35 protein-coding genes and 1 riboswitch are annotated in these 50,945 nt (G+C 50.9%); of the genes, 27 read left to right on the top strand and 8 right to left on the bottom strand.

Features of this window, described 5'->3' with window-relative positions:
* Positions 1–75 precede the first annotated feature (75 nt).
* Positions 76–285, bottom strand: a complete 210-nt coding sequence (locus ACE5LO_RS23665) for a hypothetical protein (RefSeq protein WP_375522424.1) — start codon at positions 283–285, stop codon at positions 76–78.
* A 98-nt stretch (positions 286–383) separates the two neighbouring features.
* Positions 384–1,769 (bottom strand): MFS transporter, encoded by a 1,386-nt coding sequence (locus ACE5LO_RS23660; RefSeq protein ID WP_375522423.1) that lies wholly within the window; start codon positions 1,767–1,769, stop codon positions 384–386.
* A 113-nt stretch (positions 1,770–1,882) separates the two neighbouring features.
* Between ACE5LO_RS23660 and ACE5LO_RS23655 the strand changes: the two genes are divergently transcribed.
* Positions 1,883–2,776: a LysR family transcriptional regulator gene (locus tag ACE5LO_RS23655; protein WP_375522422.1), complete on the top strand. Its 894-nt coding sequence runs from the start codon at positions 1,883–1,885 to the stop codon at positions 2,774–2,776.
* A 53-nt stretch (positions 2,777–2,829) separates the two neighbouring features.
* Here the strand turns inward: ACE5LO_RS23655 and ACE5LO_RS23650 are convergent, their stop codons facing one another.
* The 3 genes from ACE5LO_RS23650 to ACE5LO_RS23640 form a co-directional block, all read right to left on the bottom strand.
* Positions 2,830–4,848: a DUF6359 domain-containing protein gene (locus ACE5LO_RS23650; protein WP_375522428.1), complete on the bottom strand. Its 2,019-nt coding sequence runs from the start codon at positions 4,846–4,848 to the stop codon at positions 2,830–2,832.
* 343 nt (positions 4,849–5,191) lie between these two features.
* Entirely contained in the window at positions 5,192–6,022 is an 831-nt protein-coding gene (locus tag ACE5LO_RS23645) for a carbohydrate ABC transporter permease (protein ID WP_375522421.1), read from the bottom strand.
* The gene (locus ACE5LO_RS23640; protein WP_375522420.1) at positions 6,022–6,909 is read right to left on the bottom strand and encodes a carbohydrate ABC transporter permease; all 888 of its coding nucleotides are present in this window, start codon (positions 6,907–6,909) and stop codon (positions 6,022–6,024) included. The genes ACE5LO_RS23645 and ACE5LO_RS23640 overlap by 1 nt, the downstream gene beginning before the upstream one ends.
* A 168-nt stretch (positions 6,910–7,077) precedes the next feature.
* Here ACE5LO_RS23640 and ACE5LO_RS23635 point away from each other — a divergent pair, with 168 nt between their 5' ends.
* From ACE5LO_RS23635 to ACE5LO_RS23615, 5 genes are all read left to right on the top strand, one after another.
* A complete protein-coding gene (locus ACE5LO_RS23635; protein ID WP_375522419.1) occupies positions 7,078–8,901 on the top strand; it encodes a sensor histidine kinase in 1,824 nt (607 codons plus the stop codon).
* Positions 8,894–10,534 (top strand): response regulator transcription factor, encoded by a 1,641-nt coding sequence (locus tag ACE5LO_RS23630; protein ID WP_375522418.1) that lies wholly within the window; start codon positions 8,894–8,896, stop codon positions 10,532–10,534. Before ACE5LO_RS23635 ends, ACE5LO_RS23630 begins: the two co-directional genes overlap by 8 nt.
* Before the next feature lie 143 nt (positions 10,535–10,677).
* Positions 10,678–11,976 carry an ABC transporter substrate-binding protein gene (locus tag ACE5LO_RS23625; RefSeq protein ID WP_375522417.1) on the top strand — a complete coding sequence of 433 codons (1,299 nt, stop codon included), beginning with the start codon at positions 10,678–10,680 and terminating at the stop codon, positions 11,974–11,976.
* 128 nt (positions 11,977–12,104) lie between these two features.
* A complete protein-coding gene (locus ACE5LO_RS23620; protein WP_375522416.1) occupies positions 12,105–14,207 on the top strand; it encodes a glycoside hydrolase family 36 protein in 2,103 nt (700 codons plus the stop codon).
* 573 nt (positions 14,208–14,780) lie between these two features.
* Entirely contained in the window at positions 14,781–15,977 is a 1,197-nt protein-coding gene (locus ACE5LO_RS23615; protein WP_375522415.1) for an MFS transporter, read from the top strand.
* A 130-nt stretch (positions 15,978–16,107) separates the two neighbouring features.
* On the opposite strand, the gene ACE5LO_RS23610 is transcribed toward ACE5LO_RS23615, so the two are convergent.
* Both ACE5LO_RS23610 and ACE5LO_RS23605 read right to left on the bottom strand, forming a co-directional pair.
* Positions 16,108–17,415 carry a hypothetical protein gene (locus tag ACE5LO_RS23610; RefSeq protein WP_375522414.1) on the bottom strand — a complete coding sequence of 436 codons (1,308 nt, stop codon included), beginning with the start codon at positions 17,413–17,415 and terminating at the stop codon, positions 16,108–16,110.
* 155 nt (positions 17,416–17,570) lie between these two features.
* On the bottom strand, positions 17,571–19,916 hold the full coding sequence (locus tag ACE5LO_RS23605; protein WP_375522413.1) for a fibronectin type III domain-containing protein: 2,346 nt from the start codon (positions 19,914–19,916) through the stop codon (positions 17,571–17,573).
* 331 nt (positions 19,917–20,247) lie between these two features.
* Between ACE5LO_RS23605 and ACE5LO_RS23600 the strand changes: the two genes are divergently transcribed.
* The 19 genes from ACE5LO_RS23600 to ACE5LO_RS23510 all read left to right on the top strand — a co-directional run bounded on the left by ACE5LO_RS23600 (position 20,248) and on the right by ACE5LO_RS23510 (position 46,100).
* Complete coding sequence (locus ACE5LO_RS23600; RefSeq protein WP_375522412.1) at positions 20,248–22,851, top strand: rhamnogalacturonan lyase; 2,604 nt, start codon at positions 20,248–20,250, stop codon at positions 22,849–22,851.
* Positions 22,852–23,024: 173 nt separating this feature from the next.
* A riboswitch (cyclic di-AMP (ydaO/yuaA leader) is annotated at positions 23,025–23,219 on the top strand.
* Positions 23,220–23,352: 133 nt separating this feature from the next.
* Positions 23,353–23,748 carry a hypothetical protein gene (locus ACE5LO_RS23595; RefSeq protein WP_375355572.1) on the top strand — a complete coding sequence of 132 codons (396 nt, stop codon included), beginning with the start codon at positions 23,353–23,355 and terminating at the stop codon, positions 23,746–23,748.
* Positions 23,745–24,968, top strand: coding sequence for an ABC transporter ATP-binding protein (locus ACE5LO_RS23590; RefSeq protein ID WP_445993914.1), 1,224 nt, complete (start codon positions 23,745–23,747; stop codon positions 24,966–24,968). The genes ACE5LO_RS23595 and ACE5LO_RS23590 overlap by 4 nt, the downstream gene beginning before the upstream one ends.
* Positions 24,949–26,772 carry an ABC transporter ATP-binding protein gene (locus ACE5LO_RS23585; protein WP_375522411.1) on the top strand — a complete coding sequence of 608 codons (1,824 nt, stop codon included), beginning with the start codon at positions 24,949–24,951 and terminating at the stop codon, positions 26,770–26,772. The genes ACE5LO_RS23590 and ACE5LO_RS23585 overlap by 20 nt, the downstream gene beginning before the upstream one ends.
* A 114-nt stretch (positions 26,773–26,886) precedes the next feature.
* Entirely contained in the window at positions 26,887–28,560 is a 1,674-nt protein-coding gene (locus ACE5LO_RS23580; RefSeq protein ID WP_375522410.1) for a DEAD/DEAH box helicase family protein, read from the top strand.
* A gap of 140 nt (positions 28,561–28,700) precedes the next feature.
* Positions 28,701–29,660, top strand: coding sequence for a nucleoside hydrolase (locus ACE5LO_RS23575; protein ID WP_375522409.1), 960 nt, complete (start codon positions 28,701–28,703; stop codon positions 29,658–29,660).
* 189 nt (positions 29,661–29,849) lie between these two features.
* Complete coding sequence (locus ACE5LO_RS23570; protein ID WP_375522408.1) at positions 29,850–30,239, top strand: GntR family transcriptional regulator; 390 nt, start codon at positions 29,850–29,852, stop codon at positions 30,237–30,239.
* On the top strand, positions 30,232–31,134 hold the full coding sequence (locus ACE5LO_RS23565) for an ABC transporter ATP-binding protein (protein ID WP_375522407.1): 903 nt from the start codon (positions 30,232–30,234) through the stop codon (positions 31,132–31,134). Before ACE5LO_RS23570 ends, ACE5LO_RS23565 begins: the two co-directional genes overlap by 8 nt.
* A complete protein-coding gene (locus ACE5LO_RS23560) occupies positions 31,109–33,115 on the top strand; it encodes an ABC-2 transporter permease (protein WP_375522406.1) in 2,007 nt (668 codons plus the stop codon). Before ACE5LO_RS23565 ends, ACE5LO_RS23560 begins: the two co-directional genes overlap by 26 nt.
* A gap of 237 nt (positions 33,116–33,352) precedes the next feature.
* A complete protein-coding gene (locus ACE5LO_RS23555; protein ID WP_375522405.1) occupies positions 33,353–33,550 on the top strand; it encodes a hypothetical protein in 198 nt (65 codons plus the stop codon).
* Positions 33,547–34,164 carry a class I SAM-dependent methyltransferase gene (locus ACE5LO_RS23550; RefSeq protein WP_375522404.1) on the top strand — a complete coding sequence of 206 codons (618 nt, stop codon included), beginning with the start codon at positions 33,547–33,549 and terminating at the stop codon, positions 34,162–34,164. The genes ACE5LO_RS23555 and ACE5LO_RS23550 overlap by 4 nt, the downstream gene beginning before the upstream one ends.
* A gap of 92 nt (positions 34,165–34,256) precedes the next feature.
* Positions 34,257–34,769, top strand: coding sequence for a mismatch-specific DNA-glycosylase (locus ACE5LO_RS23545; protein WP_375522403.1), 513 nt, complete (start codon positions 34,257–34,259; stop codon positions 34,767–34,769).
* 360 nt (positions 34,770–35,129) lie between these two features.
* The gene (locus ACE5LO_RS23540; RefSeq protein WP_375522426.1) at positions 35,130–36,350 is read left to right on the top strand and encodes a branched-chain amino acid ABC transporter substrate-binding protein; all 1,221 of its coding nucleotides are present in this window, start codon (positions 35,130–35,132) and stop codon (positions 36,348–36,350) included.
* Positions 36,351–36,480: 130 nt separating this feature from the next.
* Positions 36,481–37,467 (top strand): branched-chain amino acid ABC transporter permease, encoded by a 987-nt coding sequence (locus tag ACE5LO_RS23535; RefSeq protein WP_375522402.1) that lies wholly within the window; start codon positions 36,481–36,483, stop codon positions 37,465–37,467.
* A 9-nt stretch (positions 37,468–37,476) separates the two neighbouring features.
* Complete coding sequence (locus ACE5LO_RS23530) at positions 37,477–38,739, top strand: branched-chain amino acid ABC transporter permease (RefSeq protein ID WP_375522425.1); 1,263 nt, start codon at positions 37,477–37,479, stop codon at positions 38,737–38,739.
* A gap of 27 nt (positions 38,740–38,766) precedes the next feature.
* Positions 38,767–39,552 carry an ABC transporter ATP-binding protein gene (locus tag ACE5LO_RS23525; protein WP_375522401.1) on the top strand — a complete coding sequence of 262 codons (786 nt, stop codon included), beginning with the start codon at positions 38,767–38,769 and terminating at the stop codon, positions 39,550–39,552.
* On the top strand, positions 39,549–40,253 hold the full coding sequence (locus tag ACE5LO_RS23520) for an ABC transporter ATP-binding protein (protein WP_375522400.1): 705 nt from the start codon (positions 39,549–39,551) through the stop codon (positions 40,251–40,253). Before ACE5LO_RS23525 ends, ACE5LO_RS23520 begins: the two co-directional genes overlap by 4 nt.
* Positions 40,254–40,593: 340 nt before the next feature.
* A complete protein-coding gene (locus ACE5LO_RS23515; RefSeq protein ID WP_375522399.1) occupies positions 40,594–42,345 on the top strand; it encodes a methyl-accepting chemotaxis protein in 1,752 nt (583 codons plus the stop codon).
* Positions 42,346–42,410: 65 nt separating this feature from the next.
* Positions 42,411–46,100, top strand: a complete 3,690-nt coding sequence (locus ACE5LO_RS23510) for a non-ribosomal peptide synthetase family protein (RefSeq protein ID WP_375522398.1) — start codon at positions 42,411–42,413, stop codon at positions 46,098–46,100.
* An 80-nt stretch (positions 46,101–46,180) separates the two neighbouring features.
* Here the strand turns inward: ACE5LO_RS23510 and ald are convergent, their stop codons facing one another.
* A complete protein-coding gene (ald, locus tag ACE5LO_RS23505) occupies positions 46,181–47,320 on the bottom strand; it encodes an alanine dehydrogenase (RefSeq protein WP_375522397.1) in 1,140 nt (379 codons plus the stop codon).
* 175 nt (positions 47,321–47,495) lie between these two features.
* Between ald and ACE5LO_RS23500 the strand changes: the two genes are divergently transcribed.
* Both ACE5LO_RS23500 and ACE5LO_RS23495 read left to right on the top strand, forming a co-directional pair.
* Positions 47,496–49,163, top strand: coding sequence for a PucR family transcriptional regulator (locus ACE5LO_RS23500; RefSeq protein ID WP_375522396.1), 1,668 nt, complete (start codon positions 47,496–47,498; stop codon positions 49,161–49,163).
* Between the two features lie 143 nt (positions 49,164–49,306).
* Positions 49,307–50,821, top strand: coding sequence for a stalk domain-containing protein (locus tag ACE5LO_RS23495; RefSeq protein ID WP_375522395.1), 1,515 nt, complete (start codon positions 49,307–49,309; stop codon positions 50,819–50,821).
* The last annotated feature ends 124 nt before the right edge of the window (positions 50,822–50,945 follow it).

Genomic DNA, 50,945 nt, shown 5'->3' with positions numbered 1-50,945 from the left:
GAAAAAAATGACTTTCATGGAGAATGGAACTACACAATTTCGCCTAAAAACAGGTAGTTTATTTTGCTACAATCCCTAGGCAAGCGGCGAGCCCTGAAGATTGTCGCCATTGTCCACATAAAGCATATGATCGCCCCATATGCTGCGCTCCTTCTCGATCAGACTTGCAGTCCGGGCAAAACCGAGGTTAGACGACCCGTCCTCCGTATACGAATTGGGCTGAATAAAGCCGTGAATATCACTTGTCGTCAAGACGGCAACCCGGCTGCGTGTTTTTGTTGGCATAACGATGCTCCTCCTTCTGTTCACTTCTATAGATTAGCGTCTGGCCGTCTTTTTTTTGTATGCGGCATGTAAAAGAAATGTAAAAAATTTGAGTGAACCTATAACTTTTTCCATTGCCCTGACTCCCGGCGCCTCAGACTCATGAATACCAAGGAAAGTGCAATGAACGTAAGGATCACCCCGAGCAATTGAAATCCTCCGGCGCTGAATTGGCCTCCCATCACGATGCCTGTCAGCAATGAAGATAAAATGGTTCCTATATATCTCGATGTATTAAATACTCCGGAGGCTACACCGATCATTTCTTTGGGAGAGCTTTTGAACAAGGCCGCCTGTATGCCCACGCTGTTCAATCCGTTGCTGATGCCGAATGCTGCTAACGCCAAACATATACTGATGACCGGTGAAGCTTGATTCAATGTCACGAGCCATACTGACCCTAGTGTCATCAGCATTGCGGATAACAGCAATGCTGGTTGGGGACCAGATTTATCTATCCATCGCCCTGCTATCGGAGAAGCGATGAGCGAGCACAAGCCCAGGGTCAGCATGATAATCCCTGTATGAAATTCGCTGACATGACGTACCGTTTGCAAATAGGAGGGCAGCCCGAAAAAGAGCGAGTAATACAGCAAGTTAACGAGCATGTACTCAACATTGATCCAGGTCATTGCAGGATACTTGGCGAATGTTCGCAATGGAATAAAAGGCGACTTCGTTTTTAGCTCAAGTCGTACGAAAGCTGTGAGCAGTGCGAGACCTGCCAAGCCGACAATGACATGGCTTAATGAGACGTGCCCGGATGATTTTGCTGATAGCAGTCCAATGAGCAAGGCGACCAAACCTGCTGTGAAGAGCAGGATTCCCGGCACATCAAGCAAATCAAACCATTTACGAAAGGACATGCTGTGTACGCCGAAAGTTGGCGGTTCGTCTTTAGGAATTGCCTTCCTGGCTAAGAGAAAGCTCGCCGCCACGAACGGAATATTGACAAGAAAGATCGCAGGCCAGTCCCACCAGTGAATGAGGATTCCGCCAATAAAAGGGCCGATGGCTGCAGCTCCGGATAAGAATATCGACAATAAGGACAGCGCGGAGGCTTGTTTTTCCGTGATATGAATTCGCACAATGGTCATTCCGACTCCACCCATCATGCTTGTTCCGATGGCTTGCACAATGCGGAACACGATGAGCCACCCAAAGCTCGGTGATAGCGGAGCGAGCAAGGATGGAATGAAGGCTGTAACAAGCCCGGCAAGAAATATCCTCCTGCGGCCGAATAAATCACTCGCTTTTCCCATAACAGGCTGGGCGACAGCACTGGCAATGTAAAAAGCAAAAATAATCCAGGAAACAATCGTAAAGTCAAGGTGATACGCTCCTTGCAGCCTTGGCATAGCAACAGAAATCATTGAGGAATTTAATGGATTCAAAAGCACCCCCAGTCCAACGGAAATCATCAACCACCTGCTGCGAACATTCATTGTTAATCCCCCAATCCAAGCGACTGATGTCATCGTACTTGAAATCAATTATTTATTCCAACGCATTTGATGTTATTATTTGATTGACTGAAAGGAATGAAGGGAGGCGTAAAATGGAGCTTCTTCAACTGCAATATTTTCTCAAGGTCGCCAGAATGGAGCATATGACTGAAGCTGCGCGAAGTTTGCACGTTACCCAATCGTCACTAAGCAAAACGATTCAACGCCTGGAGGAGGATCTGGGTGTCCCTTTATTTGATCGGGCAGGGAGAAACCTACGCTTGAATGAGTTTGGGAACAAATTTCTTCGCCGTGCGGAAAGGGCCTTGTTTGAATTGGAGCAAGGGAAGCAGGAGATCAGGGATTTATCCAGCCAGGGGCAGGGCACACTCGAATTGGCGGTGACCACCGCAAGTTCGCTGCCCAATATCCTGCGGGAGTTTCGGAAAAAACGGCCTGAAGTCCAATATCACGTGCAGATGCTGAGCACACAGGAGATGATTACGCTTCTTCATAGAGGGGAGGTCGATTTCTGCCTGTCCTCACCTCCAGTACAAGAGGATGACATTGAATGTCAAATCGTATTCATTGATCCCATCCTTGTTGCTGTTCCAAAGGGGCATCGGCTGGCAGACCGAAGCAGCGTATCCCTTGCCGAACTAAGGGATGAATGGTTTGTCGGGGTAAAGAGAGGTTATGGCACACGCGATTTAGTCGACGCTGTATGCAAATCGGCCGGTTTTGTACCTAAATATGTGTACGAGGGGGATGAACCTGCAAGGCTTATCGCTCTTGTGAAAGCAGAAATTGGAATAGCCTTTATACCAGGCACGGCAGCGGATTCACATGATGCTATTAAATTTCTTCAAGTAAAGGAACACGACCTGGTGCGGGAGATTGCTTTATTATGGCACCGGAATCGATACATTTCGCGGGCTGCTCGGGAATTCCGCGAGGTGGTGGTAGAATATTTCGGGTCTTTATCAAGAGATGTACGGGGAAAATGAAAAAACTGCCCGCCGTCAGCAGACGGGGGCAGCAATAGTTGATCTAGACTGGTTCAGCTTGCAAGAGCAGCAGGAACCGAGGGAAGAGTCCGGTTTGCTTGGCGAAGCATGCTGTGAACATCCGCGGCGGAAGCGCTGGAGGCGGCGATGGTTATCGGCTCTGTCAGCACATTGCTGCTCCCTTTTTTCAAACGCAGGTTGGCCGAGCCGGAGATGCCGGGCTTCAGTTGGAAGGTTAGCGTTTGCTCGGCTTTGCCGTCGCTATTGGCGGTCATCGTGAAGGCCGGACTATAGCCATACGAGGACCAATTGCCGTTCTCGTCCTGGAAGCGGGCAATCTGCTCACCGCCGGGAAGATACATGCCGGCACTCAGGCCGGAGACCGTTTCTCCGGCCGAAAGGCCGTTCACCGTAAGCGTCATTGTATACGTGCCACCTGCAGCCAGTCCCTCCGGAACAGTAAAGCTGTAGCCGGCAGGTTGACCGGGGCTTTGCGTCGCGCCATACGATCCGGGCTTGAATGTGGTCGGGTCGTACCACAGATAACCGGATGCCGGCTCATCCCATGGCTCGGCTTGCGGTTCAGTTGAAGCGGACGGGGTTTCCATGGGCAGCAGAGAGGTCGGTGTATCCAGCGTCAGACCTTCTACCTGATCAAGCGAGGTGTAGTCCTCCTGCTTGGCAAGCCATTTGACTGTATTGACGAGGAATACACCGTCGTCTTCTTCCTTGAAGCCGTCGTAGGTCTTCTTGGTCGTGCCGGTTTCCTCACGCAGATACTTCGGAGTAGCGTCTTCCACCGGCGAGGAATCGCCGATAAAAGCGGCTTTGCCAAGGCCCTGCTTGGCGATGGCCGCATAGGCGCCTTCTGCGCGCCCGCCTCCGTTGTAGACACCTTGATCCACCGCGTAGCTCCAGGCGGGAACGCCGCTCGCAGGAAGATACACGATGCCCTTGGCCTGGGCGGGATCAAGAATAGCGATCGTCGAACCGGCGTGCATAGCGACGGAATCAACGCCGGACGTAATGCCGAAGGCTTGGGAAGGCTCTATAATGTCGGTGGCATTCACGTCGCCGATCGCGTTATAGCGGAAGCGGAGCCCGAAGTTATCGGCCAGCCAGTCCGAGCTGACGACGCCCTGCATGGCAGGCGAAGCCGCCTCGGCGGTGGACATGCCCTTCGCCGGATTGGAGTAGGCTCCCCTGCGGTAGCCGTTCATCACCTCAGAGGCGTCCCAGCGGTTTTTGTTCCGGTCAGCGTTATAATGGTCGGCAATGAAGAACAGGCCGCCGCCTTCGCTGACGAACTGCAGGATAGCCTCCTGTTCCGATTGTTTAAAGGGAATATTGGCCTCGCCAACAATAAATACGTCATAGTCCTTCAGCTTATCATACGTGATGGCCTGCTCCCCGAACGTGTAGGGGATGGTCCGGTCGAGCTGATCGACCTCAAACTGTTCGCCAGCCAGGGCGTCCGCAAAATCGGAGAATGCGCCGTCAATGACCCAGTCCGCAGCACCGGCCGTTTGACCATGCGCATTGTCAAAGAGCACTTTTTTGCCTGCTCCGTTTTCCAGTTCCGGATCGCTACCAGGATCGGTCCCAGGTTCAGTGCCAGGATTGGTGCCATCGCCACCGCCATCATCTCCACCGGGCTCACCGCCGTCACCCGGTTCTTCCGATGCCAGCGTTATATTGGAGGGACTTTTCACACCGGGAAAGTTATTGTAAGCAGCCAGTGTGCCGGTCACCCGGATTTTCATGCCGATTAGATCGGGGTTGGACTGCAGGCCATAACCCGCCCGGTAATCGGAAGTGATTTGCACATCTATGAGCTTGGTCTTGTCCTGCTCACCGGCAGCATCTGCGATAAGCACGTTAAAATCGTTGGAGAAAGGCGCTGTAAAATCTGTGGTATAAGACCCGGAAGCATGTCCGACAATATAGCCCTCCACTGTGGCCTGACTGCCGCTGCTTCCCTGTGCGATTGCTTGGCTGACCGTCAGCACATCCTCTGCGAATGCCCGCTGTAATCCGGCTCCCGTCCATCCCGTCAATACAATCGTGAACATGAGCAGCAGACTTGTTCCGTATTTGAACCATCGCTTCCTCAATCTAATCCCTCCTGAATGGAATTTTTTTGTATCCACCTAGAGAGTAACGTAGAAATGATGATTTTCAACCCTTATTTTGTAATAAAACTATAAAATTTCGGGAAAATAGTTCTTTTCGCACAGAGGCAGCATGAGGAGACATGCCATAATGACTAGGAAAAATACTCCTGGCCTTTAGTGAAGGGAATATTGCTGAGGTGAGGTCTGCATGTTGGATAAACCATTGACCTGGTTAAAAACAAACAAGGGGATTTTTCCATTAATCTGACAGGAAGAATCCCCTTCTTTGCCTTGCATCGGATCAGCCTTTCACGGCTCCGGCGACAACGCCTTTTACGATATATTTTTGCAGGAAGATGAAGACGATGATGGAAGGCAGGACGGCCATCACCATCGCGGTCATCGCATACTGCCAGTCCGAGGTATACTGTCCGACGAAGGTGTAAGCGGCAAGCGTCAGCGTCTTCGTATCCGGCGAGCCGTTGACCATAAGCAGTGGCAGCAGGAAGTCGTTCCAGATCCACATGACGTCGATGATGACAATCGTGGCCGTTACGGATTTCAGCAGCGGGAAGATGACGGAGAAGAACATCCGGAAGCCGGAGGCTCCGTCGATCTTGGCGCTTTCGTCAATTTCCATCGGAATGCCCTTCACAAAGCCGTGATAGATGAATACAGCCAGCGGAGCGCCGAAGCCCCAGTACAGCAGGCCGAGACCCCAGGTGCTGTCGGACAGGTGCAGGTCTTTGGCTACGCGCAGCACGGTCAGCATGATGGACTGGAACGGAATGAGCATCGGCATGATGCACAGAATATAGATCACCCCGCTCCAGCGGGTTTTTGTCCGTGCAAGCTTGTAGGCGGCGATGGAGGAGACCAGAATAATGCCCACCAATCCCAGTACGGTAATAATCGTGTTATTGATGAAGAGCTTCGGATAGTTAATGAACTCCCACACATAAGCATAATTCTCGAAGCTCAGCTTCTGCGGCAATGCGATGACATCCGTCATGACCTCGCCGAAGCTCTTGAACGAGTTATTCACCGCCAGGAACAGCGGATACAGGAACAGGAGCGACAAAATAATCATTACGACCTCGAGCAGGATGCGCCCGGCTTTATTTTTTTTCATCAGGCTTCAACCTCCCTGCGTTTGAAAATACCCAGTTGGATTACGGTAATGATCAGCACCGCAACGAACAAAATAAGCGCTTTGGCCGTTCCGTAACCATACAGGTTGTTCTGGAATGTATCCCGGTAAATATCATAAGCGATACTGTAGGTGGTGCCCCCCGGACCGCCTCCGGTCAGCGACAGAATCACATCGAACACCTTGATGGAATTGGTCAATGCCATAAAGACGGAAATCGTAATGGATGGAGCCAGCAGCGGCAGCACGATGCTGAAAAATCTGCGGACAGGACCCGCGCCGTCCACGATAGCGGCTTCCTTCAGATCCTCAGGCACAGACTGCAGTCCCGCGATGTAGATCACCATATAAAAACCGATGGATTGCCAGATCGAGACGGCCAGTATTGAAATAAAGGCAAGCCCTTGCTCTCCGAGCCAACTGAGCTGAAAGATGCCCCAGCCCGTGCTTTCACCGAGCGATTCAAAGCCCTGCATGAAGATGAACTTCCAGATAAAACCGACGATGACGAGGCTGAGAATATAGGGGACGAAGAAGGCTGCCCGCAGCCAGGCCGCGCTTTTCAGCTTCATATCCAGCACTACGGCCAGCAGAATCGCCAGCACGTTCACCAGAACAATGTAAAGGATCGCATACTTGACGGTAAACCAGGCCGCATGCGCGAAGTTGGCGTCCCCCATCAGGATTTGCTTGAAGTTATCCAATCCGACAAATTTCGGATGCTTGGAAATTCCGTTCCACTGGGTGAGAGAATATCGTATGGTCATCAGGAAAGGAACATAGAAGGCGATAATTACGCACAATAATACCGGCCATGTGAACAGCCCGAATTCGAGTCTGTCGGCCCACTTTCTCCCTTGTTTGAACATGGCGCACCTCTTTTTAATATAAAAATGATGTCAGTTTTTGCCGATCTATAAATTAAACCCCCTTCGGCTTATAATGAATTATAGAACAGGGATCATACCGCCAAAATGGATTTAAGAAAACAGTTAAGGGTAAAAATGCGTACGCTTTCAAAAGGGGATAGATGCCAGATGCCTAAGCGGGGTGCGGGAGCTTTATCAAGCATAAAAGAACGGATCACACAGCGGCTGGTGAACAAACTGGTGCTGCTGTTCACCTCCATCATCGTGCTGGTGGTCGGATCGCTGACCGTCATTTCCTATCATATCGTCGAGAACGAGTCGGTGGAGAACAGCATTGCCAGCACAACGAACAATCTGCTGCTGGTGAATCAGAACCTGGAGGATTATGTACAGGAGATGGGCCAGCTTGCACTGCCACAGCTGCGTTATAACGAAATTATGAGCGCGATTCTGGACGAGGATCAGGACTATTCCTCCCAAATGGTGATTGACACGTATTTGCGGAGTATGTTTTATTCAAGAAATGATTTGAAAGCGATTTATCTCTATATTGTTGACAAGCAAAAATATTATACGGTATCGAAGGAAGCGAACACGATATCGGTCCGGCAGGGGTTTAACGAGGACATTCCGGATCAGGACTGGTATGAGTCCGCCGTGGACAGCACACGGAACCAGGCCTTCCAGTCCCTGGCACTGCCGGACACGGAGATAGGCTATCCTCTCGAAACGGAGGATTGCTTTCTGGCCTATCACCGGGTGCTGCGGTCCATCTCTTCCCGGGAACCACTGGCGGTGCTGTCTTTTTATTATAAGGATGCGGGCAGACAGGAGATTATGAAGGATATTCCCGTTGCTGAGGGAGATCATTTGCTGCTGCTTGGCCCGGATGATGTCCCATTTTACATGGATGATCAGGCATTGTATGCGCGGATGAGGCAGGCGGGAATGCTGGATCAGATCAAGGTCGGAGAAAACGGACAGTTTACGTGGCAGGATGGGGACGAGAAATACCTTGTGAATTATAATACTGGTGAGCATGAGGGCTGGAAGCTCGTGAAGCCGATTCCGTATCGGTCTATCTATGAAACCGCCACCACGACGCGGAACTGGAGCTATGCCATCGGGGGCGTATTTCTGATCGTTGCCGTCATTCTTGTCACGCTGACCTCCAATGCGATCACGCGCCCGCTGGACAGGCTTTCCTTGCAGATGAAGCGGTTCAGCAGCGGGGACTTCGAGGCAGAAGCGCCAGTGAAGGGGAACGACGAGATTGCGTATTTGTCCCGCCACTTCAATGAGATGGTGGAACGGACGAACGATCTGATCAATGAGCGCTACAAAATGAAGCTGGCCGAGAAAAATGCGATTTTGAAGGCGCTTGAAGCAGAGATCAACCCGCATTTTCTTTATAATGCTTTGCAGGCCATTTCCACACAGGCGCTGAAGCGGGAAATGTTCGATATGGCCGATATGGTGGATGCGCTCGCCCAGACCTTGCGTTACTCCATCAATGGCAAGGAGATGGTGTATGCCAGGGATGAACTGAGCCATATCGAGCGTTATCTTGGTCTGCAGAAGGCCCGTTTTGGCAGCAGGCTGCAGGTGCAGTATCAATGGGAAGATGGTCTTCTGGACCTGTTGATTCCCAGATTATCGATTCAGACCCTTGTCGAGAACTCCATCAAGCATGCCCTGGAAAACATGCCTGAAGGCATTCGCATCGTCATTGCGGCCGAACTGCAGGGAACGCAGGCGTTAATCTCGGTAAGCGACAACGGTCCGGGTATGTCTCCGACAAGGCTGAAGGAAGTGCGGGCATCTTTTGATGAGGAGTGGGAAGAACGGGAGAGCGGGAATATCGGACTGAAAAATCTGAACACCCGCCTGAAGCTTTTGTACGGGGAGGAAGCGGCTCTAGAGATCAGGACAGACGCATCCGGAACCCATATAAAAATGATCATACCGCAAGGAGGCGGCAGTCGTGTATAGAGCATTGATTATTGATGATGAGGAACCGCTGCGTGAGGCGATCCGCATTCTGGGAGACTGGAAAGGGCTTGGCATCGGGGAAATTTATGAAGCAGAGAACGGGAAGTCCGGCCTGGATTTGCTAAAGCAGCATGATATTGATCTGGTGATGGTGGACATGAAGATGCCTGGACTGAATGGGGTGGATCTGCTTCAGATCATTGAACAGGATTATCCTGAGCTGCTGACAATCGTCATCAGCGGCTACAACGATTTTGAGTTCACACGGCAGGCGATCCGCTCGAAGGTGATCGATTACCTGCTGAAGCCGGTGAACCGGACGGACCTGAATCAGGCCTTGCGCAAAGCGATTGATGTGCTGGATGCGAAGCGGAAGAGCGAAAGCGATATTATTACGCAAAATATCACGCTGAACATGTCTCTGCCCAAGCTGAAGGAGAAAATGTATCTGTCCATCCTGGACCGCAGCTTCCGGAGACAGGCCAATGAGGCGTTTCTGCCGCTGATCGGCGCCGACTATCCCGGCAACCACTTTTTGCTGTCCGTGCAACGTTTGCTGAATATGGACGAGGTACGCCGTGCCCGCTTTGGCGACGACCCGGAGCTGCTGGGCTTTGCGGTAACGAATGTGCTGGCTGAGTCAGGGGACGGGCGGCTACAGTGCTTCAGCTTCGTTAATCCACGGTGGGAGCGTGAGGTGATCGCTGTGTTTACGCTGACGGATGGGCGCGCCGAAGATCTGGCATTCCAGGCGGGGCATATGATCCGGAAGGCGACCGCCTCCCTTCACCAGCTGTTCGGGCTGAAGACGGCAGCCGGCATCGGCGGACCGCAGCAGGAGGTGACGGCACTAGCATCTTCATATTCGTCCGTGAAAGCCTGGTTTGCCTCTCTGGATGTGCTGAGGCTGAAGGACGAATCTTTCACTCAGACCGTGGATCAGGCTGCTGCCGCCGACACATATCCGGTAACCGGGCAGCTGACAATGATTCAGAAGGCGTTCGAGACAGGTGGATTAACACATGCGAAAAACCTGTTGAGGGATTTTATTAACACCATTCGCGCACGGCAGATATTCAGCCTGGGTGACGCGGACCGGACCTTGCAGGAATTTGATATCATTCTGCGGGAAGCATGTGCAAGGAAAGGCTTGAATACGAGGGCGGCAGCGATGCCTGAGGAGGCGCGGAGAAGCGCCGCTGGCATCATTTCCATGGATTTCGCCTCATTCGAGCAGTTTGCCCGGGTGATGCACTGCATGTTGGAATTCTACAGCAGGCTTGCCGAGGAGGAAGGCACAAGCGGCAGGCCGTTCGACATTGCTGAAATTAAAACCTATATTGACCGGCACTATTTTGAGGACATTAAAATTTCCATGTTTACGGAGAAGTATTTTCTGAGCAGGGAATACCTGATGAAGCTGTTCAAGCAGCAGTTCGGGCACGGCATTCATGAGTATGTGCAGAAGGTGCGGATGAACAAGGCCAAGGAGCTGTTGAACGATCCGGGCCTCAAAATCCAGGAAATTTCGGATATGCTGGGCTACAAGGATAAAAATTACTTCAGCAAGGCGTTCCGGAACTATTATCAGCTGTCCCCGTCCGAGTACCGGGCAAGCACGCAAACAAATTAGCAATTTTAATAATTGGAAATGATTGCGGAAACAAAATTACTTTTTTACCCTCAACTATTCACTTATCTACATTTTTAATACCAGCGCTATTCACTACAATGAGCACATGGAAACAAATTAAACGATCAATTGGGGGAATATCGATGTTCAAAAAGTTTGCAGCATTGTCTGGCAGTCTCCTGTTGACAGTCGGCTTACTTAGCGGCTGCGGAGGCGGCGCTAAAGAAGCTTCCTCTGACACAGGCGGCAGCGATGATTCGAAACCGGTTACAATAAACATGTTTACCGCTTCTCCTGAGTACACGGATGCCTTCAACGCGTACATTGCCGAGTATAAAAAGGTGAAGCCAAATGTCACGATAAATCTGGAAATTATGCAGTCTGACTACAATACGATCCTGAAATCGAAAATTGCTTCAGGCAGCACACCGGATGTATTCCAGACAACTGCCGGCGGGGACATTGATACGTATGCGGATTACAGCGCCGACCTGACGAATGAGCCCCTGGCGGCAGCGATGACGGATGCTGTGCGCGCGAATATGACCTCCTCGGATGGCAAAGTGCTTGGTCTTCCGGTGAAAGGCAACCTTTTCGCCCTGATTTACAACAAGGATCTGCTTGAACAGGCCGGCATTACAGAGCCGCCAAAAACGGTAGCCGAAATGCAGGGTGCTGTTGAGAAGCTGAAAGCGAAAGGTACGACTCCATTCGCCAACGCTTATAAAGAATGGTGGGTATGGAAGCATATCTTCATGCACTATGTGGATGCGGCAGCACAAGACGCTGGTGTTGAGCCGAAGCAACTGGTGAGCGACTTTATCGCAGGCAAGGCGCATATTAAGGATTACCCGCTGCTGTACAACAACTTCTTCTCCTTTGTCGACTTGACGGTAGCCAACGGTACGGATAAGCCGCTCGAACGCGACAGCAACGCGGAAGTGAGCGATTTTGCATCTGGCAAGGCTGCATTCATGACAGGTAAGGGCGCATGGGATGAGGAAGCTCTCAAGAAAATTAATCCGGATCTGAAGATCGGCATTATGGGTTATCCGGTCAGCGATAAGGCTGAGCAATCGCAGATTGTGACGGGTGCGGACCAGGCCTTGCGTATTAACGTTGATTCGCCGGTTAAGGACGAAACGATTGCCTTCTTCAACTGGCTCTACACTTCGGAATACGGCAAGAACTGGTTCTCCGATGTAGCGAAGGTGATCCCGCCAATCAAGGAAGCTCCGCTGCCTGACCTGGAGATGCCAAAACAAATGGAAGAAATTCTGAAAACCGAACAATCCGGCGACCTGTCCATTAACTACTCCCTGGATACGTTCCATCAGAAATTCGGTGAGCTGATGCAGGCCTACGTCGGCGGCAATGCGACCAAGGATCAGACGGTTACAGAGATTGAGAAAGCATGGGTGCAGCTGGGCGGAGCCCAGTAAGGCACAAGGTGAAGTGCTGCTAAATTAAGAAAATGAAGATGAATGTGAGCATAACTCGGCACGCTTGGTGCTGAGTTATGTTTGTATATAAACCTGGGGTGGCAGGACAGGGAAAGGATGATCAAGGAGTGAAGGCAGAACGTATCAAGATTGAGGAAAATGGGCTTTATCTTGTGCTGGAGGTTACGGACGAGAAGGACGTCAGACTGCTGCATTTTGCGGCCCAGCCTTACAGCGAAGGAGCTGTCGAGGAGAAGCATAAACCGGGATACCGGTTGCTTGAACTGCAGCTGTCCGGTGAAGACCGGGCGGAATATCACGGCAGGACACACCGGGCATCTTATCCCGGTCTGCGCATGATATTTGCTGGTTATCGGGACGAGCGAAATTCGCTTGGTCGCAAGCTTGAAATGATGCTTGCCGATCCTGTAACAGGAATCGGGGCCGTGCAGCATTTTCAGTTTTATGACGGCGTGCAGGTAGTCCGCAGCTGGGTGGTTCTCACGACTAACGGCAGCGACCCGGTTGATGTGGAGTATGTGTCTTCATTTGCACTGTCAGGACTGGACAAGGAGGGAAAGCAGGACCGCGACGAAAAGATGCGGATCAACATTCCCCATCATGGCTGGCAAAGCGAGCTGCAATGGAGAACTTATTCGCTGCCTGAACTGGGCATGTCCCATATGAAGGATCGTGGCTCCAAGCGTGTCTCCTGCAGCAATACCGGCTCCTGGTCGGCCGCGGAGCATGTGCCGATGGCCGTATTGGAAAACCGGGAAGCGGACAGCAGCCTGTTTTGGCAGATTGAGCATAATGGCTCCTGGCACTGGGAAATTATCGAGCAGGCCGATACGCTTACGGTGCTGATCAGCGGGCCGACGGAGCATGATAACCACTGGTTTGTCCGGCTGCAGCCGGGCCAGGAATTCACATCCGTGCCGGTGGCAGTGGGAGCGGTGCGGGGAGGCTTTACAGAAGCCGCCGCCCAGCTGACCGCCTACCGCCGTATTATACGCCGCCCTAACACCGATAATCGGGAGCTGCGGATCATCTTTAACGATTATATGAACTGCCTGTGGGGCAGCCCGACAACAGCGAAGCTTTTGCCGTTGATCGATGCTGCGGCAGAGGTCGGCTGTGAATATTTTTGCATCGACGCGGGCTGGTATGCGGACGGAGAATGGTGGGACGGCGTAGGTGAATGGATGCCATCAGCGGAACGCTTCCCGGAAGGCCTTAAGGTTGTGCTGGATTATATCCGCAGCCGCAATATGATTCCAGGCTTGTGGCTTGAGCTTGAAGTCATGGGCATTAACAGTCCGAAACTGAAGGATACGGATGATAGCTGGTTTTTCATGCGGCATGGCAAAAGGGTGAAGGACCGCAGCAGATATCAGCTGGATTACCGCAATCCGCAGGTCATAGCTCATGCCGATGAGGTGATCCGCCGTCTGGTTGAGGACTATGGAGTGGGCTACATCAAAATGGATTATAACATCAATGCCGGGATCGGCACCGAGACGGAGGCGGACAGCTTCGGGGACGGGCTGCTGCAGCATAACCGCGCGTATTTGGCGTGGCTGGACAGCATCTTCGCACGTTATCCCGAGCTGGTGATCGAGAACTGCTCCTCCGGTGGCATGCGCATGGACTATGCGATGCTGAGCAGGCACAGCATCCAGTCCACCAGCGATCAGGAGGATTACATCAAATACGCCTCCATCGCTGCGGCTTCCCCGGCTGCTCTCACGCCGGAACAGTCCGCCGTTTGGTCGTACCCGCTGCGTGAAGGCGATGATGAAGAGGTTATTTTCAATATGGTCAACGCACTGCTGCTGCGGGTGCATCAAAGCGGGCATCTGGCCGAGCTAAGCCCGCGCAGAAGAGAGCTGGTCAAGGAAGGGCTGGATGTTTACAAGACAATTCGGCAGGACATCCGTGAATCACTGCCTTTCTGGCCGCTGGGACTGCCAACACCGCAGGATGACTGGATCAGCCTGGGGCTGCGCAGTGGGAATAAGCGATATGTGGCAGTGTGGCGGACCGGCGGGGAGCGGGGCACAGTTGATTTGCCGCTGTATGATTTGAAGGGGAAATCTGCCGAAATCCGCTGCCTGTACCCACGGGGATATGAATGCTCCCTGGTGTGGGATGAGGCGGAAGGAAGGCTGCAGGTGAGCTTGCCCGGACCAGCGACAGCCAGGCTGCTGGAAATCCAAATAGGCGAGTAGTTTAAAACCTAATAGATACTTTTAGGGAGTGTCCAACAGGTCCATTGACCTTTGGGCACTCCTTTTTCATGAGATGGAATTATTTTGAAAAACCTAAGGGTAGGAAGGCCGGTGGATTGGGCGGCAGATCAACATCCGCTGTCTTTGCATCATTATCCCGTTTGATCAGGTCACCGAGAAACAGACAAACTTGGGAGAAGAACCATATTGGGTGAAGGAGCAGATCGGTTCGGGATTATGAGACACGTTTAGGACTAAGAAGAGGATTCGAGAGAAAATATACGATCCAGGAAAAATCATATTTAGGATACTTTATCCTTCCCCCTGACCCTAGCCACCATTCCTGAACGAAAGGGATAATCGTGCAAGACATTGCGTAAGGACAGCAAGACACGTAACCCTGGCGACCCGCCGCATCGCGCAGGGACAACAAGACACGAACCCCATAGACAGCCACCTTAAAACCGAATTATTTATAGATAAATATAATTTTATCTATAAATTTATAGACAAAATAGTAATTCGTCTGTATTATACACATTGTGGTTCGATTTTACGAAAAGGATGAGAGAAATGTTGAACAATCGTTATGTCCGGACGATTATCCTGTCCCGGGTATTCCTGCAGCTCGGCATCTGGATCCGGAATTTTGCCGTTCTGTTGTATGTCACGGACTTGACCCGCAATGATCCGTATTATGTATCCCTGATTTCCGTGGTGGAATATGCGCCGATTTTTTTGTTCGCTATGATTGGTGGAACGCTGGCCGACCGCTGGCGGCCGAAGCGGACGATGGTATGGTGTGATCTGCTGTCCGCTGCTTCCGTGCTGGGTGTGCTGCTCGTGCTCTTGTACGGGACCTGGCTGGCGCTGCTGCTGGGAACGCTTGTGTCCGCAAGTTTGTCGCAATTTTCCCAGCCTTCGGCCATGAAGCTTTACAAGAGGCATGTTCCGGCTGAACAGCTGCAGGGTGTTATGGCGATGTCGCAAACGCTGGTATCGGTGTTTATGATCCTGGGGCCGATGATCGGCACATTTATTTTTCTGCAGTATGGCATTGAGATTTCTCTTGCTTTGACTGTGATGATGTTTTCCGCCTCGGCTCTGATCCTGTCCACTCTGCCCAAGGATTCCAAGGAGGACAGGTCTGTACAAACCGGGGATTTCATGAAGGAGCTGAAGGAAGGTATTCGTTATTTATGGGGGAATCGCTCGCTTAGAGTGCTTAGCGTCACCTTTGCCGTGACCGGTTTGGCCGCAGGGTTAACCCAGCCGTTGCTTTTATTTGTTACTATTGATCAATTAGGGCTTGATAAGTCCTTCCTGCAGTGGCTGTTTCTTACGAACGGGGCAGCCATGCTTGCAGGAGGAGTCCTCATTGTGGGGGCGGCGAAGCGGGTAAAGCCGCAAGTGCTGCTGCTGACGGGGCTTGTGGGCAGCGCGTTAGTCACCGTTGTAACCGGAGCTTCAACCATGGTGGGGCTGACCGTTGCTGTCCAGATCATTGGCGGTTTGGCCTACGCGGGCGTACAAGCGGGAATTCAGACGATGATCATGCAGAATACGGGGGCTGCCCTGATCGGACGGGTGAGCGGAGCGATTACGCCCATGTTTATGGGCATGATGGTTATAGGGATGTCGTTATCCGGCTATTTTAAGGAGTTGTTTTCGCTCTTCATGGTTTATAGCATCAGCGGCGGGCTGCTTGTGATCGGGGCGCTGCTGCTAACTCCTCTGCTAGTGCAGCGGAAGATGCGGAAGCAAGCATGAATTTAGTAGATTCGGAAGCATGATAGAATAAAAATACAAGCCTGGGAATTATCCTGGGCTTGTATTTTTGTATCTGTGAAGGAGGTGATTGACGCCATGCCAGCCCTTGGTGCGTTTGCGATTGCAAGTATTAGGAGGATTCCCCGTTCAAATAGCGATAGAACGGCGCATCAACCCAGAAATCGTAGGTTTGTACTTCTGCTTCAGGCGCAAGCTTTTTCAGGCCTTCGGCGATGGAAGCTGTATCTTCTTTCAGAGAGAAGGATTGTGCATAGTAGTTGCCGGAATCAATCCGATTATTAGAGATTTCCATGTAATTATTTATGGCCGGGAGTGAATAGTAGAGCGGCTGCCACCAGGAGGCGGCGATCAGGCCGGCTTCATCCTCGCTGTCTTTTTTGGCATATTGGTTCACAAGACTGTCGAATTGCTCCTTGTCGGCAGCGGATTCAAACTCCAGGGCCAGATCATATTCTTTGGCGTACGCGATATAATTGCCGTTTTCAATCTGCACGACCTTGTAATCGTCACTTTGCTGCGGAGTGCCCCACTCCTGCAAATAGACGAAGGCCGACGTTTTCGGTTCCAACTGCACTTTTGCCTGCATGCCTTCACTGCGCAGCAGCCCGATCAGCTGAATGGCATGCTTCAGATCACTATGTCCGTAGATGAGGGACAGTACTGGATCGAAATGGGCCTCGTAGCGTTTGTCTTTAATGTTGTAGCCGGTGAACAGCCCCTGCTTCAGGCCTTCATCGAAAATTTTTTGCAGCTCAGGCGCCAGCACAAGCTCCTGGGTATCGTAAGCATCGTTGAGCTTTGCAAAAATATCATCATCACGCACATTGCCTATGTAAGATTTATAATCCCCGTGAAAAGATAACACGCCAGCCAGCAAATCGGCAGCAAACACATTGTCTGCCTGTCTATCCGTCTTAAAGGATTTGGCGGCACCCGCCGGAAGCAAACCGGTATCTACAGCAGCGGCCAGCTCACGGGTTGCATCGGCGCCCAATTCGTTAACATCTTGTATTCCCGCCTTCTTCAGGGATGCAGCGGCTTTCTCCGGTGAATAGGTATCCACCAATTCCTTCAGTCCTGCTGCTTTGATGGCGAGGCTGACGGCATTCGACTGAGTCAGGAGAGCGGAATCCCCGGATAAGGACGGTGCCTGCTCCTCCAGCAGCTTGCCCAGAGCACCGATATACTCATCCACTGTAGGAGCGGCTGATAAATGCAGCCCGAAACGATTTTCGAGGTAGGAGATATGGCTGCCTGCAACAGAGCTTTGCTGGGAAGAAGCAGAGACAGTCGTCTCCGCCGCCGGAATGGCCGCATAAGAAGGAGTGCCGGTTATGGCAAAGGCGGAAATCAGCAATGCGGTAGAGATAGAGAGCACCTTACGCGATACAGTATATGATTTGAAAAAAGATAACAAACTAAACAACCCCCTTTTCTATGATTTTAAAAATAAATTGTTAGAATCATATCGTCTCAGGTAAGGTCTGTCAATATATTTTGCAGGCTCTGAATGAAAAAAAAGAAAGAACGGTTGTTAGCCGCTCTTTCTAAATATAAAGCTATCTCTGTAATTTACACACCATTCTCAGGTTGAGACGACACTTGTGGGGATTGCACGTTGGTGCTGTAGCTGTTAACCTCAAAAGTAATAATTTTGTCGTAAATTATATAATCTTTGCGATTCGTGAAAGGTCCTTTATTGTTACTGTGTTTATTGATTGCAAATGTAACAGGTCCGGAACCTGAAGCCCGCTGCTCATACCAGCTAATAAAGGCATTCACTTCGCTCATGGAAAGATCATACTCTTTAATTTCACCGGTGTTAAGCATAATGGCAAGTAAAGCTCTGTCTCCGCTATTGTCTACCGGAGGCTCGGAAGGGTTCCCCGGATCGCTAGCAACAGGAGTGGCAGAGGCTTCATTGGATACGGCCACCTCGACACTGCCGTTAATAGCACGAACGATATAATAATAAGTAGTGTTATTGACCACATTTATATCTTCAAAGGTAATGGCAGTTCCATCTACAGTACCGATAACACTATAAGGACCGCCGGTTGTAGTTCCGCGTTGAATTTCAAAGTTTGCGGTTTTGGAAACAGTATTCCAGTTTAATGTAACTTTTGCATTGCCTGCGGAAGCGGTCAACTCAAGTTTTTCTGTTGAAGGAACCTCCATACTTTTTCCAAACAAATTCCATTCATTTTGATAAGCATTTGTTTTAGTTTTAACCACTACAGTTGAGACGTTCTGAACAGGGAGCGGCAGGCTCTCAACGGTATCATTGACTTTAGGTGTATAGGAATAGAGCAAAGTATTATTACTATCATAAAATTCAATGTTTGAGTTGGCTATATTACTACTATTTAAAATTACCGAAGAAACCTCCATTGGTGAAGGGAACGTATACCAGATCAAGTTCCCGGTCGGTTGCAAGTATCGGGTAGTAGCGCTATTGTCAGTCACCTCGCGGATCGTTGCAGTTTGAGTTGAGGTTGAAGTGCCTACGTTCAGCACAACCCGGTCAAGCAAACCGCCTGTATATTTGGAAGCATTCGGGGTGATCGATTTTTCGGCTGAATTAGCGCTCTCACCTGCCTCATTAATAGACGATACGACATAATAATAGGTTGTTCCGTTGACAACGGATGTATCGGTGTAAGAAGTTCCACCTACCGAAGTCAGCAGGGCATAAGGACCGCTTTTACTTGTTGAACGTTTAATATTATAGGATTTTGCGGCCGTCGAGCCCCAAAATAAATCAACGGTCTTGTCCCCTGCCTGAACCCAACTGATGGCAGGTACTGCGGGAGCTGCTGTTGGGGTAGCAAAAACATTGAATTCGTTATAATAAGCATTACTGGAATTCGCAGTTTTAAGGACAACGGTCGATACATTGGTAACCGCAGTCGGCAGAGATTGTACAGTATCATTAGCTATAGGTTTATAGGATAAAAGTAAATTATTGTTGGTGTCATAAAACTCAATAGCTGCTGCCGTCGAACTGCTGTTTAAGACCACAGCAGAGATCGTTTGCGGTGAGGAAAAAGTATGCCAAATTAAATTACTGCCTGGTAATAAGTAACGGGTAGTAGCGCTATTATCGGTTAATTCCTTGACGGTACCGGTTTTATTTGATGTGGATGTGCCTACATTGAGTGTTACCCGGTCAAGCAGACCACCTGTATATTTGGTTGCGTTAGGAGTGACATTTTTTTCGGCTGAATTAGCGCTTTGCCCGGCTTCATTGACGGAAGAAACGACATAATAATACGTTGTTCCATTGTTAACAGAAGTATCTGTGTAATTATTTTCATACACTGATGCGAGAACTGAATAAGGACCTCCTGTAGATGTTGAACGTTTCACGGTGTAGGATCTGGCCAGGGTGTTGCTCCAATTCAGATCAACACTCTTATCGCCACCTTGAATCCAGCTAATGGCGGGCACTGCAGGAGGTGCCGATGGTGTTGTGAATACGTTCCATTCAAAGTGATAAACGTTGGCGGTTGACTTCAGTACAACGGTTGTGACGTTGGCTGCCGGTGTCGGTAAAGATTGGACTGAATCATTAAGCGTAGGCGTGAAAGCAGTAATCAGATGATTGCTTGCATCATAAAATTCGATGGTAGAACTCAGGGTGCCGCTTTTTGAAACAATGGCCGAGATATTTTGTGGAGATGTGAAGCTATACCAGATTAAATTTCCGCTGCTTTGCAAGTACCTGGTAGTTGCATCACCATCGGTCATTTGAGTGACAGTACCCGTGCTATTGTTCACCGAGGTGCCAACCTTCAACTCCACATTGTCCAGGAGACCTCCCGTATATTGGCTGGCTGCTTTCGTTGACGCGTTAGGTAGGATAACCCATAACAATGCCAGCAACAAAAAGGTGAAACCTATCTTTCTACTCTTCAAAATTTCCTTCCTCCTTATCAATCTCCAAATTTTACAATGGAAATTATAATATCAAATCAACTACTAAAGAACTCCGTCTAAAGAACTATTTTTAGTGATAAAAGCGAAAATAGATTCATTTTTATAGGTTTTTATATCCAAAAATGAAGGTAATGTTTACATGATAATCTATTGTTTGTGATTAAAGAACTAGGAAAATATAATTCTACGGATTAGTAGTGAAAAACCTCTGATATTTAAACGTGCGCTCTGCCCAGGCAAAACTATAATAGAGAGGAATTATTTTGGAAGCGCAATCATTTCAACTTGAACACCGGAAGGGGAAATGAGAATGGGCAAATTTACAGGCAAATACGCTGGAAAATGGGCAATCACGCTATTAGGGGCTTCGCTGCTGACCGCAGGAATGCCCGGAGGAGGGACGACCGTATATGCGGAAAGAGAAGCACTGTCGAACCATAGGAGCGGGGTACAGCTGGAACATCTGGACAGAGGTCTGGTGGCGGCTTCTGCGGAAGGCGGGCAATTTCTGAGCTGGCGCCTGCTGGCTGATGAAGTGACGGGTTATTCGGCATCCGGCTTGACCGGGGCCAATTTCAACGTGTACCGGGATGGAGTCAAGATTGCGACCGTGACGGATAGCACCAATTATCTGGATACGGAAGGCACTTCCCAGTCCTTGTATTCGGTGGCGGCGGTAGTATATGGCGATGAGAAAGAGCGGGGTGCTGCAGCCAGCGTGTATGGACTGGAGCTGGAAAAAAGTGCCGAGGTTCACCCCTGGAATGATGCATTCTATGACCTGCCGCTGCAAAAGCCGGCTGACGGGGTTACTCCTGCCGGAGAGACCTACACCTATTCGGCCAATGACATGAGTGTGGGCGATACTGACGGAGACGGGCAGTATGAGTTTTTCGTCAAATGGGACCCCTCCAATTCCAAGGATGTGTCGCAAAAAGGCTACACCGGAAATACCTACATTGATGCCTATGAACTGGATGGAACTTTAAAATACAGAATCGATCTCGGAGTCAATATTCGTTCCGGCGCGCACTACACGCAGATGCTGGTTTATGATTTTGATGGGGACGGACGGGCGGAGCTTATGTTTAAAACAGCGCCCGGCACTAAAGTCATCACCTACGACAAAAAAGGAAGGCCTGCGAGGGAGCGGTATATTACCATGCCGCGTGAAGACATCCGGGCAGGCTACAGCCATAAGGATGATTACCGGATGAGCAGCGGGGATTACTACGAGCATCTTGTGGACATGTTCATGAACTGGCATCGGCATGAAGAGGTCCTGAACGGGCATTGGCCGGCAACGCTGGAGGAATGCTTCGGCATCGGGAAGCGGTACGATTATCCGCTGTCCCGTGCGAATGCGGAGCAGCTTGCGGACTATTTTATCGATGAATACGCGCCTGCCCGCAGCGGCCGCAACGATCTGCGCACTTTTGAAGGCTTTATTGTCAGTGGGCCCGAATATTTATCGGTCTTTGAAGGGGATACAGGGAAAGAGCTGGACACCGTGCGTTATGAGCCGGAACGGCATGATGACGGTCTGATGTGGGGAGATTACGCGATGGCGCGGATCGAACCCGGCAACCGGGTTGACCGTTTTCTCGCAGGAGTCGCTTATCTGGACGGGGTTCAGCCATCTGCTATATTGGCGCGGGGCTATTACACACGCTCGACCATTGCAGCCTACCAGTGGGATGGCGAGCATCTGCGAAAGCAATGGCTTGCGGACAGTGGCTGGACGGTCATGAGCAATCCGTTCAATGACAGCCCGCACGGCAGAGACGGCACCGATCCGGAGCTTGGCACGCTGACAACTCAGGGAGCGCATTCTTTGAGCGTGGCGGATGTCGACCAGGACGGCAGGGATGAAATCGTCTATGGCTCGGCTACCCTGGATCACGACGGCAGCCTGCTGTACAGCTCCATGGATGAGATGCCTGAGCAGAGCGCAGCGCCGGGAACCACAGCCCGTCTGGGACACGGGGACGCGCTGCATGTTACGGATATTGACCCGGACCGGCCGGGACAGGAAATTTTCATGGTTCATGAAGGCGGAACCTATGCCCCTTACGGCTATTCCCTGCGTGATGCGGCCACCGGCGAGGTCCTCTATGGCGGATACACCGGCAAGGATACGGGACGCGGCATGGTGGGAGATATCGATCCGGAGCACAAGGGGCTGGAGACCTGGGCGGTTGGCCTGTGGACGGCGGCCGGGGAGCAGCTCAGCAGCAGTATGCCAGGCACCAATATGAACATTAAATGGGCTGCAGACATGACGACGCAAATTGTGAACGGAGCGATTGACGTCACGCCGGTCATTGAAGACTGGAAACGCGGTGTCCTGCTGACAGCCGACGGAACGCTGACGAACAACTATACCAAGGGCACGCCTTCGCTTGTAGCGGACATTTTCGGGGATTGGAGAGAAGAGATGCTTGTCCGTACAGCGGACAGCTCGGCCATCCGGATTTATCTGAGCACAGAAGTGACGGACCGCAAGCTGTACACACTTATGCATGATCCGCAGTACCGGACGGGAGTGGCGCGGCAAAATACGAGCTACAACCAGCCGTCATATACCAGCTTCTATTTCGCTTCAGATACGGATTGGGCGGATGTGCCGGTTCCTGTCTTCCATGCCCCCGGTGCCTTGAATGGCCTGCAATCTGCATTTGTGCAGTTTCGTGCGGCCAAAGAAGTGAGGGGCGATCTTGCTTCGCGTCTGAACAATACTCTGAAGCAGGCGCAAAGGCAGCTGGAGCAAGGGAATACGGGCAAGGCTGCAAGCTTGATGGAGAAGTTCATTTCCCGGATCAACGGAAACAAAAAAGAGGAGCAGATTTCACAACGGGCCGCTTGGAGCCTCACCCGGTATGCGCAGTTATTTATCGGAACAGAGAAGAAATGATGTGAAAAACAGCTGAAAAACGAAGGTCTCAGCAGGCAGGCGGGTAAACGCTCTGCCTGCCTTTTTGGATTGCAGCAAATTTTTATTAGAAACGGGAATAGAAGTCTTTACACTTTCAGTCGGCCGGGTGTATGATTCAAATCGGTAATTTAATTATTTTCTTTGCAATGATTTTGCTTTTATCGCTGAATTTCCGCGCTGAGCGGAAAATGGGGGAACCAAAGGGGTCAGCTTATTCCGGCAGAAGAGACGGAACAGCATGGCCGCAGGGGTGAATCGCGGAGGAGATTCCAAGGTCTTGGCCGCGTAGGGCGACTCTCTCGCCCGAATCCGACAGCTAACCTCATAAGCGTGCAGGGAGAGGCAGCAAACCGACTAAAATCCAGTCCATGCTTTATCGGCAATGGACCTTGGGAGAAGCCGCGGGAAGCTACTTGGAGCCCTGGCTTCTTTTTTTTGTATCGGTGAATGTGCGCTGCCCGAATATCGAGGAGGATCTGAATGCAAACTGAGACCATTCTCGTTGTTGCCCCTAACAACGATGGCCGGAAATTTGTGAAGCTGCTGCAGCATCACCACCTGCCCTTTGCGGTTCTGACGAACAGCGCTGTAAAAGAAAAGCAATTTGAAAAGCAAGGGGTGAAGCAAATTGTTCGGATCGATACGTCCATGACGGACAAATGGGTTATTCCCAAAATGACGGTGGGCCGTATTTTCATATTTGAGAGCAGTTTGAACCTCACCTGCCGCTACCTGCAAATCTGCAGATCATGGACAGAGCGGGAGATTTGCGTCATTACCCGGCAGCTGTTGCACCCGAGGGGCGTTTACCAGCGGATGGGGGCGAACCGGGTGATTTATACCAAGACAGGGGAAGTCGGATTTATTCTCCAATGATAAGCGACGGAGAGCAGACTAAGCAGCGGAGGCCGCAGAAGCCAGGGCTGATCGGCGGGCCGTCCGAATCGGAGGAGTATATGGCATTCATTTTTACATTTCTGAAAAAGTACCGTCTCGCCTCATTTGTCGCTATTTTTATGATGCTGGTGGAGCTGTCGGTTGAACTGCTTCAGCCGTGGATCATTTTCAGAATTATCGATGACGGCATCCTGGCGGGCAATCTGCAGGCTGTTTGGCTGTGGGGCGGCATTCTTATGACAGGGGCAGCCGCCGCATTTGCTGCCGGTATCATAGGCACGTTCTATGCGTCGCATGCCAGTCAGGGGTTTGCTTATGATCTGCGGAGTAAGCTTTACGTCACGGTGCAGTCTTTTTCCTATGCTATGTTCAGCAGGTTCGCGGCCTCATCGCTTATCACCCGCCTTACAGGCGATGTCTCGCAGCTCCAGGATACGATTTTTATGAGCTTGCGCTTCATGTCGCGTGTGCCGCTGCTGGTGCTGGGCGGTGTAATCATGTCGCTCATCGTCAACGTCAAGCTTGGGCTGCTTTTAACAGTTACCGTCCCGGTACTGCTGGTATTTCTGTATCTTGTAATGAAAAAAGCATCGGCTTTATTCCGCAGCGTGCAGCGTCGACTGGACAGCGTTAATGGCTCCATTCAAGAAAATCTGACCGCGATCCGGCAGATTCGGGATGCCATCGGTTACGTGCCGCAGGAGGTGCTGCTGTTCTCAGGTACGGTTTGTGAAAATATTGCTTGGGGGGATGAGCATGCCACGCTGGACGACATCCGCGAAGCAGCCCGGCAGGCCCAGCTTCATGAGACGATCGCAAACCTGCCGAATGGTTACGATACCCTGCTTGGCCAGCGGGGAATCAATCTGTCCGGCGGGCAGAAGCAGCGGCTCTCCATCGCCCGTGCTCTGGTACGCAAGCCGTCCATTTTGATTCTGGACGACAGCACCAGTGCGCTTGATGTAAAGACCGAAGCGGCTTTGCTGGCCGAACTGGAGACTCTCTCGTGCACAACGTTTCTGATTACACAGAAAATCAGCTCGACGATGTCTGCGGACCTGGTCCTGCTGCTGGATGAGGGTCGACTCATTGCCAAGGGAACACATGAAGAGCTGTTATCCGCTTCAGAGTTATACCGGCATATTTATAAATCACAGTTCGGGGAGGAGGCCCTTCAGCATGCTCAAAGCATTCACTGAGCCATTCCGGTATCCTAGGCCCGCGGCGACTCAGCAGCCTTCCGCAGGTGGGGGGCGGAGGCCTGCCGCCAAAGCGAAGAACTGGTCCGGCACGTTAAAGCGGATATGGTATTACCTGGCCCGCCGCCAATTCAAATTGGCACTTGTTCTACTGATGGTCTTGCTCAGCTCGGGGCTCGCTCTGCTGGGACCTTATCTCGTAGGCGTCGCCATAGATCATTTTCTGGAGGAGGGGCCAAGCCGGTTATGGATCTGGTTTCTGGCCGGATTGGTTGTGGTTTACGCCCTGTACTCGCTGACTGTTTGGTTGCAAAATGTCTGGATGATCGAGGTAGCGCAGGAGACGGTGTACCGGATGCGCCTTGATTTGTTTTCCCATCTGCACAGGCTGCCGATCCCGTTCTTCGGCAGACGCCAACAGGGAGAATTGATGAGCCGCCTGATAAACGACATTGAGAATGTCAGCTCCACGCTGAACAGCTCGGCCATCCAGATTTTCTCCAGCGTGCTGACGCTGGTGGGGACGGTGGCCGTAATGCTGTCGCTGAGCCCGGTGCTGACCCTGCTGACTTTTACGGTCGTACCGCTGATGGCTCTTGGCATGCGCTGGATTACACGCAGGACAGGACCGCTCTTTAAGGAAAGACAGCGGAGATTAGGAGAACTGAACGGTTTTGTTGAAGAGACGCTGTCCGGGCAGCGTATCATTAAAGCTTTTTCCCAGGAGCAGCGGGTGATCGGTGAATTCAGCGCCCGCAATGACAGCATCCGGCTGGCAGGCTTCTGGGCGCAGACGATATCAGGCTTTATCCCCAAGCTGATGAATGGGCTGAATAACCTGAGCTTTGCCATCGTTGCGGGCTTCGGCGGCATTCTGGCCATTCACGGTTCCATTACAGTGGGTGTCATTATCATTTTTGTGGAGTATGCGCGCCAGTTTACGCGTCCGCTGAACGATTTGGCTAACCAGTGGAACACGCTGCTGTCGGCCATTGCCGGAGCTGAGCGGGTCTTTGAGGTATTGGATGAGGATGAGGAGGCCAGGGATGAGAGCGCATCCGTATCGCTTGACCGGCTTGAGGGTGAAGTTCGCTTCCACAACGTCTTCTTTTCATATGAGGAAGGCGGAAAAACACTGGATGGGATCAGCTTCGAGGCCCGCCCCGGAGAAACGATCGCTCTGGTCGGCCCGACTGGCGCAGGTAAAACGACGCTGATCCAGCTACTGTCCAGATTTTACGATCCCGTCTCCGGAACCATAACGATGGACGGAAGGGACATCACAACCATCCGGCGCGAGAACCTCAGATCGCATATGGCTTTCGTGCTGCAGGATACCTTTCTGTTTGCGGGAACGATCCGCGAAAATATCCGCTACGGCAGGCTGGATGCTACGGATGAGGAAGTGGAGGCGGCAGCCAGATTGGCCAATGCCCATTCCTTTATTATGCGTTTGCCGGACGGCTATGAGAAGAAGCTGGAAACAGGTGGCAGCGGCATCAGCCAGGGACAGAAGCAGTTGCTTGCGATTGCCCGTGCGATGCTTGCAGACCCGGCTATCCTGATCCTTGACGAAGCGACCAGCAGCATCGATACGGTCACCGAGATTAAAATTCAAGAGGGTCTGCACAGGCTGATGAAGGGGCGCACAAGCTTTGTCATCGCCCATCGGCTGAACACCATTCGCCAGGCGGACCGCATTCTGGTGCTCAAGGAGGGCAGACTGCTTGAACAGGGCTCACACGAAGAGCTGGTGGCGAGGGGCGGTTTCTATGCGGGACTGGTTAAAGGGCAGGCTTCCTGAAGGATGCAAAAAGGCTGCGAGGATGGGCACTAAGATTTGTTCAGAATTCGTTCAGAGCGGTATGTTACTTTGGGATGTAAAAAAGATATTACTACATCCAAAGGAATGATTGAGATGAGTGAACGGAGGAGGCGGCAGACAGCCGGAAGTCATCCGGATTCCATGGATCATCATCTGATCCAGATCACTTCATTACATCGGCAGCTCAGATTTGTAAAAGATAGTGAATTAAAGAAACAAATGCATCTCACCGGACAAAGCAGAGGAGCGGGAGCCGGAAGCTATCAGCATAAATACAGGGTGTTTGCGGCGGCGAAGGAAGCTGTCAAACGGGTAACAGGACTTGAACTGCACGAACTGCAGATGACTGCAGGCTGGTGGATGTCTGAGGGGAAAATTATTCAAATGGCCTCCAACGAAGAAAGATTGCTCGCCTCGGTTCTGACATGTGCATGGCGTGCCCTGCAGGGGCGCGGGGTGCACATGATGTCGACGGACAATCAATGCTCCTGGAGGGATTATAGTGTGTTATATCCGGTATACACAATGCTTGGTCTCACCGCAGGCTGCAATCTTGCAGGCGCGTCAGCGGAAGAGAAGCAGCAGGCCTATCTCACGGATATTACCTTTGGCGATTTCCGGGAATTTGCAGCAGATTATTTGCTCGATCATCTGACGATGAATGCAGGCGAACGTATGCAGACGTTTAATGCCTGCGCGGTCATCGACAATGTCGAGCAGGTGCTTGTTCATCATCTGATGACCCCGATCACTCTTTCGGAACAGAGCGGAGCAGCGGAGCAGACGGCTGCAGGCGCGCATGCCGAAATATCGGTGCACCATTATATGCAGCAGTACGGGGGCATTGCGGGCATGACAGACCAGATTGGCGGAGAAGCCGCCCTTTTGCGGAGAGCTTATGGTCTGGATACGATGATGTTGCCTGCTTCAGATTTGAGAAAAAGGTCCGTGACGGAAGAAGTCATCGGCTATCGCCGGGAGAAGGCCTCCTTCAAGCTTAGCGGAACGGATGGCGAGCCGGCGTCCGGTTCGGCGGAAAGTCTGAGAACGGCGGGTTTGAAATGTTTGGTGAAAAGGGATTCCGGTGCAGCAGAAGTTTCCAACCGGGGAGTGGCACGTCCGAAGACGGCAGAAGAACACCGCATGCTGATATGGCAGTCTGATGGAACACGCTGGGAAGAGGAATGGCTGTATGTTACGGAAATGGAACGGATTGTGCATACTCACCGGCAGCTCGTGTATGAGCGGCGTGATCAAATGTGGGAGAAGGCCAATATCAAGCATATACTGAATACCCATGTATCTGCAACGATCACTGAAACGGATACGGTATATCTGGAGAAGATGCGAAGCTGGTTGTTGACGATCGGTCAGGGCATGCTGGAAGATGGCCATCTGCTGCAGCAGGGAAATGCTTTTGGCGTTCAGGAGCTTCAGCAGGCCTGGTCGGACATATGGCAATGCCTGCTGAAACGGCCGGCGATGAGCAGACATCTTCTGAGCTGGAGTCATAAATATATTCAATTGCTGGACAAATACTGGGCCCGGTATATGGAAGATGCCAAGGAGCTGCGGCGGCAGGCCGGCATTGGTGAGAGCGGCAGGGAAACGATGGTTCAAGCCTATCATGATGCCTGCTCAGAGCTGTTTCTGCGGATCAAAGCCGATTGGAGGACGGAGTTCACCGGCTGGTTTCTAAGCGAGGCGCTGCCTGCATTTACGGCCGTGCAACCAGAAAGACCGTTATGTGGTTCAGGAGCCACCTGAACGTTTAGCAATGATCTAGGTCAAAAAAATAGTCTGAATTCCCTGGAAAAAGGAATTCAGATTATTTTGTTTTCATCTTTCCCGTCACCGCCCGAATTGGTGTATAATCAAGTGGGACAACTGGCTGATGGAGGATTGGAATGACGAAACGAATCATACTGGATGTAGACACAGGCATTGATGACGCGCTGGCCATTGGTTATGCGGTGCACTCCCCCGAGCTGGATTTGCTTGGAATCACGACAACGTTCGGAAATATTTCGGTGCCGGAGGCGACCCGCAACTCGCTGGTTCTGCTGGAAAAGCTGAATAAAGAGGTGCCGGTATACCAGGGGGCGGACAAGCCTTACGCCAGAGAGTTGTTCAAGCCCTACTCAAGACATATTCATGGCGAGGACGGCATTGGCGGCTGCTACAGCACAAGTCCGACGGGCTCGGTTGCTGAAGGGCATGCGGCCGATTTTATCATTCAGCAGGCGCGCAGGCACCCACAGGAGCTGACAGTAATTGCCGTGGGACCGCTGACAAATCTGGCGCTTGCGTTGGATCGCTGCCCTGAGCTGCCAGAGCTGCTTGACCGCCTGATCATTATGGGCGGTGCGGTCACCGTGCCGGGCAATGTGACGCCGACGGCCGAAGCGAATATCTACGCAGATCCTGAAGCGGCGGAAAAAGTACTGACCGCTGGCTTTAATCTGACACTTGTCGGTCTGGATGTGACAATGCAGACGCTGCTTCCGCAGTCCGATGTTGACGCTTGGCGTGGTCAGGGCGAGCTTGCGGAATTTATGGCAGACATGACCGATTTTTATATGCAGGCTTATCAAAATTTCAAGCCAGGCATCGCTGGTTGTGCACTGCATGATCCGCTGGCTGTGGGTGTGGCGATTGATCCGGCTTTTGTGACCACAAAACCGATGCATATCGCAGTGGACACGGGGGATTCCCCGACCGTCGGCCGGACGCACGAAGTAAAATCTGGTGAGGCGTCCGCTGCTGAGATGTCCGCCGGGGCCGCACGTGCGGGCAAGACCATTGATGTGTGCCTTGAAGTAGATGCAGAACGCTTTCTGCATCATTTTCTGAATCGTATCCTGTAAATGATATAGAATCCTATTCGAAGAGGAGCCGTCGCTATTTGCTGATCTGGAGCAGATAAGCGACGGCTTTTTTCTGTTGACAAAGGTGTATCAACTGTATTATTAATAGTAGTACAGTTAATACACCTTTCTGGCATGCAGCAACCGTAGACTAAGTACATAAGAGCGTGAAGAGAAGGGAGGAGAAGTATGTTCGAATTGGATGTGCGGAGCCGCAAGCCTATTTACGAACAGCTGCAGGATAAGATCCGGGATATGATTGTGTTCGGCGCCCTGCAGGCCGATGAACAGCTGCCATCCGTGCGGACATTATCATCCCAGCTTACGGTCAATCCCAACACGATACAGAAAGCTTACCGGGAGCTGGAACGCCAGGGCTACATTTATTCCGTTCAGGGAAAAGGCAGCTTTGTGGCGCCGCCCGAGCATCATCCCCAAGAAGCAAGCAGGGAGAAGCTGCGGACGGAGCTGCTGCGGTTAATGACGGAGGCGGTATTTCTGGGATGGACGAAGCAGGATATCGACGATTTGTATCATGATGCTGTGAAGCAGCAGGAAAGGGGGATGGCCCGTGATTGAACTGGGAGAGGTAACGAAACGATTTCAGGGGGAAACGGCGGTCGATGGGCTTACGCTGCTAGTGCGCAAAGGCTCCATCTTTGGTCTGCTTGGCTCCAATGGGGCAGGCAAAACCACTCTGCTGAAAATGATTGCCGGGATTTACAGGCCTGATGAGGGCGGAGTTGCTGTCGAGGGGAAGGCAGTCTATGAAAATCACAAGGTCAAGCAGCGTATTTTCTTTTTACCGGATAGCCCCTACTTTTTTCCGCAATCCTCCATTGAGCAGATGGCCCGTTTTTACAGGTCAGTGTATCCGAGGTGGAGCGAGGAGCGTTACGTCATGCTTGGCAAGGTGTTCAAGCTGGATACGAAGCGCAAGCTGAGCCGGTTTTCAAAGGGGATGCGCAGGCAGGCGGCCTTCTGGCTGGCCTTAAGCTGTATGCCGGATCTGCTGGTGCTGGATGAGCCGATCGACGGTCTTGATCCGGTCATGCGCAGACATATTAAAAATCTGCTGTTTCAGGACACGGCCGAACGCGGCATGACCGTGATTATTTCATCCCATAACCTGCGCGAAATTGAGGACTTATGTGATCATGTTGCCATTATGCACAAGGGGCGGCTCGTATTGGAGAAGGATGTGGACGATTTGAAGGAGGATACCCATAAAATACAGATCGCCTTCCGCGAACAGGCTCATGAACAGGCCCTGGAGGAGCAGGTGGACATTTTGCATAAGGAAACGAGGGGCAGCGTTGTTCTGTATATTGTGCGGGGAGAGCGCGAAGGGATCAGCCGTATTGTGGAATCCTTTGATCCTTATGTGTTTGACGTGCTTCCGCTCACTTTGGAGGAAATCTTTATTTACGAAATGGGGGACGCCGGCTATGACATCCAGCCGATTCTTCTTTAACGGCGGGGTAATCCGTCAAAATTTACGGCAGCACGGATGGATCGGCATCCTGTACCTGGGCGGTCTGCTGTTCACGCTGCCGCTGAAGCTGATATTGGGAACGCCGTACACACAGGCAATCCGTTTAAATAACCTGTTTGAGTATTATGGCGAGGAACAGATGATATTTATTCTAAGCCTCCCGATCATTGCTGGCGTTTTCATTACAAGATACATACAGAGCAGGCCTGCGGCCGATTTGTATCATAGTGTCCCGCTGCGCAGGGAGCATTTGCTGACGGCTCATTTGATAAGCGGACTACTGCTGTTGCTCATTCCGGTCTGGATTACGTCCGCAGTTACCGCTTATTTGTCTGGTAGGCATGATCTGGACTATGTCTTTACCCTGTCCGATGTTTTATCCTGGGGAGTTACTGTTACGATCATCACTCTGTTTCTCTACAGCTTCAGCTTGTTTGTCGGGATGTGCACGGGTCAGTCCATCTTTCAGGCGGTAGCGGTATACGTGATCCTTTTCCTGCCCATGGTGCTGGGAGGACTGCTTTCTGCTCATTTTGACCGTTATTTGTACGGATATCCGGATCCGGGGCGCATAAGCCGTACTTTTGAAGTCTATTCACCGCCATACCGTATGGCCGCTATTTCGCAACTGACCTTTAGCGGTCTGGAAATGCTCGTTTATACGGCGCTTGCTGTGCTGTTTCTTGCTCTGTCTTATCTACTGTACATGAAACGGCATATTGAATCCGCAGGCCAGGCCGTGGCTTATGCCTTTTTTCAGCCATTATTCAAAGCGGCCGTTATTCTCTGTCTGATGCTGCTGGGAAGCATCTATTTTCACAGCCAGTCTGACGGGAAAACAGGCTGGACGATGGCAGGCTATGTGCTCGGAGCAGTGGTGGGTTATATGTTCAGCGAAATGATCATCCGGAAAGGCTGGCAGATATGGTCAAAAAAAGCTGCATTTGAGCTGGCTGCCTATGGAGCGGGAATCGGTCTGCTGCTGTATGGGTCGGCATCCGGTATCACGGGTTATGAAACGCGGATCCCGGCTGCGTACTCTGTGGAAGCTGTCTATATGGGGGAGTATTTTGACTGGTCAGATACGGACAAGGAGAACTCCTACTCCCGCAATCCGGATTATATCTCCGCGGTGCTCAACCTGCAGCGAGAGGTTGTGAACGTGCGGCCACCCGAAATCTCTGACGCGGACCGTCCCCGAACCTATCGAACTGTATCCATCGCTTACCGGTTTAAAAGAGGGGGCACGATGTACCGTGAATATCAGATTTCTGAAGAACAGTTCAGAGATGAGCTGAAGAACGTGATGGAATTTGACGATTACAAAAGAAGCAGCTACTGGCTGTATAAATTGAACGGTACGGCTTCGTACGCCGAGATCTCCAGCGGAAACTTTCCGAATCGGAGAGTAACAATTCACGATCCGGCAGAAATAAGGGAGCTTGAGCAGGCTTTGCAACAGGATATGGATCGGATGAGCTATGAGGAAATGACCACAAAGCGTATACCGGAGGCGGTAATCGATATAAAATGGAAGGTTCCGGGCACCATCTATAATCTGCATCAATTCAAGACCTACCCGATCAGCCGTACGTTCACCCATGTGCAGGCGTGGATGAATCAAACAGGCTATTCTAAAAGCATTAAGGTAGATCCAGGGGATATCAGCATGGAAATTGTAAGTACGAAAGGCTACAGTCTGGCTGATTTAGTGTCCGGACGGACCGTCCCGGCGGAGGAATTCAGGGCAATGAAGAAAGTGAACGGGGACTATACGATTAAGGATACGGAGCTTAAGAAGCAAGTGCTAGAGCTTCACAGTGATGTTAACTACGGTAATGAGAATGCAGCTTACCTGATCCGAACCACGGTGGGGGTCGATGAAATGTACAGCGTTCTTTACCGCAAAGATATGACGTCTGAGCTGGAGCAAGCGCTGCGCGACGGTTCTGGTAACTAGATAGAGAAAAGTAGTTTTTGGTATAATGTGGTCATCCCCTGTTTTTTGGCTCCATACAAATACACAGGAGGTCGGAATGCAGTTGAACTACGATGCGGAATTTTTATTAAAATTGAAAGTTTTACCTCTATAGATCCACTTGAGCAGCTTTGGCCGTAGTAGCAAATCTGATGCTTGAGACGATAGCAAACTAAATGATAAAATACGATCAAAGGCCATGAATGGAGCGTGGAAAGCATGGATGAACTGAAAAAAATGTTAGAAGGTTTTGGAGCAAGATTTGATGCGCTTGACGCAAATTTCGAACAGTTGAATAAAAGATTTGACAATTTGGAACTCTTAACAAAACAAAATAATGAAATGGCTACGCAATTAATCGGCAAGGTTGCAAGTGTCAAGAGTGACATCGAAGATGTATTGCGCTTTCGTACATGAACAAGGCCAATGCGATGCTCGATATGGGGACCGGAGGCGGAGAGCTTCTCTCCGTATTGGGTCCGTTCCCAGAGGACACTTGCGCAACGGAAGGTTACGAGCCGAACGTTCCGATTGCCAAAGCACGTCTTGAGCGGCTGGGTATTCAGGTGGAGCAGGTATTTACAGATGATGAGCTGCCTTTTGAGAATGGGCGGTTCGATCTCGTCATTAACAAGCATGAGTCCTATTCAGTGGGCGAGGTGCGGCGGATTTTGCGGGACTCGGGCATTTTCCTGACACAGCAGGTTGGCGGGACCGACTGCAGGGAAATTAACGAAAGGCTTGGAGTTCCGCTGAACGATGAGTTCCAGCATTGGAATCTGGACTTTGCCGTCAAGGAGCTGGAAGGGAACGGCTTTAAAATTATTGAGAAGCGGGAACAGGCGCCGCTGCAGCGTTTTTACGATATCGGAGCGCTTGTGTATTACCTGAAAGCCATAGAATGGCAGGCTGTTGGATTCCGGATTGAGGATTATATGGAGGCGCTGTATGGCATACATGAAGAAATCAAAACCCGCGGCTTCTGGGAAACGACACAGCAGCGCTTTCTGATTGTGTCAGCACCGGTGTAGGTACTGCAGGCAGGGCTCCGGACATGCTCCGGGGCTCTTTTTCTGCCACAATAAATGTACAAGAAGCAGGAACCGTCCAAGGAGGGGAAAGGATGAACGGAATTCCTGATCATCTGGAGCACGGTTTATCTGTCGTTTTTATCGGTTTTAATCCGAGTCTGCGTTCGGGAGAGGCGGGCCATCATTATGCCAATCCACGCAACAACTTCTGGCGTATTCTGCATCAGTCGGGCCTGACACCGAGACTGTATCAGGCCTCAGAGGACGGAGAGCTGCTGCAATTGGGCTACGGGTTCACGAATATTGTGGCCAGACCGACCCGAGGCATTGCAGATATTACCCGCGAAGAGTATGCGGAGGGCAGGCGTATTCTACGCGAGAAGCTGGTGGTGTATCGCCCCAGGGTTGCGTGTTTTGTAGGCAAAGGGGTATATACGGAGTACAGCCGGAAAAAACAGGCCAGTTGGGGCTTTCAGCCAGATCCGCAGTATCCGTTTACTCATGAATTTGTTGCTCCCTCTTCCAGTGGGCTTGTCCGCATGTTAAGTGATGAAATCATAGGGATTTATAGCCAATTGACTGAATATTTAACAAGTTTAGACTAACATATTTTTTTTAGAAAATATTAAATAACACAATCCCGAGAATTATCCGGGATTGTGTTATTTTTATGTTAATTTATATAACGCAAAATTTAAAATCATTTAATAGTATCCTTTAAAAAATTACGATTTTCCGGAGAAAGAAATAGGATGAATTTATTCCTGATCATAAAAAATTAATTAAATTATAATAAATACATAAAAAATGAAACAAAAATTAAACTATAACTCATATTTATGAATAAAAAATCCGAAAAAAGGAATTGCCCAATTATATATTTCTGTGTATACTAAGTGTATTATTAATACCACTTTATGTTAAATAAAGTGACACAAAAGAAAATTGGGGGAATGTTTGTGAAGATGAAGGGACAAGGATGGTTGGCATTAACACTCATAGCCGGACTGTTGGCTGGCTGCGGAGGCGGAAGCGGGGGAGGAGGCACGGCAGGCACCACACCGGAAGCTTCGGGTACCACTGGCTCGGGAGGCGGAGGAAAGGTCATTAAAATCGCTACTCAATCTCCATTGTCCGGAGGAAGCGCCATTCAGGGTGAATCGATCAAGCTTGGCGCCCAAATGTCGCTGGAGGATCATGCGGAAGAGTTTAAGGCTCTTGGATATGATCTGGAACTGGTTCCTTATGACGATCAAGGCGACCCCAAGAAGGGCGTAGCCAACTCCGAGCTTATCGGTGCTGATCAGGCGGTGCTGGGTGTAATCGGACATTTGAATTCCGGCGTTTCCATTCCGTCTTCGGTTGTTTATGAGAAATACAACATTCCTATGATCTCTCCTGCAAGTACGGCTACAGACTTCACAGACCGAAAACTGAAAGTGGCGAACCGTGTAGTAGCCCGGGATGATTTCCAAGGGCCGGCAGCTGCTGAATATGCGGTTAACACCGTAGGAGCGAAAAACATTTTCGTCATTCAAGACAAAACAGCATACGGACAAGGTCTTGCCGAAGCGTTCCGTGATGCTGCGGAAGGGCTCGGTGCCACGATTTCCGGTTACGAGGGCATTACAGTAGGCGAAAAGGACTTTAACGGCGTACTTAACATTGCTGCCAGCAAAAAACCGGACTTTATCTTCTTTGGCGGTTTATACGCTGAAGGCGGACTTCTGATCAAGCAGGCTCGTGATAAAGGAATTAAGGCTCCGATTATGGGTGGGGATGCCCTTGACTCCTCGGGCCTGGTCGATATTGCCGGTGAAGATGTCGATGGCTCGCTCTACAGCTCCGTTGCCGGGGATATCACGAAAACGGAAGAGGGCAAGAAATGGGCTGACCAGTATGAACAGAAGTTCGGCAAGAAGGCTGAAGGCTACTCCGTCTATGCTTATGATTCGATGAGTGTCATGCTGGAAGCAATTAAGAAATCCATCGAGGAGAACGGCGGAAAACTGCCTGCCCGTGAGAAGGTGCGTGACGCGGTAAGGGCCACGAAGGATTTCCAGGGTGTTGCGACCAAGGTTTCTTTTGATGAGATCGGTGATAACTCGTATGCCAAGGTCTTCATTTATAAGTTTGATGGGGCGACCTACCCGGGAGCGATAGTCTCGGAAATCGAAAAAAAATAAGTAATCTGGGATCCACGCAGCCAGGAGGTATGTTCCGGATTGGACATACAGCCTGGCTGTAGTTTTGATACCGGCATCTTGGGGAATACATCGATAAACGCTTTTTACCAGATGGAAGGGGAAACCAATCATGTTCGCGACGATACTGCAAAGCTTGCCGCAGGTGCTGATTGACGGACTGGCGTTAGGGGCCATTTACGCCGTCGTTGCACTGGGCTACACCATGGTCTACGGAATTTTGGAGCTGATCAATTTTGCGCATGGGGAGATTTTTATGACCGGCGCTTTTGTCGGGACTGCTGTACTGTTTCTGTTTCAGGGCTTTGGCTTGCTGGGCGGTCTGCCAGCGTGGCTGTCCTATGTATTGATTATATTCGTGGCCATGATGGTAACCGGAGCGCTCGGGGTCGGGATCGAACGGGTCGCCTACAGACCGCTGCGCAAGGCGCCGAAGCTGATCTCTCTGATCTCTGCATTTGGGGTTTCCTTTGTGCTGCAGGATCTGATCCGTTTTATCGCCGAGCTGAAAACCGGCAACTTCATTGTAAGCACGCCTTCGTTGTTTGAGGGAAGGATCGATCTGCCTCTGTCCTCCGTATCCGGTGCTTTCACGGACACTTCTATCAAAACAAACACTATTTTTATTCTGATTATTGCGGTGCTGCTGATGGTGGGGCTGGATCTGTTCGTCAACCGCACGAAATGGGGAGTGGCCATGCGTGCAGTTGCCCAGGACCGTGAGACAGCGTCCCTGATGTCGATCAACGTCAATAAAGTCATTGTGCTTACCTTTTTCATAGGCTCTGCACTCGGCGGTTCTACGGGCGTTTTGTTTGCACAGCAGTATGGAACCATAGACCCTTATATCGGTTTTATTCTGGGCATGAAAGCCTTCACGGCGGCGGTGCTGGGCGGAATCGGCAACATCCGCGGGGCCATGTTTGGCGGGATTGTCATCGGCGTGCTGGAAATGTTTGCGTCCGCCAACCTGGGGCTGCTTACGGACGGCAACTTCGGTGCCGAGTATAAGGATGTATTTGCGTTCATGATTCTGATCATCGTGCTGATATTCAAACCTGAGGGCTTGTTCGGTAAAGCCGTCAAAGAGAAAGTGTAGGTGAAACCGATGGAACATATGAAGACCTTAATCGCGAATAAGCCGGCGCAGGCAGCGCTGCTGCTGTTGTTTGTGGCCGTGACCGCCTCCGGCGTCTATTTTATGGATAAATCGGTCATTTCCTTTTTGCTGCTGCTCGGATCGTTGCTGCTTCTGTATTACACAACCTTCAGCAACGGCATGAAGTGGGCTATCGCCGGCGTGCTGCTTGTGCTGATTATTCCGTTTGCGAGCTCCGGCGGTCCTGCGTATGAGTCTTATATGGAAGTCGCGACTCAGTGCGGCATTTATATTGCGATGGCTTTGGGATTGAATATTGTGGTCGGGTTTGCCGGATTGCTGGATATGGGGTTTGTCGCTTTTTTTGCGGTAGGCGCCTATACGTACGGCATATTTGCCACAGGCCAGGCCAACAATTTCATTGCAGGCGACCTGTTTCCGCTGTCAGGCGCGTCATTCTGGATCTTCATCCTGCTCGGCGGATTCATGGCAGGTATATTCGGCATTTTGCTGGGGCTGCCGGTGCTCAGGGTAAAAGGTGATTATTTGGCGATCGTAACCCTTGGCTTCGGTGAAATCATCCGGATTATTTTTAACAATCTTGAGAAGCCGGTGAACATTACCAACGGTGCGCTCGGTCTGTCTTCCATCCAGCAGCCCAATCTGTTCGGCTTCCAGTTTACGTTTCCGCACCAATTTTATTTCATCGTAATTGGCATTCTGGCGGTTGTTATTTTTGCCGTCCGCAGATTCGAACATTCCAGACTTGGCCGCTCCTGGAAGGCTGTGCGCGAGAATGAAATCGCCGCCCAGTCCATGGGCATCCCGCTGATCCGCACGAAGCTGACGGCTTTTGCGATCGGCGCATCCTTTTCAGGTATGATGGGTGTTGTGTTTGCTGCCAAGCAAACGTTTATTGATCCAACAAGCTTTACATTGATCGAGTCGACGACGATTCTGGTGATGGTTGTGCTCGGGGGCATGGGAAGTGTTCCGGGTGTCATTTTGGGAGCCAGCCTTGTCACGATATTGAACCTCCAGGTGCTCACCGAGTTCACCAACTGGCTGAACCAGCTGTCCATGCAGGGCGTTGTGCAGGTTCCGAACGCGCTGTCTCCTGCCAAAATGCAGCGGTTCATATTCGGTGCGATTCTGATTCTTGTCGCCATTTTCAGACCCAACGGACTGATTCGCGCGAAAAATCGGCCTGTAAAGCTGGAGCAGGTGAAGGATCAGCCCGCTGCCGTCAAGGCAACCGCGCTATCCGAATGACATGCATACACGGGGGAGGTAATCCATATGGCGGTACTGAAAGTAACGAATCTGGTGAAGCGCTTTGGCGGGCTTACAGCCGTGAACGGCGTGAACTTTGAATTTCCGGAAGGGAAAATATCGGCGGTAATCGGACCGAATGGTGCCGGGAAAACGACATTTTTTAATATGATCACCGGGATTTACGTTCCGGATGAAGGGCAGATTGAACTGAAAGGACAATCCATCGTGAATGTGAAGCCTGACCGCATTACCAGCCGGGGTATTGCGCGCACATTCCAGAATATCCGGCTGTTTGGCAGTATGACCGTACTGGAGAATGTCATGGTCGGCATGCACATTCACCTGCGTTCAGGTGTGATTGGCACCCTGCTGAATTTGCCGCGGGTCAGACATGAAGAGCAGCAGGCCAAGATAGAGGCGTACAGGCTGTTGAAATATGTCGGCTTGGAGACGCTGTATAACGAAGAAGCGGCCAGTCTGTCCTACGGAGCGCAGCGACGGCTGGAGATTGCACGTGCGCTTGCGGCCAGGCCGTCGGTGCTGCTGCTGGATGAGCCGGCAGCGGGAATGAACCCGCGCGAGACGGCGGAGCTGACGGCGCTGATCCGCCGCATCCAGCAGGAGCTTGGCATCTCGATCATCCTGATCGAGCATGACATGAAGCTGGTTATGGAGCTGTCCGATCATATTCTTGTATTGGATCACGGGGAGAAGATCGCAGAAGGCGGCCCCGAAGATATCCGCTCGAATCCGAAGGTTATTGAGGCTTATCTCGGCAAGAGCGCTGTGGAAGAAGAGGTGACGATATGAGCTTGCTGACCATGGAAAATGTAGAGGCCTATTATGGCGCGATTCAGGCGTTAAAAGGGATTTCCCTGCAAGTGAATGAGGGGGAGATCGTAACGCTCATCGGTTCGAACGGCGCGGGGAAATCCACTACATTGAAATCCATCTGCGGCCAGGTCAAAACCAAGGGCAGGATCGTATTCAATGGAAAGGATATTGCCTCCGAGCAGCCGCACTTGATCGCCTTGGGCGGAATCGCGCATGTTCCCGAAGGACGGTGTATTTTTCCCAAACTTACGGTCAAGGAAAACCTGGAGATGGGAGCCTTCTCCGTCAAGGACAAGAAGCTGATCAAGCAGCGGGTCGAACAGGCCTTCACTTATTTTCCGCGACTGAAGGAACGTTATCATCAGGCCGGAGGCACGATGAGCGGCGGGGAACAGCAGATGCTCGCCATTGCCAGGGGACTGATGATGAACCCGAAAATTTTGCTGCTGGATGAGCCGTCCATGGGACTTGCGCCGGTGCTGGTAGATCAAATATTCGAAATCATACAGGAGCTGAATGAGGCGGGCATGACGATTTTGCTGGTGGAGCAGAATGCGTATCATGCGCTGCAGATCGCCCACCGGGGTTATGTCATTCAGACCGGCGAAATCATTATGCATGATGATGCCGCCAAGCTGCTGTCCAATAACCAGGTGAAGGAAGCCTATCTTGCATAATTGGCAGTAGTTGGAGAAAGCTCTGGACAACAATACAAACAGGCCTGAAATCTGTGTCTGTTTGTGTCGTTGTGCCAGGGCTTTTTTTATATTAATAGTCATAAAGAACTATATTTAATATGTTTTTCACGAATTTTTTACAATTAACTATTAATTTTTTAGTCAATAAGGCCGATATTATTGATAGTCTATGTAGAAATTTGGCAGCATAGAGATCGTTTAATAGACCAAGTCGGATGATATGGATTTCTAAATTTAAAAAAAGGGGGGGCCATCAAGCCGTAAGTTGAAAATGCAGCCAAAGCTGCGACAATAAATTATAATAGGAGCGTTAAAACAAATGTTGTTGATCAGACGTATGTCCTTCTTCACCAAAAATTTGTTGTTGGCCTTTATTAACATTATTTTGATTGGTGCGATTTTGATAACATCCTGTTACATAACACAAAAATCTATCTTGATTAAGCAACTGCAGGGGCAAATTATGGCGATTACCCAAAAATGGGCCGAAGAAATTGATCCGGCTCTTGTCGCCCAGGCGATTACCCAGAAGAGCTACAAAGGATCGGCGCAGGCTGAGTTGCAAAAAAAACTGGACGATATTCATAATTACAACCCGAATATCGCTCAGGCGTATCTGTTTGGTACAGAACTGAAAGGAGGGAACCAAACCTCGCTGATTGGCATGCCTACCAATCTCGTTGAAGCATTCTCGGCGGATAATGTTAACATCGGTGATATGTATGATCAGCCGGAAGCTATGGCGACTGCTGTTGCCGGCATGCTTAAAGACGGCAAGCCGACATTTACGGCGCTTTATAGCGACAGCTTCGGAATCTGGACGACGATCATTTACCCGGTGAAGAACGAGCAGGGAGAGATTATCGCTTTCCTCGGTGCGGACGCGGATGCCAGTGCCGTTCCCGAAGGACTCCAGAAGCTTCTTGTGAACGGCATAACCATTATGCTTATTTTCATGCTGCTCATCTTCCTGATTCAGTACTTTTTGTCGCGCCTGACTTTGAAACCTATTAATGAATTGGTACGCGGCATCGAAGAGGTCAGCAGCGGCAATTTGAATGTCGAGCTGAAGACCGGCCTGGATGATCTTGGGGTCGTCAATAGTAAGTTTAACAGTATGGTGAATCAAATAAACGACATGATGCTCAAGGTTCAATATACTTCTCACTCGGTTACAAATTCAGCCAATAGCCTTCGTGAAATCTCGGAGCTGAACAGCAAAAATTCGAACCTGATTACGCAAAGCGTTGAGGAAATCTCGCAAGGTATCGTAGAGCAGGAACAAGCTTCCGTAAGCACCGCAAGAGCTATGTCTGAAATCGCAACCGTCATCCAGAACATCGCCGAAAATTCTTCGAAGGTTGCACAAGAAGCGTTTGACATGGAAATGAAATCTACGGAAGGCAATACGTCCGTGAAACAGGTTATGACGCAAATGGAGCAAATCCAAACATTCGTTGGCAAGTCGACGAATGCCATTAAGTCGCTGGACAGCCGTTCCCTGGAAATCGGAAACATTGTGTCGATTATTATGAACATATCCAGCCAAACCAACCTGCTGGCGCTAAACGCGGCCATTGAAGCGGCAAGGGTCGGCGAGCATGGCAAAGGTTTTGCCGTTGTCGCTGGCGAGGTAAGAAAACTGGCTGAGCAGTCGGATCAATCTGCGAACCAAATTTCGGAGCTCGTCAAAGAAATTCAAGAGTTGATCCGGGTAGCCGTCCAAGCGTTGGAGCAAGGTAACCGTGAGGTAAGCGGCGGTCTGCAGATTACCAGCACGACGAGCCAGATTTTAAATGAAATCCTGCAAGCTACACAAAATGTGACGATGCAAATCCAGGAGGTGTCCAGTTCGACGGAAGAACTGGCGGCAGGAACGCAGGAGCTTACGGCAACGTCTGAAAGTTTGTCGGCTTCGGTTGGTGTAACGGCTGTAAATAGCGCCAAAATTTCCGATTCCGTCAAAGAGCAAAAAGAAAATATGGAAGCTATCTTCCAATCCTCGACAGAACTTTCGGGTCTGTCGGAAGAACTTCAGAAGCTTCTTAATCAATTTCAAGTACGCCCATAAGACTAGCCATTTTTATCCTGACACCAAATCCAATGCTGCTTACTGCTAAGGAGGAATTAACAGAAATGACGGAGATTAATCATTACACTGCTGCTTTGGTAACTGAAAGTCCACTGCTATTCATCCCGCTTGATTCGTCACGTCACGGCCGAACGTATTCCTACTTAACAGCAGATGTTCTCATGGAGGAAAGCCTGAGCGCCAAGCTCGGGCAATTGAAGGACGGCGGAGAGCAAGCCGGGATTTTGGCAGCGGCTTATTTTGCTCTGCTTTACCGTTTATCGGGCGAAACCGACATTATAGCGGAATGGATCTCTACCGACGGAAAAGCCGTTCCGCTGCTGCTGAGCTTTGAACAAAAACAGACCTTCGCCAGCCTTAAAAGCAGCATAACTGCTCAAATGGCTGCAGCCGCGGAAGCTGCCCCGGAGCTTCAGTTTGATACCCGCTTTTCGATGGGTCAGCCGATCGGGGCAGTACAGGAGCTGCTGAACTGGCAGCTGCTTGATGGCGGCGACCACTGGACCATACGGGTGACTTATGACAGTTCTGTCCTTTTGGAAGGCACGATCCGCAGGTATGTTGAATATTTCCATACGCTGCTCGATGCGGCGCTTACGGATGCCAATCGTCTGATCGCTGCTATCGATATTTTGACCGGGCAGGATAAAGCTATCTACGAGCAAATGAACGATACGGCATGGCCTTACGACAAATCGAAGACCGTTCACGGCATGTTCGAGCTGGCGGCTGCTTTATATCCGGAAAGGATTGCGGTGTCATCGATCCACGGGCAGTTTACTTATCGGGAATTGAACGAAAAGGCGAATTGTACCGCACGGATGCTGCTGCAGCAGGGATTGCGCAAAGGTGAATTTGTTTCGATTTTTATGGAGCGAAGCCTTGAGCTTATCGTCAGTTTGCTTGGCATCCTTAAGGCGGGAGGTGTATACGTTCCGGTTGATCCCGAGCATCCGGAGGACCGCAACCGCTACATTTTGTCGGATACGGGATCTTCTTTTATCCTGACCAAAAGCGAATATCAGGAGCAGGCAGCACTGCTATGCACAGAAGTGGGTACGGTCAAGGGAATCATTTCGATGGATTCCGGCATGATGGATGCATTCGAGGGCACCGGGAATGTTGATAATGGAGTAAGACCTGACGATCTTGCTTATATCATTTACACGTCTGGCTCAACGGGAAGGCCGAAGGGTGCGCTGATCGCACATGAAGGTGTGGTCAACCTGGGGGAAACGGTCCGTAAGGATTGCGGGATCGGACCTGAAGATGTGCTTACACAGTTCGCTACCTATAGCTTTGACGCCTCGGTATGGGATACGATCGGAGCATTGTTTTACGGCGCGCATTTGTATCTGCTGTCACCAGAGGAACGGGTATCAGTCGAAGAGTTTGCTGCTGCTGTCGAAAGAACGGGAACAACCATCATTACGATTCTTCCGACCGTGTTTTTCAATCAGCTGTCTGCGTATTTATCGGACGAAGGCTACCGCAGGCTGTCCGGCGTAAAGCTGATTACGGTGGCGGGCGAAGCGCTTTATGGCGAACAGGTTCGCGCATTCCAGCGCAAGTTCAGGGACGCGATCGAAATTGTCAACGTCTATGGGCCGACGGAATGCACCGTATGTACGACAACACACACGATCAGAGGACTCATTCCGGACGACTTGACGAATGTTCCGATTGGCAGGCCGATTCATAATTACAAGGTCTATATCGTTAATGAAGAAAATCAACTATGCCCGGTTCATGTACACGGAGAAGTATATATTTCGACCGTTGGCTTGGCTAAAGGTTACCTGAATCAGCCGGAAAAAACGGCGGAAGCCTTTATCGCCAATCCGTTTGGTGAAGGTCAAATCTATAAATCCGGCGATATTGCGAAGCTGCTTCCGGACGGAACGATCGAATACGTCGGCCGCCGTGATTCCCAGCTCAAAATTCGGGGCCATCGCATTGAAATCGGGGAAATTGAGGACAGCTTCGCCAAAATTCCAAACGTACAAAATGTGGCCGTCATTAGCAAGCAGGATACGGATGGTCAAAACATGCTGGTCGGTTACTTTACTACGAAAGACGGCGGCTTATTGCCTGCCCCTGTCATCAAGCGTTTGCTGGGAACAAAGCTGCCTTCCTATTTCATCCCGAAATGGATTGTTCAGCTTGAAACGATGCCGACTTCACCGACGGGCAAGATTGACCGGAAAAGCCTGAAAAACTACGACCATCGGGAGATGGCCGTGCCGGATGTCGGATTCGAACCGCCGGTTACGGAGATCGAGCGGCGTGTTGCAGAGTCATGGCAGGAAGTACTGAGTGTGGAACAGGTAGGCCGGCATGATGACTTTTTCTCGATTGGCGGCGACTCTTTGGCGATCATCCACGTCCTGGTCCTGTTAAAGCCGCATTATCCGGATCTCAAAATCAATGATTTCTTCCAGTACCGGACGGTCAAAGCGCTATCCGCGCACATCGGGCAGCTGAAGGTGGAAAAGCTACAGACAGTGGAGCGTTCTGTTGTGTTGACCGGACCAGCTATTCCGCTGGAGGAGCATCCTCAAATCCCGCAACAGGTCGGAAATACCGAAATCAGCTTCCAAGACCCTAAGACTGTGTTATTGACGGGAGCTACCGGATATCTGGGCGCTTATTTGCTGCATGAGCTGCTGGTCCAAAGCAAAGCTGTCGTTTATTGCCTGGTCCGGCCGGGAATTGATCCAGGTTTGACAAGAATTCAAAGCCATATGGAATATTTTTTTGGTCCATCCGTCAGTAAGCTCATGAAGGACCGCGTGGTCGCGGTGGAAGGGGATTTGGAGCGCGAGGATCTTGGCATCATGCCTGAAACGAAACATAAGCTGGCAGGTGTACTGGATATGATTGTACATAGCGCCGCAGATGTAAGGCATTTCGGAGATGAAGAGCAATTCGCGAAAACGAACATAGCCGGCACACTGTCCTTAATCGAGCTTGCACGCGGATGCGCAAACCCTATCCGGTTCCATCATGTTTCTACAATGGGCATACCGGAAGATCTGGCATTAAGCGGGCAGTGGGAGCAGGTTGTAAGCGAGCAGACGCTGCGTCCTGATCTTAAAGTGGAGAATCTGTACACGAACAGCAAGCTGGAAGCGGAGAAAGCGCTTATGGCAGCGGCGCAGCAGGGTCTGCAGGTCAGCATTTATCGGGCGGGTAATTTGTCCTGTCATTCGGAAAGCGGACTTTTCCAGAAAAATATTGACAGTAATTCGTTCTATCGCATGTTAAAGGCCATGCTGCTGCTCGGCAAAGCTCCAAACGTACAATGGGAGGTCGATTTCACCCCGATCGATTACGCGGGAAAATCAATCGTAGCTCTTGCGCTGCGGCCCGATTCTTTGGGAAGGGTGTTCCATATTTGCAATCCGCAAACGATTTCGTATACTGCGTGGGTTAATCTCTTCCGTGAATATGGGTACGAAATTGAACTGATGGAGCAGGAGGCCTACAGGACATGGTTATTTGATCCTGCCGCTCCGAAAAATACGGAAGGCGTTAAGCTGGCAATTGCTCAGCTTGAAGGAGACGGGCCGAAAGATTCCCGCTACCGATATGGATGCGTGTTGACCTCCGGGGCTCTGCAGGGGATTGGTATTACATGTGCTCTTCCCGACAGCCTCTTCATGAAAAGAATGATAGAACATGCCATCAAAGTAGGTTATTTACCGAGAACAGCAGCACTGGCAAACATTTAATGACCAAACCCCCTTATCCGCATATTGTCGGATAAGGGGGTTTTTCATGGAAAATGGAATTGAAGAAGAGTGCTCCAAGCTCAATTTGGCTGCTTGAGTGCTGCTTCCTGCATGGCCTGAAGAACAGGCACATAGTCATAATCGAGATCATGCGCCACCGCTTCATACGTTATTTTCCCGTTCATCACATTGACCCCGCTCTGAATCGCCGCGCTGCTGCCGATTGCTGCCAGAACGCCCTTGTCCGCAATTTGCACGGCAAAAGGCATGGTGGCATTTGTTAACGCAATTGTGGAGGTCTGGGGAACGGCCCCCGGCATGTTGGCTACCGCGTAGTGCACAACGCCGTGTTTCACATACGTAGGCTGATCATGAGTGGTAATCCGGTCGATCGTTTCCACGATGCCCCCCTGGTCGATGGCTACGTCGACAATAACGGAGCCGGGCTTCATGGCTTTGACCATTTCTTCGGTTACGAGTTTCGGAGCCTTGGCACCGGGGATCAGAACGGCACCGATCAGCAGATCGGCTTCTGCGGCAGCTTGGGCGATGTTGGAAGGGGTAGATACAAGAGTGTTAATCTGGTTGCCAAAAATATCATCCAGCTGCCGCAGTCTGTGCAGGCTCAGGTCAATGACGGTCACGTCCGCTCCGAGCCCGACGGCCAGCTTGGCGGCATTTGTTCCGACGACACCGCCACCAATAATGACGACTTTGCCGCGCTTGACACCCGGTACGCCGGACAGCAGGATGCCTTTTCCGCCTTTCGGCCGTTCCAGCAGTTGGGCTCCGATCTGCACGGACATCCGTCCGGCCACTTCGCTCATCGGTGTCAGCAGTGGCAGAGTTCCGTCGACGGTGATTGTCTCATAGGCAATCGCTGTCACGCCGCTTGCGGTTAGAGCCTCGGCAAGTGACGACTCGGCAGCAAGATGAAGGTAGGTGAACAGGACGAGGCCCGGACGGAAGAACCCGTATTCGCTTCCCAGCGGTTCTTTTACCTTCATAATCATCTCGGACTCCGCCCATACTTCGGCTGCCGTGTCGACCAGGGAAGCGCCTGCATCCGCATAATCCGCATCCTGAAATCCACTTTCCGCACCGGCATGCTGCTCGATCAATACGATGTGGCCCCGGCGAACCAGCTCTGAAGCGCCTGCAGGGGTCAGAGCAACCCGGTTTTCATTATTCTTGATTTCCTTGGGAACCCCGATGATCATGGTCATGCACCTCTAATGTTAGATTTAATACCAGTTTACAAAGGGTCCTGGAGGATGGCATCATACAAAGTGTCAATAATTTTGCGATTTAGGCTCGACTGTTTGTTGATGCTTTTATATTATATGGTTATAAATGGATTATCATGTTATTTATTATGACATTTGGGGTGAATGGATGAAGGGTGAAGATCTTTTTACCATTGCAGAGATGCTGAAACGCCCGGTATTTCACCGGGCCAGGCTGGCTGCGGGAGAGCGGGGGATACACCGCCCGGTGGGCTGGGTGCATGTGCTGGAAATTATACATGTCTCTCCCTTTGTGAGCAGAAATGATCTCATTTTAACGACTGGACTGTGGCTGAAGCGTTATGAGGAAGAACGGTTTGAATATATGAAGCAACTGTTCAGCCAGGGGGCCGCAGGTTTATGTGTGGAATTCGGCACCACGGTTGATGCGGTTCCTGACGAAATTTTGGAGTGGGCCGAGGGGCATGATTTTCCAGTGATCGTATTTGAGCAGCCGGTCCGCTTTGTCGAAATTACACAGGACATCCATTCGCTGCTCATTAACCGTCATCATCTGCTGCTGCAGAATCTGGAAAGCTTCTCGCGCAAGCTTCAGCAGGAGACGCTGCGTAGCTCGGACATGTCTGCTATATTGCGGCTGCTGTATGATTATGTATCAAGGCCGGTTGTGTATATTTCTTCGATCAACGCGAGCCGGTTCGTGCCTTCCGTCGATACGGCGCTTGCGGAGAAGCTGGGGGAAATATACGGACGGGAAGTAGAAGGGCGGATGAGTACGGACCGGGAGGATCATCTTCTTTTTCGACTGAACGGTCATACCTCGGTTTTATTTCAGCCGGTCGTGTGCTTTGGACAGATATTCTCCGCAGTCGGTATTCTACTAAATGGCGAGCAGCCGGGAGAAGCGGTGCCGCTGCTGCTGGACTACACGGCCAAGGCAGCCGCGACGCTTGTCCTGCGCACTCAATTTCTGGAGGAACGTCTGCTGCGGAATCAGAACGAACTCATTCAGGAGCTCATGAACAGGCAGATCAGCAGCGAGGAACAGGCTCAGACCCGGATGGGACTACGTCTGCTTGCCAAGGGCGAATATTTGTTCATGGCGGGCATTTTTGAGGTGGAGTCCCTTGACAAGGAAGCAGGTCAGGTGCGCCGGGAAGCGATTCATCAGGATATCCTTGTCCTGCTGCGCTCCCTGCTCAAAAAACATAATCTGCACAGCCTGCTGATGATGAAAGGAAACCATTGTTATCTGCTGTGTGCCAAGGAATCGATTACAGCGCGTTCCTTGACCAACCTGCGAACCGTCCTGTCCAATATTGTGCAGCATCTGAACCGGTATGCGGAGGAGGAACTGAGCGGGGTGCGCATTCATGCAGGCTTCGGGAAGAGCAGGGGCAGGATGCTGGAGACGGACCTGAGTTTGCATGAGGCCTATCAAGTCATCGAAACTGCACGTTGTGTAGCGCGTATGAAAGATAGGCTGTTTTATGACGAATTGGGCATCTACCAGCTTCTGAAGGCCGTGCCGGGCACTCCTTTTTTGGCCGCCTTTGTTGAAGACCATCTTGGGACTCTCATAACATACGATCAGGAGCATCAAATGCAGCTGCTGGACACGCTGGATATGTATTTTCAATGCCATGGCTCCAAGAAGGATACAGCCGACAAGCTGTATATCCATCGGCAGACGCTGTACAACCGGCTCGTTAAAATCACCGAAATTATCGGTACGGATTTGCTGACGCCTGATAAAAGACATTGTCTGGAAATGGCCTTGCTGGCCCATCGCATGCTGCAGTCGGAAGGAAACTAGGACCTGCATACCAGGTTTTGAGAGCTTGTCCCGGGAATAAACGAAAAGGAGCTGATTTACAAATCAAGGCAAGCTTGCGATAATGGAACAAGGAAAATGCTCTTCATGTGATGTCACTAATAAACTTCGGGAAGGAGATTTACATGAAGCTGAAAAAATGGCTTGCAGCTCCGCTTGTCCTGCTGCTCGTAATCTTAACGGGATGTCAGGCGGTAGGGGGCTTTGATGTCAACCAGGGACTGCTTGGCACGCTCAAAGTCAAACCGCAGGAGTCCAGCTCTACACTGTCCTTTCACGTTGAGCCTGCTGGCAGTGCTTCGGCGGAAGACCGGGAAATCATTGATTTTATTAACTCTGTATCGATATCTGTATATGAAGCCAAAATCCAATCAGAGGATGTTGTATCCGCCAAGGGCGCTTTCCATTACCAGGATGTAAGTCTGCCGTTTGCCATGTCCATGGACCAGACCGGGCTGGCGTTTGAGTTGGAAGGCTCCAAGAAGCCCTACTACATAGACTTGAATCAGGCAGAAGCGCTGGAAGGGCTGGCTGAAGGGTTCGATCCGTATGCTTACAAGGACAAGATCAATGACCTGGTGCTGGAAGCCGCCGGACTGTTCATCGAGCATTCGCCGAATCCGAAGGACATCTCGGTTGCAAAGGTAACCGAGGAAGTGAACGGAGAGAAGGTTGATCTGACGAAGCTGTCTGCCCAGCTAACAGGAGAAGAGCTGGTGCAGCTCGTTAAACCGATGCTTCAGAGTCTTGCCCAGGATGAAGAAGGACTGAAGCGGTTGATCGGACAGGGGCTGGATTTGGCTGCAGAGATCGCTGCCGCATTCGGTGAAGAGGAGAGCCTTAAAGAAGGTCTGGCCGGGTTTGGCGATAGCCGGGAAGAGATTTTGAATAATCTGTACACGGAGGCCAAAGATGCGTTGGATCAGGCCGTAAGTCAATATGATGCCGGCGTAAGCCTGATGTATACACAGGCTCCGGAGCTGCGGACTGTATTGGGGCCAAACACGGTGCTGAAAACCGATATGTATTTTGATGCGAATAAAGATTTGCGCAAAGACCGTACGGAACTGACCGTCGCCTTGCCTGCAATGGAAGATCTGCCGCTTACCTCTTTCACACTCCGCTCCGAAAGCGAGCTGTGGAATGTGAACGGTGCGGTGACTGCCGATAAGGTGGACACTTCAGGCGGTGTCATCAATGTAGAAGAAGACGGCTTGACGCCGGGCGACACCCTGCGCAACTTTGACAGCAGCTCGAAAGTTTATAATATTTTGAAGAACGACCTGCAGTTGACGCATAAGGAAATTGTCATTGATCCGGAAGACAGCTACTATGACCTGGTGATTAAAAAAGGCACGACCATGATCGCGCTGCGTGATATCGCCGCCGAGCTGGATGCCGATCTGGATTGGGATGCGGCTGCGAAGCAAATCACGGTGACCGACGACATTACGGAAGCGAAGTTTGTAATCAAAAAAGGAATGAAGCAGATCAAGGCGGGTGATCGGACGATTGACCTGCCGCAGCCGGTATTTGCCGCTGAAGACGGTACGCTGTATGTACCACTTCGTCAAGCTGCCACGGCTCTTGGAGCGGAGGTTACTGTCCAGGACGGAATGCTGGTCATTGAAAGAGAGTAAAATCGGAATTAGGGAAATAGCAGACCTTCCACTATGGCGGGGCTGCTATTTTTTGTGCGCCTCACAGTCGCACCATCTAGGTGGTTCAAATCCACCCGGTAACTTTACCCTTTAAAGTGCCGTA

The sequence above is a fragment of the Paenibacillus medicaginis genome (genome assembly GCF_042138635.1).
Lineage (GTDB): Bacteria > Bacillota > Bacilli > Paenibacillales > Paenibacillaceae > Paenibacillus > Paenibacillus medicaginis.
Note: the sequence above shows the minus strand (reverse complement) of the source record. Positions and strands in the feature narration are given on the sequence as shown.

What these genes read in the sequence shown, in the direction of transcription:
- ACE5LO_RS23665 (WP_375522424.1), bottom strand. Translation starts at nt 285, where the DNA reads ATGCCAACAAAAACACGCAGCCGGGTTGCCGTCTTGACGACAAGTGAT.
- ACE5LO_RS23660 (WP_375522423.1), bottom strand. Translation starts at nt 1,769, where the DNA reads ATGAATGTTCGCAGCAGGTGGTTGATGATTTCCGTTGGACTGGGGGTG.
- ACE5LO_RS23655 (WP_375522422.1), top strand. Translation starts at nt 1,883, where the DNA reads ATGGAGCTTCTTCAACTGCAATATTTTCTCAAGGTCGCCAGAATGGAG.
- ACE5LO_RS23650 (WP_375522428.1), bottom strand. Translation starts at nt 4,848, where the DNA reads ATGTTCACGATTGTATTGACGGGATGGACGGGAGCCGGATTACAGCGG.
- ACE5LO_RS23645 (WP_375522421.1), bottom strand. Translation starts at nt 6,022, where the DNA reads ATGAAAAAAAATAAAGCCGGGCGCATCCTGCTCGAGGTCGTAATGATT.
- ACE5LO_RS23640 (WP_375522420.1), bottom strand. Translation starts at nt 6,909, where the DNA reads ATGTTCAAACAAGGGAGAAAGTGGGCCGACAGACTCGAATTCGGGCTG.
- ACE5LO_RS23635 (WP_375522419.1), top strand. Translation starts at nt 7,078, where the DNA reads ATGCCTAAGCGGGGTGCGGGAGCTTTATCAAGCATAAAAGAACGGATC.
- ACE5LO_RS23625 (WP_375522417.1), top strand. Translation starts at nt 10,678, where the DNA reads ATGTTCAAAAAGTTTGCAGCATTGTCTGGCAGTCTCCTGTTGACAGTC.
- ACE5LO_RS23615 (WP_375522415.1), top strand. Translation starts at nt 14,781, where the DNA reads ATGTTGAACAATCGTTATGTCCGGACGATTATCCTGTCCCGGGTATTC.
- ACE5LO_RS23600 (WP_375522412.1), top strand. Translation starts at nt 20,248, where the DNA reads ATGGGCAAATTTACAGGCAAATACGCTGGAAAATGGGCAATCACGCTA.
- ACE5LO_RS23595 (WP_375355572.1), top strand. Translation starts at nt 23,353, where the DNA reads ATGCAAACTGAGACCATTCTCGTTGTTGCCCCTAACAACGATGGCCGG.
- ACE5LO_RS23590 (WP_445993914.1), top strand. Translation starts at nt 23,745, where the DNA reads ATGATAAGCGACGGAGAGCAGACTAAGCAGCGGAGGCCGCAGAAGCCA.
- ACE5LO_RS23585 (WP_375522411.1), top strand. Translation starts at nt 24,949, where the DNA reads ATGCTCAAAGCATTCACTGAGCCATTCCGGTATCCTAGGCCCGCGGCG.
- ACE5LO_RS23580 (WP_375522410.1), top strand. Translation starts at nt 26,887, where the DNA reads ATGAGTGAACGGAGGAGGCGGCAGACAGCCGGAAGTCATCCGGATTCC.
- ACE5LO_RS23575 (WP_375522409.1), top strand. Translation starts at nt 28,701, where the DNA reads ATGACGAAACGAATCATACTGGATGTAGACACAGGCATTGATGACGCG.
- ACE5LO_RS23570 (WP_375522408.1), top strand. Translation starts at nt 29,850, where the DNA reads ATGTTCGAATTGGATGTGCGGAGCCGCAAGCCTATTTACGAACAGCTG.
- ACE5LO_RS23560 (WP_375522406.1), top strand. Translation starts at nt 31,109, where the DNA reads ATGACATCCAGCCGATTCTTCTTTAACGGCGGGGTAATCCGTCAAAAT.
- ACE5LO_RS23555 (WP_375522405.1), top strand. Translation starts at nt 33,353, where the DNA reads ATGGATGAACTGAAAAAAATGTTAGAAGGTTTTGGAGCAAGATTTGAT.
- ACE5LO_RS23550 (WP_375522404.1), top strand. Translation starts at nt 33,547, where the DNA reads ATGAACAAGGCCAATGCGATGCTCGATATGGGGACCGGAGGCGGAGAG.
- ACE5LO_RS23545 (WP_375522403.1), top strand. Translation starts at nt 34,257, where the DNA reads ATGAACGGAATTCCTGATCATCTGGAGCACGGTTTATCTGTCGTTTTT.
- ACE5LO_RS23540 (WP_375522426.1), top strand. Translation starts at nt 35,130, where the DNA reads ATGAAGGGACAAGGATGGTTGGCATTAACACTCATAGCCGGACTGTTG.
- ACE5LO_RS23535 (WP_375522402.1), top strand. Translation starts at nt 36,481, where the DNA reads ATGTTCGCGACGATACTGCAAAGCTTGCCGCAGGTGCTGATTGACGGA.
- ACE5LO_RS23530 (WP_375522425.1), top strand. Translation starts at nt 37,477, where the DNA reads ATGGAACATATGAAGACCTTAATCGCGAATAAGCCGGCGCAGGCAGCG.
- ACE5LO_RS23525 (WP_375522401.1), top strand. Translation starts at nt 38,767, where the DNA reads ATGGCGGTACTGAAAGTAACGAATCTGGTGAAGCGCTTTGGCGGGCTT.
- ACE5LO_RS23520 (WP_375522400.1), top strand. Translation starts at nt 39,549, where the DNA reads ATGAGCTTGCTGACCATGGAAAATGTAGAGGCCTATTATGGCGCGATT.
- ACE5LO_RS23515 (WP_375522399.1), top strand. Translation starts at nt 40,594, where the DNA reads ATGTTGTTGATCAGACGTATGTCCTTCTTCACCAAAAATTTGTTGTTG.
- ACE5LO_RS23510 (WP_375522398.1), top strand. Translation starts at nt 42,411, where the DNA reads ATGACGGAGATTAATCATTACACTGCTGCTTTGGTAACTGAAAGTCCA.
- ald (WP_375522397.1), bottom strand. Translation starts at nt 47,320, where the DNA reads ATGATCATCGGGGTTCCCAAGGAAATCAAGAATAATGAAAACCGGGTT.
- ACE5LO_RS23500 (WP_375522396.1), top strand. Translation starts at nt 47,496, where the DNA reads ATGAAGGGTGAAGATCTTTTTACCATTGCAGAGATGCTGAAACGCCCG.
- ACE5LO_RS23495 (WP_375522395.1), top strand. Translation starts at nt 49,307, where the DNA reads ATGAAGCTGAAAAAATGGCTTGCAGCTCCGCTTGTCCTGCTGCTCGTA.